This window comes from Xylanibacter muris (assembly GCF_013166605.1).
Taxonomy (GTDB): Bacteria; Bacteroidota; Bacteroidia; order Bacteroidales; family Bacteroidaceae; genus Prevotella; species Prevotella muris.
Genome location: NZ_JABKKF010000003.1, coordinates 230,685 through 288,355, shown reverse-complemented (window position 1 = coordinate 288,355; position 57,671 = coordinate 230,685). Strand labels below are relative to the sequence as shown.

General features: G+C 41.0%; 48 protein-coding genes and 1 pseudogene (2 of these 49 cut by a window edge). 32 read left to right on the top strand and 17 right to left on the bottom strand.

Annotated features, from left to right (window positions below):
* Both HPS56_RS05240 and HPS56_RS05235 read left to right on the top strand, forming a co-directional pair.
* On the top strand, positions 1-821 hold the final stretch of the coding sequence (locus HPS56_RS05240) for an Eco57I restriction-modification methylase domain-containing protein (RefSeq protein WP_172275002.1). 3,289 nt of this gene lie to the left of the window's left edge; only the last 821 of its 4,110 coding nucleotides appear in the window; its start codon lies beyond the left edge, outside the window; the stop codon is at positions 819-821.
* On the top strand, positions 805-2,631 hold the full coding sequence (locus HPS56_RS05235) for a hypothetical protein (protein ID WP_253952385.1): 1,827 nt from the start codon (positions 805-807) through the stop codon (positions 2,629-2,631). The genes HPS56_RS05240 and HPS56_RS05235 overlap by 17 nt, the downstream gene beginning before the upstream one ends.
* Positions 2,632-2,760: 129 nt before the next feature.
* On the opposite strand, the gene HPS56_RS05230 is transcribed toward HPS56_RS05235, so the two are convergent.
* From HPS56_RS05230 to HPS56_RS05170, 13 genes are all read right to left on the bottom strand, one after another.
* Positions 2,761-3,393, bottom strand: coding sequence for a hypothetical protein (locus HPS56_RS05230; RefSeq protein ID WP_172274999.1), 633 nt, complete (start codon positions 3,391-3,393; stop codon positions 2,761-2,763).
* Positions 3,393-4,292, bottom strand: a complete 900-nt coding sequence (locus tag HPS56_RS05225) for a relaxase/mobilization nuclease domain-containing protein (RefSeq protein WP_172274996.1) — start codon at positions 4,290-4,292, stop codon at positions 3,393-3,395. The genes HPS56_RS05230 and HPS56_RS05225 overlap by 1 nt, the downstream gene beginning before the upstream one ends.
* Positions 4,276-4,644 (bottom strand): MobC family plasmid mobilization relaxosome protein, encoded by a 369-nt coding sequence (locus HPS56_RS05220; protein WP_172274994.1) that lies wholly within the window; start codon positions 4,642-4,644, stop codon positions 4,276-4,278. The genes HPS56_RS05225 and HPS56_RS05220 overlap by 17 nt, the downstream gene beginning before the upstream one ends.
* A gap of 100 nt (positions 4,645-4,744) precedes the next feature.
* Entirely contained in the window at positions 4,745-6,550 is a 1,806-nt protein-coding gene (locus HPS56_RS05215) for a DUF3987 domain-containing protein (RefSeq protein ID WP_172275133.1), read from the bottom strand.
* Entirely contained in the window at positions 6,501-7,100 is a 600-nt protein-coding gene (locus HPS56_RS05210; protein ID WP_172274990.1) for a BT4734/BF3469 family protein, read from the bottom strand. Before HPS56_RS05210 ends, HPS56_RS05215 begins: the two co-directional genes overlap by 50 nt.
* A complete protein-coding gene (gene mads1 / locus HPS56_RS05205; RefSeq protein WP_172274987.1) occupies positions 7,097-7,450 on the bottom strand; it encodes a methylation-associated defense system helix-turn-helix domain-containing protein MAD1 in 354 nt (117 codons plus the stop codon). Before mads1 ends, HPS56_RS05210 begins: the two co-directional genes overlap by 4 nt.
* A 314-nt stretch (positions 7,451-7,764) precedes the next feature.
* On the bottom strand, positions 7,765-9,027 hold the full coding sequence (locus HPS56_RS05200; RefSeq protein ID WP_005818825.1) for a site-specific integrase: 1,263 nt from the start codon (positions 9,025-9,027) through the stop codon (positions 7,765-7,767).
* Positions 9,024-9,569 carry a helix-turn-helix domain-containing protein gene (locus tag HPS56_RS05195; protein WP_117740245.1) on the bottom strand — a complete coding sequence of 182 codons (546 nt, stop codon included), beginning with the start codon at positions 9,567-9,569 and terminating at the stop codon, positions 9,024-9,026. Before HPS56_RS05195 ends, HPS56_RS05200 begins: the two co-directional genes overlap by 4 nt.
* 203 nt (positions 9,570-9,772) lie before the next feature.
* Positions 9,773-11,683 (bottom strand): molecular chaperone DnaK, encoded by a 1,911-nt coding sequence (dnaK, locus tag HPS56_RS05190; RefSeq protein WP_172274984.1) that lies wholly within the window; start codon positions 11,681-11,683, stop codon positions 9,773-9,775.
* 293 nt (positions 11,684-11,976) lie between these two features.
* Positions 11,977-13,020 (bottom strand): CNNM domain-containing protein, encoded by a 1,044-nt coding sequence (locus tag HPS56_RS05185; RefSeq protein ID WP_172274980.1) that lies wholly within the window; start codon positions 13,018-13,020, stop codon positions 11,977-11,979.
* Between the two features lie 554 nt (positions 13,021-13,574).
* Positions 13,575-14,612 (bottom strand): recombinase RecA, encoded by a 1,038-nt coding sequence (gene recA, locus HPS56_RS05180; protein WP_172274962.1) that lies wholly within the window; start codon positions 14,610-14,612, stop codon positions 13,575-13,577.
* A gap of 188 nt (positions 14,613-14,800) precedes the next feature.
* On the bottom strand, positions 14,801-16,027 hold the full coding sequence (locus HPS56_RS05175; protein WP_172274957.1) for a saccharopine dehydrogenase family protein: 1,227 nt from the start codon (positions 16,025-16,027) through the stop codon (positions 14,801-14,803).
* A 37-nt stretch (positions 16,028-16,064) separates the two neighbouring features.
* Positions 16,065-16,664: a DUF6621 family protein gene (locus HPS56_RS05170; RefSeq protein ID WP_172274952.1), complete on the bottom strand. Its 600-nt coding sequence runs from the start codon at positions 16,662-16,664 to the stop codon at positions 16,065-16,067.
* 252 nt (positions 16,665-16,916) lie between these two features.
* Between HPS56_RS05170 and rhaD the strand changes: the two genes are divergently transcribed.
* On the top strand, positions 16,917-17,726 hold the full coding sequence (gene rhaD / locus HPS56_RS05165) for a rhamnulose-1-phosphate aldolase (RefSeq protein ID WP_172274949.1): 810 nt from the start codon (positions 16,917-16,919) through the stop codon (positions 17,724-17,726).
* 1,033 nt (positions 17,727-18,759) lie between these two features.
* On the opposite strand, the gene rsgA is transcribed toward rhaD, so the two are convergent.
* The 4 genes from rsgA to HPS56_RS05145 all read right to left on the bottom strand — a co-directional run bounded on the left by rsgA (position 18,760) and on the right by HPS56_RS05145 (position 22,250).
* Complete coding sequence (rsgA, locus tag HPS56_RS05160; protein ID WP_172274946.1) at positions 18,760-19,692, bottom strand: ribosome small subunit-dependent GTPase A; 933 nt, start codon at positions 19,690-19,692, stop codon at positions 18,760-18,762.
* A 46-nt stretch (positions 19,693-19,738) separates the two neighbouring features.
* On the bottom strand, positions 19,739-20,299 hold the full coding sequence (gene frr, locus HPS56_RS05155; protein WP_172274942.1) for a ribosome recycling factor: 561 nt from the start codon (positions 20,297-20,299) through the stop codon (positions 19,739-19,741).
* A gap of 110 nt (positions 20,300-20,409) precedes the next feature.
* The gene (locus HPS56_RS05150) at positions 20,410-21,744 is read right to left on the bottom strand and encodes a hypothetical protein (protein ID WP_172274937.1); all 1,335 of its coding nucleotides are present in this window, start codon (positions 21,742-21,744) and stop codon (positions 20,410-20,412) included.
* Positions 21,741-22,250: an RNA polymerase sigma factor gene (locus HPS56_RS05145; protein ID WP_172274934.1), complete on the bottom strand. Its 510-nt coding sequence runs from the start codon at positions 22,248-22,250 to the stop codon at positions 21,741-21,743. Before HPS56_RS05145 ends, HPS56_RS05150 begins: the two co-directional genes overlap by 4 nt.
* Positions 22,251-22,635: 385 nt before the next feature.
* Here HPS56_RS05145 and cysK point away from each other — a divergent pair, with 385 nt between their 5' ends.
* From cysK to HPS56_RS05005, 29 genes and pseudogenes are all read left to right on the top strand, one after another.
* Positions 22,636-23,580, top strand: coding sequence for a cysteine synthase A (gene cysK / locus HPS56_RS05140; protein WP_172274929.1), 945 nt, complete (start codon positions 22,636-22,638; stop codon positions 23,578-23,580).
* 739 nt (positions 23,581-24,319) lie between these two features.
* On the top strand, positions 24,320-25,090 hold the full coding sequence (locus HPS56_RS05135; protein ID WP_172274925.1) for a UpxY family transcription antiterminator: 771 nt from the start codon (positions 24,320-24,322) through the stop codon (positions 25,088-25,090).
* An 84-nt stretch (positions 25,091-25,174) separates the two neighbouring features.
* Positions 25,175-27,433, top strand: a complete 2,259-nt coding sequence (locus tag HPS56_RS05130; RefSeq protein WP_172274921.1) for an AAA family ATPase — start codon at positions 25,175-25,177, stop codon at positions 27,431-27,433.
* 116 nt (positions 27,434-27,549) lie between these two features.
* The gene (locus HPS56_RS05125) at positions 27,550-28,005 is read left to right on the top strand and encodes a hypothetical protein (protein WP_172274917.1); all 456 of its coding nucleotides are present in this window, start codon (positions 27,550-27,552) and stop codon (positions 28,003-28,005) included.
* Between the two features lie 24 nt (positions 28,006-28,029).
* Positions 28,030-29,412, top strand: a complete 1,383-nt coding sequence (locus HPS56_RS05120) for a type VI secretion system contractile sheath protein TssC (RefSeq protein WP_172274914.1) — start codon at positions 28,030-28,032, stop codon at positions 29,410-29,412.
* 43 nt (positions 29,413-29,455) lie between these two features.
* Complete coding sequence (gene tssD / locus HPS56_RS05115) at positions 29,456-29,863, top strand: type VI secretion system tube protein TssD (protein ID WP_172274910.1); 408 nt, start codon at positions 29,456-29,458, stop codon at positions 29,861-29,863.
* 80 nt (positions 29,864-29,943) lie between these two features.
* Positions 29,944-30,396, top strand: a complete 453-nt coding sequence (gene tssD, locus HPS56_RS05110) for a type VI secretion system tube protein TssD (protein WP_172274906.1) — start codon at positions 29,944-29,946, stop codon at positions 30,394-30,396.
* A gap of 9 nt (positions 30,397-30,405) precedes the next feature.
* Positions 30,406-32,430: a type VI secretion system Vgr family protein gene (locus tag HPS56_RS05105; protein WP_172274902.1), complete on the top strand. Its 2,025-nt coding sequence runs from the start codon at positions 30,406-30,408 to the stop codon at positions 32,428-32,430.
* Positions 32,431-32,461: 31 nt separating this feature from the next.
* Complete coding sequence (locus HPS56_RS05100) at positions 32,462-33,952, top strand: DUF4280 domain-containing protein (protein ID WP_172274898.1); 1,491 nt, start codon at positions 32,462-32,464, stop codon at positions 33,950-33,952.
* 220 nt (positions 33,953-34,172) lie between these two features.
* Positions 34,173-34,499, top strand: a complete 327-nt coding sequence (locus HPS56_RS05095) for a hypothetical protein (protein WP_172274894.1) — start codon at positions 34,173-34,175, stop codon at positions 34,497-34,499.
* 189 nt (positions 34,500-34,688) lie between these two features.
* Positions 34,689-37,859 carry a Tle-like phospholipase domain-containing protein gene (locus HPS56_RS05090; protein WP_172274263.1) on the top strand — a complete coding sequence of 1,057 codons (3,171 nt, stop codon included), beginning with the start codon at positions 34,689-34,691 and terminating at the stop codon, positions 37,857-37,859.
* Between the two features lie 13 nt (positions 37,860-37,872).
* Positions 37,873-38,376 (top strand): annotated as a pseudogene (locus tag HPS56_RS13520) (DUF2931 family protein); the annotation flags it as partial.
* A 36-nt stretch (positions 38,377-38,412) separates the two neighbouring features.
* Positions 38,413-38,904 carry a hypothetical protein gene (locus tag HPS56_RS13295; RefSeq protein WP_253952384.1) on the top strand — a complete coding sequence of 164 codons (492 nt, stop codon included), beginning with the start codon at positions 38,413-38,415 and terminating at the stop codon, positions 38,902-38,904.
* 485 nt (positions 38,905-39,389) lie between these two features.
* Positions 39,390-39,719 carry a hypothetical protein gene (locus HPS56_RS05080; RefSeq protein WP_172274885.1) on the top strand — a complete coding sequence of 110 codons (330 nt, stop codon included), beginning with the start codon at positions 39,390-39,392 and terminating at the stop codon, positions 39,717-39,719.
* Between the two features lie 10 nt (positions 39,720-39,729).
* Positions 39,730-40,398: a ubiquitin-conjugating enzyme family protein gene (locus tag HPS56_RS05075; RefSeq protein ID WP_172274880.1), complete on the top strand. Its 669-nt coding sequence runs from the start codon at positions 39,730-39,732 to the stop codon at positions 40,396-40,398.
* Positions 40,395-41,447: a hypothetical protein gene (locus HPS56_RS05070; RefSeq protein ID WP_172274877.1), complete on the top strand. Its 1,053-nt coding sequence runs from the start codon at positions 40,395-40,397 to the stop codon at positions 41,445-41,447. The genes HPS56_RS05075 and HPS56_RS05070 overlap by 4 nt, the downstream gene beginning before the upstream one ends.
* Position 41,448: 1 nt before the next feature.
* Complete coding sequence (locus tag HPS56_RS05065) at positions 41,449-42,636, top strand: hypothetical protein (RefSeq protein WP_172274873.1); 1,188 nt, start codon at positions 41,449-41,451, stop codon at positions 42,634-42,636.
* Positions 42,637-42,723: 87 nt separating this feature from the next.
* Positions 42,724-44,751 (top strand): hypothetical protein, encoded by a 2,028-nt coding sequence (locus HPS56_RS05060; RefSeq protein ID WP_172274870.1) that lies wholly within the window; start codon positions 42,724-42,726, stop codon positions 44,749-44,751.
* Positions 44,730-47,120: an FHA domain-containing protein gene (locus HPS56_RS05055; RefSeq protein WP_172274867.1), complete on the top strand. Its 2,391-nt coding sequence runs from the start codon at positions 44,730-44,732 to the stop codon at positions 47,118-47,120. Before HPS56_RS05060 ends, HPS56_RS05055 begins: the two co-directional genes overlap by 22 nt.
* Before the next feature lie 74 nt (positions 47,121-47,194).
* Positions 47,195-47,893 (top strand): hypothetical protein, encoded by a 699-nt coding sequence (locus HPS56_RS05050; RefSeq protein ID WP_172274864.1) that lies wholly within the window; start codon positions 47,195-47,197, stop codon positions 47,891-47,893.
* A 17-nt stretch (positions 47,894-47,910) separates the two neighbouring features.
* Positions 47,911-49,113, top strand: a complete 1,203-nt coding sequence (locus tag HPS56_RS05045; protein ID WP_172274860.1) for a HesA/MoeB/ThiF family protein — start codon at positions 47,911-47,913, stop codon at positions 49,111-49,113.
* Positions 49,091-49,999, top strand: a complete 909-nt coding sequence (locus HPS56_RS05040) for a hypothetical protein (protein WP_172274857.1) — start codon at positions 49,091-49,093, stop codon at positions 49,997-49,999. Before HPS56_RS05045 ends, HPS56_RS05040 begins: the two co-directional genes overlap by 23 nt.
* Positions 50,000-50,015: 16 nt before the next feature.
* Positions 50,016-51,230 carry an FN3 associated domain-containing protein gene (locus HPS56_RS05035; RefSeq protein WP_172274853.1) on the top strand — a complete coding sequence of 405 codons (1,215 nt, stop codon included), beginning with the start codon at positions 50,016-50,018 and terminating at the stop codon, positions 51,228-51,230.
* Between the two features lie 2 nt (positions 51,231-51,232).
* Entirely contained in the window at positions 51,233-51,730 is a 498-nt protein-coding gene (locus tag HPS56_RS05030; RefSeq protein ID WP_172274850.1) for a hypothetical protein, read from the top strand.
* Between the two features lie 2 nt (positions 51,731-51,732).
* Positions 51,733-53,541, top strand: a complete 1,809-nt coding sequence (locus HPS56_RS05025; protein WP_172274847.1) for a hypothetical protein — start codon at positions 51,733-51,735, stop codon at positions 53,539-53,541.
* A 16-nt stretch (positions 53,542-53,557) separates the two neighbouring features.
* Positions 53,558-54,742, top strand: coding sequence for a peptidoglycan-binding domain-containing protein (locus HPS56_RS05020; protein ID WP_172274844.1), 1,185 nt, complete (start codon positions 53,558-53,560; stop codon positions 54,740-54,742).
* A gap of 118 nt (positions 54,743-54,860) precedes the next feature.
* Complete coding sequence (locus HPS56_RS05015; RefSeq protein WP_172274840.1) at positions 54,861-55,730, top strand: glucosaminidase domain-containing protein; 870 nt, start codon at positions 54,861-54,863, stop codon at positions 55,728-55,730.
* A gap of 1 nt (position 55,731) precedes the next feature.
* The gene (locus tag HPS56_RS05010) at positions 55,732-57,057 is read left to right on the top strand and encodes a serine/threonine protein kinase (protein WP_172274838.1); all 1,326 of its coding nucleotides are present in this window, start codon (positions 55,732-55,734) and stop codon (positions 57,055-57,057) included.
* 71 nt (positions 57,058-57,128) lie between these two features.
* Positions 57,129-57,671: the 5' end (the start) of a BACON domain-containing protein gene (locus HPS56_RS05005; protein ID WP_172274835.1), read on the top strand. Its footprint extends 1,305 nt past the window's final position; the window shows 543 of its 1,848 coding nt (coding positions 1-543); it begins with the start codon at positions 57,129-57,131; its stop codon lies off the right edge, out of view.

Here is a 57,671-nt window from a genome sequence, read left to right as displayed (position 1 = left end):
ACAATCATCACTACGGAACATGGCCCATAGAGGGTGAACGGCCCAACACCATTGAAACACCTTCACTTGAAGAATTATTGAACCCGACGTCTTCTATCATTCCATGGTATTGGATTCCACTTTCTGCTGTAGAAGACAGATTGATAAAGACTGATAAAGATGGAAATGTACTCTGGCAATGGAAACATAAGTGGATAATAGGGTTCAGAGATATTACTAACGCAACAAACGAAAGAACTTTCGTTTGTTCACCTATTCCCGACGCCTTCGGCGTCGGGCATAGTGCCACGCTCCTCTACGCGGAGCGTGGCACTATGCCCGGGGCGTTGCTTTTAGGAATGATGTCGTCATTAGTATTTGACTATACAACAAGGCAAAAAATCGGAGGAAGTCATGCCAGTATCGGTTTTGTCAAACAATTCCCGATACTTATCCCTGCACAAATACAAACATCAGGTTATGAACGTGAAATAGTAGAGAGGGTTGCCCGTCTCTGCTGGTTCAATCACGATCTCGATGGCTGGATGGAAGAACTGCGTGAAGAATGTCCGGAAGAATATGACCTGCCGGATGAGCCTATAATATGGAATGAAGAACAGCGTACCGTATGGCAGGCAGAGCTGGATGCCATATTCGCCCACCTTTACGGACTGAGAACAGAAGACCTTCGCTACATTCTCGACCCGGAGGATGTATGTGGAAAGGGCTGCATCAACGAAACATTTCGTGTACTAAAAGAGCGTGAAATCCGTGAATTAGGTGAATACCGCACCAAGCGTCTTGTGCTGGAAGCTTGGAACAAATTTGGATTTGATAACTGATAGAAGATTTATGCTGAGTAAAAAAGACATAGAAGAATTAGCTACAGGTGCAGTAAAACGTTATTTCAACACTTGTAACTTAATCTCGCCCCAAATTCAGGAGAATGATAAAACTCCTGATTGGGACGGAGAACTCAATCTATACGAAAGTAAAAAAGATATTAGGAAAAATTATATTGGAAGTCTTCGAATTCAGGTAAAAGGAAAAGAAGTTTCTAAATTCAAGAACAAAGAGACCTTCCCCATCGAGACCATATTTCTTAAAAATGCAAAAAACGAAGGATTCGTGTTCTTTGTTGTAGAAGTTATGTCCAATGGGGATAACAAGATATTCTACAAGAAGATGGCTCCTATTGAAATACGAGGACTACTTGCTTCCATAAATAAACAGCAAAAGACCAAGAATATGCCATTTGAAGCACTAAGCAGGGATAAATCCTGGATTGAAGTCGAATTGAAAGCTTTTTTGTCAGATTGTATCAAACAGAAAAGTTTCGCTTCAAAAACTCCATTTAGTATTGAAGATATTAAAAATGTCCATGATTACCAATGGGAATTTTCATTTCAAGGGAAGAAAGATAATCTATTGAAAGACTTTCTTGGAGGATTTAAATCCTTCCTGTATCTAAAAACAAAAGAGGGAGTCGAAATACCTATAGGAAATGGCTTAATGAATATAGTTTTGCCAGAACTGACTATCAATAAAGAAGAGAATGTTTATATTGGTAAAGATATTGTTGCCACAAATTATATTCTAACCTATACCAAGGAGAGCGTATCTTATAGATTGGAAAGCTTATTTCTTCTTAAATCCGAACAAAGGGCACCATCTACTAAACGTATAAGCACATTAGAAATATTGGCTAATACTACAGATGAGCAAATAAAAGCCTATGAAGTTTATAAGCAGCTCATAGAATATGGAAGTATGAAGTTTGGAGATACAGAAATAACAATAAATGCATCTAATAAAAAAGTTCTTTTATCAACGATAAATAAGCAGTTATCAAATCTAAATATTCACAAGGCTGTTCTTGATATTTTAAATATAAAGACCCCAATAAATTATAAGACGTTTACGGGAAAAGACAATTTTTCTATGCGCCAATTGTATAAAGCTCTTATCGAACACAAGGCTATTGGACTTACAAATCCGCAAAACATGTTTAAGATAAGCATTGCAAATATAAATGTGCTTTTAGTATGCCAAAGTGACAATAGAGAGAAGTTTTATATAGACAACGCTTTTACATCATCTATCGAGGTGATACAGAACAATGACGTTACCCCATTTCGAGTACCAATATTTTCTTTTTTAGAACAAAAGGGGTATGTACTCTTTGATAACATCCCTTATGATAGAATTGTAGAAGTATACAATGAGTGCTATATAAAAGATTCTCGTGTACTTATACAGGCGAACTTGGATTTACTTCACATGCTGAAGGCTTATGATGAGCTAAAAATGTCAGACAATTTAGAGAAGAGTAAGTTTACAATTGAAGTTGCACAATCGTTAGCGCAATGGCTTTTGAAACATGAGCGTGATAACTCAATGATTGCAATACATCAATTAAATATTTTGCAAATAATTAAACGTCAGCGAACATTTACAAAAAACGAAGTTAACTTATTGCTTCAACTGTCTCAAAACAATTCTGATATGGTAAAAGCAGGGGCTTTTTTACTGTTAGACAAGTTGGATGTAGCTCAGTTTGTAATTCAACAATTTCCAGAAGATATGAAGGCGCGTTTTATGGACTTTCCTATAGCTATTTTTGTTAAAGCTCCTAATTGTTGCAACAATTAGATAATGTATTTTGGTGTTAGGTAGGCAATACTATACAATGGTTAAAGAAAGTAAAAATGCATCCATAAAGACATTTGTTGTATTTGGTAGGTGGTAACAATATCACCTACCAAATACAAACTAAGTTATTCAATTTATTTTATTGCCTATTGCCTTTTCATACTGTTCCTTCACCACCCGATACATCGAATAATACGCAAAGGCTTCTTCTCTATGCTTCATGTTACTAACCGATGCTACAACAGCCCAGGTAACAATAATGACAACAAAGGCTGCAACATATCGAAGTTTGATATGATGCCCTCGTATAAACATCCCATTGATATTGGGCGGAATAACCGTTACTGGATTTTTCAACTCATTGATTTTGGCAAATATCTCGTCCTGCCGTTTTAATATGCAGTCGGTATTTGCTTCAATAGCCATACGATTGAGATTGTAATCGCAAACGTGCCGATAAAGATATTCAAGAAATTTAGACTTCTGCTTGAATAGTTCAATAAGCTTCGGAAACCATAGCGAGAACGGCAATGTGTCCGGCTGTTGCTTCCAGATATGTTGCTTTACCACAGACAAGGCTTCATTCCAGCAAGCACAGAAACTTTTGGCGACTCCATTATAAATGGTCTTTTCATCAAAGTCCACTTTTACAGATTGCTCTGGTTTAAGAACTGTAGTATTCTGTTTTTCAATACACTCTTTAAGCTCGTTGATACTTTGGCGCAAATTTACCAAATTTGCTGCTACTACATCTTCTTTCATTATCTTCTACGTTTTGAGGGTTTATAAAAAGGTTCGTTTCTTTGGTTGTCCTTGTCTTTGTCGTCTCGCCATCCCTGTTCATTACTTGTTCCTCCACCTCCACCGGAAGTTATGGCTTGATGAGGTTGAACAACCAGTTCCGCTACCACATTGCCCAACGTAACGCAAAGGCGATTAAAACTCAAATCACGGTCAAGTTTAGAACCAGCTATACTATACTCATTTTGACAGAATGATATACCACGAATTTTATCAGAGTTATCAGCACGATTAAAGCGTATATCTATACCCTGACCTTTGAGAAGGCCAAGAAAATCATCCCATGAACAAGATACAGCCAGTGCATCAAGAGTTGCAGAACGTAGATTATACTTCCGTAATTGATAAGGGCGCAAACGACTCTTGTTTCTGGCTTTACTATTCTTAGGAGCAAAGTACAGTTCATATTCTTTAGTCAAAGCCCGACATACTTTCGTATTACGTATTCTTTCATTGCTGTCAGAAATGAGATTGCCATCATTGTTTATCCGGTTAAATACCAAATGACAATGAGGATGTTTCGTGTCGTGATGTCGGGCTATGATATATTGAGTATTGCGAATCCTCATTTGTTCCATCCATTTCTTAGCAATCTCTACCATTAGCGCATCCCCTTCTTCGTTATCAGTGAAACGGCTAATGTCTTGCGAAGAGAAAGCAAGTGATACGTGTTTCACCGGATTTTTTACTTTCGGACGCATGGATGCTTGTATCTGAAAAGAATCAGCTATGGTTTTATTGCTGATGGCACAGACACCTTCGTGTGCTAATAGTGTGGCACACTTCTTTTTGTTCTTTTGGTCATTGGCATAATTCACTATTCCTCCAAAATCCGTTCTTGTTTTAATCTTTGCTATCATGACTATTGTTCTTTATTTGGTTGATAATTCTACTGACTTCTGATATGATTGAAAAGCATTGTTGTTTGACTGCTTCCAAACCATAAGTGTGCATCTGATGGGCAATCTGATTGACATTATTGGCGATGCCGGAAAGGTCACGGATTGCCGATGCCATTTCCGGACTGATGCGCTGACAGACCTGACAATCCATTGCCGCCTGATGGCAAAATTCATTGACTGACAATCCTGCCTGTTCCGCTTTGGATTGGATATAAATGTAGTCGTTCTCGGTAAACATTACCCGAAAACATTTGGAACGTTTCTGATAGTTCGCCAACTTAGGGCGACCGCCAAGTTTCTTCTCCTTCATATTTATCTTAACTTTCGATGTTTAAATTGATTTTTTGAGAGTGGCTGTTTCATTCGCTTGCCGCATAGGTTTTAGTGACACTAAAACACAAACTTGCCACTCAAAAAATCTTCCTATATTTCCCCTGCTCTATTCGGCATAGCTTGCCATCTCTGATAAAGGCTTCTATCCACTTGTTTGCCGTACTTCCATTTTCATTCAAAACTGAAACCGCCGTATCATAATCCTTCTTCGTGAATGTTTCAGGCAGCATATTATAAAGGGTATTCCTTCGTGCATAAATGCCAGTTTCTTGCGAAGCGGAATTAAATCGTTTGAACTGATTTCCTGACAAATTCTGATAAATAAATACGGCATGATAAAGTAAGGTTTCGCAAATATTCATGGCTATAGAATAGTCAAACTCATGGCAAAGCAATTGCTCTGTCTTGTCATGTGAGGAAGAATTGCGATGTACATTCTCCAAATGCCGGACAGCGGTCAGCACCATCATTATACGATAAGCAATCAGCCCCATCCGTCTGACTACTCCCTGCATCTTGTTATCCACTTCGTCACAACACTCTTCATTCACACGGCTGAGATATTCAATAAAGTGTTCCTGTAAATCAGAGGGAAGAGAAAAGGAATAATTACCCTGCCGTACAAAATTCTCATGTAAATGGCAGAATTTATCTCCCAACAGTTTGAACATGGCATTCTTGGATTGGGAAATATCGCTTGTGGCAAACACATTTCTTATACCTCGTTTGAAGCGGATAATATAGAAACAAAAGCGACTCATCAATCCGTTCTCTGCATCAGGTATCAATCTTCTTACCTGTTCTGGAGTTCCAGCCAAAGCTACCGATACTCTCGGATTGGCTACTTCACAATACTCTCTATCCTTACGCCTACTCAAACTTACCAATTCATGATGGAATGCCTTTCGCAACACATCGGAGTAATTGCCGTAGTCCGATTTCAAAGTCTGACTTAACGTGTCGCCCTCCGATTCAAACAGCAGCCCGATTCCGTCATTATCTCCTAATATCTTCAAGAAAGAGCTTGCGCTACTATTGGCTGGAATCACGAGCATACGCATGGGCGGTTCAGTTGGCGTAGCCATTCCATCGGTTTTCTTACCTTTAATATATGTGTTCATTGCTTCTTTATATTCCTGTTCCAATCGTTTGGAAAGTTCATGCAAATGGCGGTTGATGGGGGCTACCAATTCACGGCATAGAGTCAATGCTCCTTTTCCCATACCGGCATCCGCTACAACAAACAGATAGAGGTTGGGATAAACAATGCGTTCATCGTACACGCCACAAACATTATGAAAGCATACCGACAAACACACAATAGCCCCGATTAATATCGTATCACGGTCATCTACCGAAATGGAATTATTGACAACCTCATTTAGAAAAGGAGGAAGATGCTCAAACACACATTCAGGAAATGTAGGAAGTGCTTCTTCTGATTTTATCCATTTACCCGTTTTACCATTTTGGATATTTGGCAAAATGGATAAATGCTCTTTGAAGAACGGAGCCAATGAGATTCCAGCTTGATTTGCCAAATGGAAGAAAGAACGGATAGTAATGCCTTGCCCTTTGGAGTGCAGACAATGCGTGTATTGTTTATCCGTTTCTTCCTTTTGATAGGTAGGGTAAAACCTGCTAATGCGGTGGTAATACTCCCGCCCGTTCTCTCCCAATCCATCCACAAGCGCAAAGCCCAACTCCACCCAATCTTTATAATGAGGGGCTATATCAATGGCACACTGTTCTATCTCCCGAACAACACTTTCCACATCATCCTCCACCTTATTATATATAGGGGCAATACTTGGTGTATGTGCCTGTTGTATTTCAGAAGGGACATTCTCCCAATCTTGGGCGGAAAATATTTTCTTCGACATCATCTTTGTATTTAGGGTTAATATATACTTGTGGGTCGTAGGGTAAGAAGCATGAACGAGCCACATCACTGCCGGACATATCCACTAATGGCAAACCTGTCGCTTTGATACAGTTGGTAACAGCCTTGAAGTACCGGGAATGTTCCCAGCCTTTCAAATCAACAGGTATTATCCACTTCAATCCATTACCGGATGGACTGACAAATAACAGTTCTGTATCAAAATACTCATGGTTAAGTAATTGTTGCTTTAACCTCCCTATGTTATCCACATGATCGAAATCCAAACACATCAATCCTGAGTGCATAATCAGTTCCTTTTCATTCCGTTTTCGGAATAATCCCGAAAAAGTACAATAGTCAAAATGGGTGGCTTTGTACCTTTTGGCTTCAGGAGAGGACTGCATCTGCCGCAGGTTCTCGGTTTGTGGTTGGGCATAATGTCCGATGACATAACGATACACATCCACAATACCTATAGCCCTCATCGGTTCGATGTTTTGAATGGGCTTGCGAAAGAATGAAAAGCAATAGTCGGTCGTTTCCATCATCTGATAATCTTTTTAGATTCGACAAATCGTCTGGCTTCTTCCATTAAGTCATCTTGGGTCTTGTGCGATTTGTTCTTCAGCCAATCGTCAATCTCTGATTGCAGGAAAGCCAAAGCCTTGTTTATTTTATGTACGGGAATCTGTTTGGTTGACACCCATCCATAAACCGTTTGTTTGGCAGGATGTGATGGCAGATAAGCGCAAAGCTCATCTATATCCATCCACTTGGGTGAGTTACTTGCCTGTTTATACTGCAAGGCATTCACTTTAGATTGCAGTACTTCTACGGACTCAATCAGGTAGGACAACGCATTCGGCATTTCCTCCAATGAATTTACTTTATAGGCCATTTTTTCTTCGTATTAAAATTTATGCCGCAAAAGTATAGAGATGCTTATAGGTGCTAAATAGGTGCTTGACCGCCACCAATCAACCGCTCATTTACCACTGACAGATTTAAGTTTCATTAATACGAAAATTTATTGGGCAACATAATAAAAGGGGAATAAATGACTGTTTGGACTAACACATTCTTTACTGAACACCTCTATACTACAAAATACCCCTCAAAAAGTTGATGCTTCATGAGGGGTAAACGGTGGTAAGTATATGATTGGTATTACATAAGTCGTTGGTGCTCAATGGTGGATATAACCACCACAACCTATAAATCCAAATTTTCTATATGCAGTGTATTGGCGGCTTTCTCTTTTTGTTCGTTTACGATATGCGTATAAATCTGCGTGGTTTTGACGTTAGTATGTCCCATCAAAGACTTGATGGTGTATATGTCAACGCCATTTTCCAGCAACAGCGAAGCATAGCTATGCCGCCCACAATGGAAGGTGATGTGCTTCTTGATACCGGATGCTTCTATCCAGACTTTCAACGGGCGAGAAATCCAAGAGGCATCAGTCAATCCTTCAAAAACAAGTGCTTCATCATCGTCTGGACGTATGCCGCATAGTTGAAGTGCCTGTTGAATGACTGGCTTGTAATCGGGCCTTTTTGTCTTTTGCTGAATTACTACTGCTTGCCATGTACCTTTGCTTGTTTGCTGAATTTGTTTCCATTTCAAAGTTTGAATATCACTATGCCGCAATCCAGTGAGAATAGAGAACAAGAACGCACGTTTCAAAACATCATCCTTGCAAGGAGTATCAACCAACATTTGCACTTCATTCATGGTAAGCGCAACACGAGGCTTCTCTATGTTTGTTATTCCCTTTACTTTCGCGCTTATATCAACGGTCAGATATTCATCAATGAACGCCTGTTTCAGTCCAGCTTTAAGTATGGAAAAATAGGTTGATGCCGTGTTTTGTGAGATAGTACCTTTCTTATTCCCTCCCATTGGAGCACGGAGAAGGAACATCTTTATATCTTCAAGCAGTTTAACGGAAATCGCCTTGAATGGAATTGGTTGCCCTTGTGAATACATTTTCAATAATTCACCTACACGCCTCCAGTTGACTATAATCGAATCGGAACTATTGGGATGACGTGTGCTTATAATACGATTGAAATACTTGATAAAATCCTGTTCGCTCCGCTCATTCTGTGCAGCGATTTCGTTTTCCTTATCAGTGTATAGGATGGCACTATCGTATTCATGCTGCCGTAACTTCCGCACATTGTCGGCATAGATGCAAGCCTCTTGGTCTATCGTTGAACGGCATTGGATAATTCCATTCAAATCACGTTTAGGCTTATAGTTGAATGTTCCATCCGGCAAGATTCGTGCTATGGATGACTTATCCCAAATGGGTGTGGATATAGTTCTGTTGATAGATTCCACCACACGGCTTGCCCGTTTAGAACCTCGCTTATACACTGGGTATGACTCTATAATCAGATACCACTCTTCTTTATAATTCGACCTTCTGAGTTTGACGGTCACTTTGGTATTGGGTAATGCTTTCTTCATAACGACTTATACAATTTATCAATTTCAGATTTGGGAACATAAACATAGTTACCGATTTGGCGTGTAGGAATAGAATGACGGCGTATGTGCTTAAACACACTGCTGTCATTGATATGGAACTTCTTTGCGATCTCTCCGATGGTGTAACAATCTTTGGGTTCAAAGGACAATGCCTCCTTTTTTCTCTTTCTACTCCCTGCCTTTGTTTTGAAGTGTTCATCCATATACTGCCGACTAAGGCGTATCAGACGCTGACCAAAATTGTATGACGGTATCAAGCCTTGCCGTATCATACGATAAAGAACGTCTTTACTAATTCCGTAAATCAGCATAGCTTCCTTTACGGTTAGATACCCCTTACTGGATGGTATTCGTCTAATCAGTGCTTGGCGTATCGCTTCTTTCTCTTTTGCGATTTGTCTTTTCTTATACGCCCTCTTGGAACAAGCAGGGCAACAATACTTCGACACTAATGTCGGAGGAGTAAAGATTTTACCGCACTCCTCGCAACTTCTTTGAATGATGTAATTTCCTCTTGGCATATTCTTCTCGTTTTAAATGGTTTATATCAATTTAAGTTGTACCTTATCGCCAAATAAGACGTGTCGCAAACATGTCGCAAATAAGAGATAAAAAAGCCCATAGAAAACACATAGCAACCATGAACCCCATAAACGCAAAAAGCGTGCAACTCATTGAGCTGCACGCTTTTGCTTATTATTTATTATCTGTATCCTTATCGGAATCATTTGACCTCCTCAAAGTCGGCATCCTGAATGTCATCCTTACTGTTGCCAGACTGCGGACCGGCTTGCTGACCATTGAATCCCTGGTCTGCACCGGGTTGTCCTTGAGCGCCTTGATACATCTGCTGGCTGGCAGCCTGCATTACCTGGTTGAGGTTGTTGATTGCATTGTCTATAGCAGCAACATCACCACTTTTGTGTGCGTCTTTCAAAGCCTGAAGAGCACTTTCTATACCAGGCTTCTGGTCAGCCGGAATCTTGTCACCGTTATCCTTCAGGAAGTTCTCCGTTGTAAAGATCATGGAATCCGCCTGATTCATCTTATCGATACGCTCACGCTCTTTCTTGTCGTTTTCCGCATTCTGCTCAGCCTCAGCTTTCATGCGGTCGATCTCTTCCTGGCTCAGACCGGACGAAGCTTCGATGCGGATAGCCTGCTCCTTACCGGTGGCCTTATCCTTTGCCGACACTTTCAATATTCCGTTTGCGTCAATATCGAAGGTCACTTCAATCTGTGGCACCCCACGGCGAGCCGGAGCTATGCCTGTAAGGTTGAACTGCCCGATGCTCTTGTTCTGTGCAGCCATCGGACGCTCACCTTGAAGAACGTGTATTGTTACTTCTGTCTGATTGTCGGCAGCTGTAGAGAACACCTCGCTCTTTTTGCATGGAATTGTCGTATTAGCTTCGATAAGCTTTGTCATAACACCGCCCATTGTCTCGATACCTAATGTAAGAGGGGTAACGTCAAGCAATACGATGTCGCCTACTCCACCTTCCTTGTTGAGAATTGCGCCCTGTATTGATGCACCGACAGCCACGACCTCATCAGGGTTTACACCTTTTGAAGGCTCTTTTCCAAAGTAGTTCTTTACAAGGGTCTGTACTGCAGGAATACGGCTTGAACCACCTACAAGAATCACCTCGTCAATATCCGATGTTGATAGCTTTGCATCACGCATCGCATTCTGGCACGGAATAAGACAATTCTGAATCAGCTCATGAGCCAGTTGTTCAAATTTAGCACGTGTAAGAGACTTGACAAGGTGCTTTGGCACACCGCCTACCGGCATGATATACGGAAGGTTTATTTCCGTTGTCGTTGAGCTTGAGAGTTCAATCTTAGCCTTTTCCGCAGCCTCCTTCAAACGCTGCATAGCCATCGGATCCTGTGTGAGGTCGGCACCTTCATCGTTCTTAAATTCCTGTACAAGCCAGTCTATGATTACCTGGTCGAAATCATCACCGCCAAGGTGTGTATCACCGTTTGTAGAAAGAACTTCAAACACACCGCCACCAAATTCAAGGATAGAAATATCAAACGTACCTCCACCAAGGTCGAATACGGCAATCTTCATATCCTTGTTTGCCTTATCCACACCATAGGCGAGAGCAGCGGCAGTAGGCTCATTCACAATACGACGCACATTAAGACCTGCTATCTGTCCTGCTTCTTTCGTTGCCTGTCGCTGAGAATCCGAGAAATATGCAGGAACTGTTATAACGGCATCCGTAACTTCCTGGCCGAGATAGTCTTCCGCCGTCTTCTTCATCTTCTGAAGAACCATGGCAGATATCTCCTGCGGAGTATATTTACGTCCGTCAATATCAACACGTGGATAACCTCCTTCATTGACTACCTTGAAAGGTACACGGCCGATTTCCTTTTCTGTCTGTGCCCATGTCTCACCCATGAAACGCTTGATACTGTAAACAGTATTCTTCGGATTGGTGATAGCCTGACGTTTTGCCGGATCACCTACCTTACGCTCGCCACCTTCAACGAATCCGATAACGGACGGAGTCGTGCGCTTGCCCTCACTGTTGGCTATTACCACCGGTTCGTTGCCTTCAAATACGGCAACACATGAGTTTGTTGTTCCTAAGTCGATACCAATAATCTTTCCCATAGTTTTATCTTTTTAATTTTATTATTCAATTCAGTTGTTTTCGAGCTGCTTTCACGGCTCGTTTATTTTATTGCAAAGCGCATGCCAAAATACGAGATATATTTTATTGTGTCCATAAAACTCTGTCATATTGGCATGCCGCCTGTTTCATTGCCCCTTCTGACTGTTATACTGGCAGTTCTGCCCATCGTAAATATAAACGAGTCAGTCAAACCGTACTGGAACAATGCCGGGCCGGCCTTTCATTATCATGACAGTAGAAGGCAGGCCCTCAGTATACGTTAGGGTCATTGTCATACAACGAAATTACGTCTTTGTCTTATTTGCATCCATTTCTCCTTTGCAAGCGTCTGCATGTCGGTTGTTGTGTCATATTCATCGACAATCTCCACTCCAAGCATTGTTTCGATGACATCTTCCATCGTTACGATACCTCTCAGGCATCCGTACTCATCAGTTATTATTGATATATGCTCTTTTTTCTCAAGCATCTTTTCCCATATATCGGATACAGGCTCATGCTCATTGAAAGACAATATCGGACGTATGATTTCGGAAAGTGTCATATTGAAATTGTCTTCGGTTAATTTTTCCAATAATGCCGCTCTCAATACATATCCGGTTATATAGTCCTTGCTTTCCTTATATACAGGGATACGCGAATACGGGGTGAACTGCTTGTTTGAATAGAATTCCCTCAGGTTCATATTCTCGCTTGCCGAGGCTACTACAACACTTGGTGTCATAATTTCTTCAGCCGTTACATTCACCAGTTTTATGAAATTCTGTATCACCCTGTTTTCCTTAGCTTTGAAGACCCCTTCCTCCACACCGACGTTCACCATTGCCGACACTTCCTCTCTGCTGACAGACAACTGCTGTTGCTTAGGAGAGAATATCTTTGTTATCAGTTCGGAAAGCAACACCAACGGATAAGTTATGAATATCAGCAAATGTATGATTCTTGTAGAAGGCAGGGCAAGTGTACGCCAATATGACGCTCCCACCGTTTTGGGTATTATCTCGGATAATACGAGAATCAGCAATGTCAATATGGCAGATATTATGCCAAAATACTCTTGTCCGAAAATCTTAACAGATTCCGAGCCGACCCCTGCCGCACCGATTGTGTGGGCTATTGTGTTCAATGACAATATTGCCGCCACGGGTTTGTCAATATTTGTCTTATATTCCTTAAGAAGGGAGGCTGAGCGTGCTCCCTGGTTTTCCTTCATTGTTATGAAAGACATTGGAGTTGATAATAATACCGCCTCAAGTACGGAGCAAAGAAAAGACAGTGCCAATGCACCGAATAAATATAATAGAATAAGTCCCATATCATTTAATATTATTTTATGGCCGGGATTTCATCCGGCATTTTCCCGTCATGACAATATCCTGGAAAATACATACGGATTGACGGAAACTTTGAATACTATATAGGATATATTTTTGCTGTATATCCTGTCATGTTGATAAAATAAGCAGATAAAACAAACGCTATGCCTATTCCCGATAAATGCAAAACATTTGTCGTTTGTTGATCACAAAGTCATTTATATCATCAGGATGCCGTAATTCTTTCCAAAATACCGCACAGCCATTACCCTCATGGCATACGGCATAATCCGATGTCATTGCCGAAAGGGGCAGATTTGCCAATAAAAGGGCAAATAAAGTGTTGAATATCCTGATACATCCCATATATTTTGCAAATGTAGTGAATATATCCGGGTTATATAGGATTCACATAGTTAATATATATAGAAATATTCTAACAGAAGTTTGTTGTGTTTCTTTATAATGGTAAATATATTTTAGGCAGCCATTTTATTATATAACGCATGACTTAAAGGCGGAGACCTGAAAAATACAAGTCTCCGCCTTTAAGTCATGCGTTATTCTCTTTTTCTTTTATTGCCTGCATGATAAGCGTTTCCAGTTCCTCACACAACTCAGGATTGTCTTTCAGCAATGCTTTCGTGGCATCACGTCCCTGAGCAAGTTTAGAGCCGTTATACGAGAACCAGCTTCCGCTTTTCTGTATGATATTATATTCAACTCCAAGATCCACTATCTCGCCGATTTTCGATATTCCTTCTCCAAAGGTAATCTCAAATTCCGCTTTACGGAAAGGAGGCGCCACCTTGTTCTTTACCACTTTCACGCGCACCTGGTTTCCTATCACATTATCTCCGTCCTTTATACTTGTCACACGACGGATGTCCAGGCGCACGCTCGCATAGAATTTCAGGGCGTTACCACCGGTTGTAGTCTCCGGATTTCCGAACATCACTCCGATTTTCTCACGCAACTGGTTTATGAATATACATGTGGTATTTGTCTTGCTTACCGTAGATGTCAGTTTTCTCAATGCCTGACTCATAAGCCGCGCCTGAAGCCCTACCACATTGTCGCCCATGTCACCCTCTATCTCTTTTTTCGGAGTGAGGGCGGCCACCGAGTCAACAACAAGGATATCGATAGCCGATGAGCGTATAAGCTGGTCGGCTATCTCAAGAGCCTGTTCTCCGTTGTCCGGTTGGGATATCCATAAATTATCAATGTCCACTCCAAGTTTTGCTGCATAAAACCTGTCAAAGGCATGTTCGGCATCTATGAACGCCGCTATTCCCCCGGCTTTCTGTGCCTCTGCTATCGCATGGATGGCCAATGTTGTTTTTCCGGAAGACTCAGGCCCATAAATCTCTATGATTCTTCCTTTGGGATACCCCCCTACTCCGAGAGCCACATCCAGACCGATGCTTCCTGATGGGATTACCTCAACATTCTCTATATGCTCGTCACCTAATTTCATGATGGAGCCTTTGCCGAAATCTTTTTCTATTTTCGACATCGCAGCCTGAAGGGCTTTCAGCTTTCCTTCGTTGGTCTGCATATCTATTGACGTGTCTTCTTTCTTTGCCATTTTATAATCGTTATTTCAAATTAGACCTTTCGTGTCTGATGGTCTTCCAATGACCACGCGACCGTCTCATATATAAATAATATTATATTTGCGGTCATGACGGCCAATGGTCGTCTTATAAAAGTCTCATCAGCAACGACTGTCATTTTGTTTAATATACATGGATATTGTCTCCTTTAAATGACGGATCAGAGTTCAAGATCTTCTCCGAACACCTCATTCCATGGCAATCCCTGTTTATTGAGCTGCTCCATGAAAGGATCCGGATCGAATTCCTCAACATTCCACACACCGGGCTTACGCCATAGTCCCTTGAAAAACATCATGGCTCCTATCATTGCCGGAACACCGGTCGTATAGCTGACCCCCTGCATGCCGGTTTCCTTATACGCATCCTGATGCCTGCAATTATTATATATATAATATGTAAGCTCTTTACCGTCTTTTATTCCCCGTATACGGCATCCGATGCTGGTCTCCCCGTCATAATTCTCGCCCAAGTCTTGCGGATTGGGCAAGACGGCCTTAAGGAACTGTAAAGGAACGATTTTCACTTTTGCAGTTTTTCCCGAACCGTCGGCCAGCGGCGCCTCATATTCCATCTCGTCAATACGGCTCATTCCTATATTTTGTATGACGTCAAGATAAGTAAGGTATTGCTGTCCGAATGTCATCCAGAAACGTGCCTGCTTGATTGTAGGATAATTCTTTACCAGACTTTCAAGTTCCTCATGATGCATCAGATAGCTTTCACGCGGACCTATATTCGGATATGTCAGAGGCTTGTGTATTTCCAGCGGCTCTGTCTCTATCCATTCCCCGTCTTTGTAGTAAAGCCCTTTCTGGGTTATCTCCCGTATGTTGATTTCCGGATTGAAGTTCGTGGCGAAAGCCTTATGATGGTTTCCCGCATTACAGTCAACGATGTCAAGATAATGTATCTCGTCAAAATGATGTTTGGCGGCATAAGCCGTATATATACCGCTCACTCCAGGGTCGAACCCGCATCCGAGGATTGCTGTCAGACCGGCTTTCTCAAATTTGTCCTTGTATGCCCATTGCCATGAATATTCGAAATGAGCCTCATCCTTAGGTTCATAATTTGCCGTATCAAGATAATTGCATCCGCATTCCAGACATGCATCCATTATTGTCAGGTCCTGATACGGTAAGGCAAGATTGACAACCAGTTCGGGCTTGTAGTCGTTAAACAGAGCCTTGAGCTGTTCCACATCGTCAGCATCTACCTGAGCTGTCTTTATATTTGGATTCCCTATGGCTTTTACAATCTCGTCACATTTCTCCTTACGGCGGCTGGCAATCATAAACTCAGTGAACACATCCGCATTCTGAGCAATTTTGAACGCAGCGACAGTGGCGACACCGCCTGCGCCAATCATAAGTACTCTTCCCATTTTCTTTTTATTCTGTTTTTATTAATTTATAATCCGGTTATTTCTCTTTTATCTCATCACTGCTTATTCCGAGTGCGCTCATTAGCGAATACCCAAGAATTTCCTGATTGAAATTACCGCCCGGCATTGGCTGCATGGCAAACACCGTGACCCGCTTGGTGTCATCCCTCATATTCCTCATGCAGCTGCGTATCCGGCTGTGTATGTCTCCCTCCCCAGGTACCGCCATTATGCGTTTTACCTCATCGCGTGAACACACGTTTTGCAGAATGTCGAGAAACATGTCGTCGGCAGTCGTGATATCCTCTACCGGCAATGCGGTTATGGTAAATTCTCCGAGATTGTCCTTGAAAGCTTTTCCGTTAAGTTCCTGCATGTAGTTTCCCGGAGTGAAATATTCAAGCCGTTTGCTCTCCTTGCCGTATATTATGATCACATGTGTGTTGTTATCTCCTTCACGCACCCCTCCGTCAAGCGCGATACAGTCTATCCATCTTGCAATGTCGGCGTTATGTATACGCCGGCCTATCATCCTTTCAAAATTAACAATAAGGTTAAATGCCACCTTATCTATATAATCACCGTCTGCGACGATTATATTTTCGCTCCAGACTGCATTTTCTAATTCATTGTTCATAATGCAAAGATAATGCAAAAGGCAGACAAACACAAATAAAACAAGGTTAATTTTTTTGTACTAAAAATAAATAATACTACTTTTGCCGTCAAGCCTGTACAAAGGACAACGAAGAAAAACAGCAGTCTCACATTACTTGATATAAATCAATGCAAGTATCAAAACTTTCGGTCTTAAAATCAAATAACTTTGGTTATATCAAAATTTTAGGCATACCTTTGCAACACGAATTTAATACAAACCTAATTCAAAATGAAAAGTATTCTTATTGGCAGGCCTCAATTGGAAAAAGAGGTCAACAAGATTGCTGAAGTTGCCGGATATCTGTGGCAGAACGGATGGGCTGAGCGCAACGGCGGCAATATCACAGTAAACATAACTGAGTTTGTCGATGACGAGATAAGAAACATGGCTCCTATCAGTGACGTAAAGCAGATCGGAGTTACTTTGCCGGCACTGAAGGGATGTTATTTCTATTGTAAGGGAACAGGAAAGCGCATGCGCGATTTGGCACGCCGGCCCATGGAGAACGGCAGTGTAATCCGTATTCTCGATGATTGTGCAAGCTACGTCATAATAGCAGACAATGCTGTCATGCCTACAAGCGAACTTCCTTCACACCTGACTGTGCATGCCCATCTGATTGAAAGCGGCTCTGCATATAAGGCTACTGTCCACACTCATCCTATTGAGTTGGTTGCAATGAGCCACAACAGGGATTTCCTTGGCAAGGATGTGCTCACAAATATCCTGTGGAGCATGATTCCCGAGACAAAGGCTTTCTGCCCGTTAGGTCTTGGCGTTGTTCCTTATGAGCTTCCCGGTTCAAACATGCTTGCTGACGCCACTCTGAAAGAACTGGAAGACTATGATGTTGTACTTTGGGAGAAACATGGAGTTTTCGCAAAAGGACTTGACGTAATGGATGCCTTTGACCAGATAGACGTATTGTCAAAAAGTGCAAAGATATATATCAATTCAAGATGCATGGGATACGAGCCTGAAGGCATGAGCAAGGAACAGATGGCAGAAATGACCAAGGCTTTTAACTTGCCGAGATAGTATATTATCATAGAAAACAACTACTGACTACATATATAATCATTATTACTTACTATTTATAGTAGAAAATAAAATCCCGTGGCTGTGAAGTTACGGGTTTTTTAATGCTTCCATATCCCACGTCTTTTCACTCCTCTTTGTTTATTGAGTTCAAGGCATTCTTTTACATCGCAAAACGATGTTCATACTCATCGTATGACAGTCTTAAAACTCATATATTCGCATGAAGAACCCACGTCGCCCTCTATATATGTAATAAAAATTCACAAGCCGATTTCACTTCGTTTTCCGAACCTCTTATCAAACATATAATAAGCTGACACACAACATGTTAGCAACCAACAAAAAGTATGCCAAAAATGAATGGCCTGTTCATGCATGATGAATAGGCTATTCACGGTCGATGAACATGCCATTCATTGAGCATGAATAGGCCATTCATCATAAGAGGATTTTATATATACCGAAAATGTAAATAGATTTCAAAATCCCACATAAATCATGGCTTTTTTGATAAATTAACAATGTTTGAATCGCAATTTCCAAATATTGGCAGAATGTACATGGCCCAATAGAAAATCAGTGGGGATTATCTTCATTATGTCTCCAAGGGACAAGGCATATACCTAATATACCGTATATATATGGTTGCTTTCCGCATACTCGTGTATAATAAATCCGGGGTGTAGTCGTCCACCGTTTGACACATGCCGAAGGCATGTCCCTACCTGTGACAGGGTCCTGCATACCCACATGATGCTTCTACACTCCCTTCCTTTTTCTCCCTTTCGGGGAGTCGGAGGGGCTCCTTCCGCTTTGCGATGTGTATGGTGTGTATAAGAAATAGAAGTGTGTGGTCGTTTGCCGCCTGACAAGTGCCAAAGGCACGACCCTTCAGCCTTTTTCCGTTGGTTGCTAACATAGAAAGCATTGTGGATGAGCGTTTTCGTATGCCTATTGTCAGTTTGTCTTAGCGAAAACGTCGGTAAACATAAACATTTCCGTTCCGAAAACATTCATGCCTTTAATCTTTTCAGAAGGCCTCTCTATACTTTCCTTCCTCCTTATCGTTAAGCATGCTTAAGTATGACTTATATCTGCTTTCTGATATATAATGCTCTTTTACAGCCTCAACAACGGCACACCCCGGTTCGTGAGTATGCGTGCAGTTGTTGAATCTGCAGTCCTTTGAGAAATGAAAGATTTCCTTGAAATATCCGGTTAATTCCTCAGGTTCCATGTCAAAAGTTCCAAAACCTTTTATTCCCGGGGTGTCAATTATGTATCCTCCACATGACAATGGAAGCATCTCGCTGAATGTCGTAGTATGCATTCCGGTGTTGTGCGCGTCGCTTATTTCCGAGGTACGCAGGTTTGCCTCGGGTATTATCCTGTTTATAAGCGTTGACTTTCCCACTCCGCTATTTCCACTCAACACCGTTGTCTTTCCTTTCAACAACGGCATCAGCATATCTGTCCCTACATTCCTTTCAGCGGATATGGCCACACATCTGTATCCGATAGTCTCATAAAGCGTGATCAGCATATCCTGATAGTGCCTGTCTTCATCGGAAAGTATGTCATTCTTGTTGAACACCAAGACCACAGGCACGCCGTAGGCCTCAGCCGAAGCAAGAAAACGATCGATAAACGTTGTTGATGTTTGTGGATGATTGACCGTCACGACAAGCATCGCCTGGTCCACGTTTGCGGCTATTATATGGCTTTGTTTGGAAAGATTCGGAGATTTCCTGATAATATAGTTCCGCCTTTCCTCAATTGAGGAAATGAAAGCGGTGCCTTCTTGGTTGGTAATTATTTCCACCCGGTCACCCACAGCTACCGGATTGGTGCTGCGGATGCCTTTCAGGCGGAAGTTTCCTTTTATCTTGCTGTCTATTATCCGGCCGTCATCGGTTTTCACGGTATACCAACTGCCGGTGTTCTTTATTACTAAGCCTTTCAAAGTTATGTCGGATAAAATCTATTCTGATGTCTTCTCCGTAAAAGCCTTATACGGTCATTATTTCCTTTTCCTTTGCGGCAAGAAGCTCATCCACCCTCTTTATCATCTTGTCGTGAATCTTCTGAAGATCGTTTTCCGCATCTTTCTCGTTGTCTTCGGAAAGACCGTCCTTGATCGCCTTCTTCAGCTTGTCCTTCACTTCCGCGCGTACGGTCCTTATCTGAACCTTAGTGGCTTCTCCTATCTTGTTGCATTGTTTGGCAAGTTCCTTACGTCTTTCCTCTGTCGGCTGCGGTATTCCGAGACGTATAATCTCACCGTTGTTTTCCGGAGTGATGCCTACCTCCGAGTCCATGATAGCCTTCTCTATGGCCTTTATCTGTTTTTTATCCCACGGACGTATGGCGATGCTCCGTGCATCCGGAGTGCTGATGTTCGCAACCTGATTCAACGGAACCATTGAGCCATAAGAGTCTACGCGTATTCCGTCAAGTATGGCCACGTTGGCACGACCGGCACGCACACGTGACAACTGCTCATCAAGATACATTACACCCATTTCCATTTTTTCCTCGGCAGAGGACAATGTTTCTTTAACGTCTATCATAATGTTCTGTCTTTATATTTTCATTCTAAGTTACAAATTTAACGCTTATAATTTATTCTTGCAAATATTTGATTATATTTTTCATCAATATGACGTTTTTGCACCATGAATCATATTCCCCCGTCGAGCACCCATAATCCAAGCCTGTTATCATTGCGCAAGGCAAGGCGAAGTATAGAGTGTCCCTTATCGGGCGACCGCAACTCAACCACTACATATACCCCGGAATATCCGTCGGAACGGAAAGTGTCTCTAACGGCAACGAACTTATAACCAGAATATTGGGCAAACAGGGTAGCTGTATCATACGCAGCAAGAGCCTCCCTTGCATCTGTTGCGTCTCCGGCCGTGATAGCGGTAATTATTCTTTTGGCCGCACCTGCGGCTGTCTCATCATTCAATACGGCGGAACGACTGTCCGGTCCAGATTCTGCAAATTGACGCATATCGGTCCAAGTATGGCTTTCAAGTGGTATGTCTGTGGCCTCCGGCAACACGGCGGCGGCTCCGTATTTCATGTCGCGGCTGTAGAGAACAAGCTGGCGGCGACCGTCAGTCACGACCCAGAAACGCAGGCCGAGCAGACGGCCGGTAGCGGTATCGAAACAGTATTCGCGGATATTATTGAGATAGTCTTGCGAATGGCTGCTGCCGAGCAGAGGATGGGGACTGTATTTAGGGCCGGACATAACTGTAAGCGTCACTGTGGAGTCGGTGCGGCTGGTAGTGTATGAATCTCCCGAGTGTTGTGCCGCGCACATTTTCTCATAGCTCATCAGCTGCGCCACATCGGCTATCACCGAGAAATAGTCGATGACATCATCCGCAACCGGCTGTATGAAAGCCTTGTCCTTACCTGTCCACCACTGATATTGTGCTTCTCCGTCGCACACCACATAATGGCGGCCGCCTTTGCTTAGGCTCCACGTCCGGCGGCCGGCGGCAGTGCCGGCACAAAGGCGGTGTTCGACAAACGGTACTGAGACATCGATATAGTTGAAATTCTCATCGGGTAATGTGCGTACCATCAGAGTGGTCGAGAATTTAAGATTATGCCCCATAGCCTCAACGGCACGGTCAAAAAGCTCTGTAGCTGTAGACGCACGGGCTTCCGTGGCAGAAATGTGGTAGAGACCTATTCCGACTACCACGACTACTACTGCAGCCACGGCAGACAGCCATCTGCGGAAGACGGATCGACGTGAAGGAGCCTCTGCTTCCACCTGTACCTTACACTTATTTTCCACAGTTGCTTCACGCCGAACCCCTCCCATGTTTTTACATGGCGTAAGCATGGCCACAACATTCTCAAACTCCCGATAGTATTCACGGCAATCACCGCAAGAGGCGATATGCTCCAACAAAGCCTTGTCCGGCTCACTTTCATTGTTTTCCGGAACATCAAACAGTTCCTCTATTCTTTTCTTAAACTCATCACATTTCATAGTCTCTTTGTTTTTTGGGGTGAATCATAAATCATCTTTCTTATTTTCTCTATGCCGTACCTGAAACGCGACTTCACCGATGATTCGGGGATGTTTAGAATCCCAGCAATTTCACCAAAACTCTTGCCGCCTATGGTACGTAGTGATATCACTTCGGCCTGTTCGGACGGAATAACATCCATCAGACGTGTTATACGGTGATATTCAACAGTAAAATCATCGTCAGTCTGCTCATCATCCGGCACATCGGCTGTTATCTGCACAAATGCGGGTTCCACATGCCGCTGGCGGTAAGTGAAACAGGCATTGAGCAGGCTACGGTATAAATAACTCCTGACATCGGCTATCGACACCATTTTTGACCGTGTCCACATCTTCATCAGTACATCCTGTACAATATCATTCGCATCATCGGCATTACCCGTACGATAGCATGCCAGCCTATAAAGGCTGTCACGTTCTCCGGCAATTACGGTCTCTAACGCTTTTTTATTATTTCGTTTCATATAAAATACGGCTTTTTACAAATAGAGACTTGTAAGAATGGAAAAAGATTTAAAAACAAATATATTTATGCTCATATTGGAACATTACGAAAGAGATTTCCCTTATTCTAATTAATACAAAATTAAAAATAAATACCGAGCAGTCAAACGTTTATCTGTGTTTTTTCCAACCAAGCGAGAACATATTACAGCTGCTTGAACGGGTTGAGACTAAAATAACATCCCGGCATGTTTTATTAACACCTTCCGACGAAACCGGATAATAATTAATGTATATATAATATAATGACATTTATGATTAACAATCATTATCGTACAACAAATGCCGTTTCTATTGAAATTTCGTATTTTTGCACCAATAAAAGAATCAGAATACAGTTTTAATATGGCAAATACAGTAAATACAATTACAGAACTTGTGGGTAATACGCCACTGCTCCGCTTGAATAAGTTTTCAGAAATAAAAGGCACAGGTCCTATTATTGCGAAGATAGAGTTTTTCAATCCCGGCGGCAGTGTAAAAGACCGCATTGCCCTGGCAATGATTGAAGATGCCGAGCAGAAAGGGCATTTGGCTCCGGGTGCAACAATAATTGAGCCTACCAGCGGCAATACCGGTGTCGGTCTTGCCCTTGTGGCGGCGGTCAAGGGCTATAAGCTCATCCTGACCATGCCTGACACCATGAGCATGGAACGGCGGAAGATTGTTGAGGCATACGGTGCTGAAGTGCGTCTGACCCCCGGTGCCGATGGTATGACAGGTGCCATACACGAGGCAGAGAGGTTGTGCGAATCCATTAAAGGAGCCGTGATACTCCAACAGTTTGACAACAAGGCCAATCCGCGCATGCACGTTCTTACCACCGGACCGGAGATATGGAAGGATACAGACGGGGCCGTTGACATTTTCGTAGCCGGTGTAGGCACAGGCGGTACAATATCTGGAGTTGGAGAATATCTGAAAAACAAAAAACCGGAGGTGCGAATCGTGGCAGTGGAGCCTTCTGATTCTCCCGTTCTTAACGGTGGAGCAGGCGGTCCGCACAAAATACAGGGCATTGGCGCAGGATTCGTCCCAAATACATACAATCCGTCTGTAGTGGATGAGGTTCTTGACATTTCGAATGACGATGCCATACGCACGGCCAGAGAGCTTGCCGCACAGGAAGGACTGCTTGTCGGTATATCGTCAGGAGCCGCTGTTTTCGGTGCATTGCAGCTGGCTCTGCGTCCGGAGAATAAAGACAAGTGTATCGTTGCCCTGTTGCCCGACACCGGTGAGCGTTATCTGTCGACGGTATTATATGACTTTAAGAACTATCCGCTTTGATGCGGACTCCTTTTACAAGAAGTATAAAGCGTTTTTACATGGTTGCGCAGGCGGCTTCATAAAACAATGAAGCCGCCTGTGCTGTTTTCCCTTCCTTTTCAATAAAATACAGCCTTTATAGTTTATCATAAAGCAACTGCATCTGTCGAAATATTACCGGTCGCGATACCATATCAGAATCCATATCATACATCATTATTTTCCATAAAAAAGACCGTAATACAATAATTTTTACGGTCAAATAGCGTTGATTTTAAGATTTCATTCGAAAATATCTTCAATTATTTTCATTTGTTTGTATTTTCTTTGTATCTTTGTATCGGACTTTATAAAATCTTAATTCATAGTTGTCGAAAGCATAAAAATTCTTTCATGGCAACAGGTGAGACAGCTCACGCCGTGCCGAGTATGGTGAAATCGGAAGATGTATCTATGCAAGGAGGGCATTGGGTGGGAATTTAGTCCATACATATTGAAGGCGTTTACTCGACGCTGTGTTTGAGACCCATCGAATCTAGCAAATTCAAAGGTATTATTGTCTTAAACTAAGCAACGGTAGATGTCCCGGGTGTGATTATATCAAACCTGCGGAGACCTTGTAAGCACGGATTGTACCTTTTCAGGCGCAATATAATTGTTTATATAGGTCTCTTAACAGTGAAGATTATTCATATCGGCGTGGGCTCTGACGTTGTCTGTTCGACAATAATAGGCAATTGCTAGAGCCTCGATGGGTGGGATGGACAACAGGACGATTCCACGCTTTTCTATAGCCGTAGATTCTTTATATTACGGACACATAGCCGATATGAACGCATTGTCTGATGCGAACACCCGACGAGGCGGGAAAGAACCTCCCAACATTGGACTTACCTCCAATGTATCCCCCGAAGCCCACAGCTCACAAACAGGGGTGTCGGTAAGGTATGCCCATGACGAAACAAGACAATGGTTCGTTCTGCGCGCTTCTTACGGAAGAGCGGGAAAAGCGTGTGATATATTTGATAAAAAACGGATAGAGTATTATTTACCATTGCATCATGTGATTAAAATAGTAAATAATAAAAAGAAAAGAATACTTGAACCCTTACTGCCAAACTTCATATTTGTATATGCCAAGGAAGAAGATATCAGAACTTTTGTCGGCACAACGTGCGCAACCACACTCCTAAGCTTCTATTATAATCATTTCAAGGTAGACAGATTCGGAAAGAATCCCCCATTGACAATAGACTACAAAAGCATGATGAACTTTATAAAGGCAACAAGCACCGGCAATGATAATGTCCGTGTCGTAGAGCCGCAATCATGCCGTTATAAGAGCGGTGACAGGGTGAAGGTCATAGACGGAGAATTTGCCGGGGTCGAAGGCAAGGTCGCACGTGTCGCAGGACAGCAGCGTGTGATAATCGAGCTTGAAGGCCTGTGTTTGATAGCCACGGCATACATCCCCTCGGCGTTTTTAAAACCCTTAGACAACGACATACCTCCCTCTGAGGTTGTTCGTTAAGTCAAATGAGCGGTATCAAGCTTGCATGAACATTGCCATGGCGAGAAAAGGTGCATGAATTATGAACCATATTATAGAATTATTATGAGCAGCAGAATTATAGATTATTTTAACGGGGTGGATACGGATATAGTCCATATAGCCCAGTCGTTCGCCACAGACAATATGTCGCCTAAGATTGAACCGGTACATCTCTTTAGGGCATTGCTTCATAAAAGTTCCGGACTTGTCAACTTTATAGAAGACACGCTTGACGAAGACTATTATTATTTGGTTGACTGGTGTGACATTCATATCCGGCAATGTGAGAGATCGCCCTATCTGATGAAAAAAACAGAATTCTCACGAGACTGTCAATCTGTAATAAAAGAGGCGGAATCTTTTGAAAGACAATACAACACCACTTCTTACAAGACAGAATTCCTGCTGGCCGCGCTGGTCAGTCCTGGTGTAGGCTTTACATCCGAACAGTTGAGGACAATGCCGCTTACAAAAGACAAGATACTCTCTTGCATAACAGACGGCCCAAAACCTACGGCCCATAATAATGAATCTAAAAAAACGGTCTCATCCAGTGGAGAAGCCCCAAACGGATATTGTATCCCGCTGGCAAATAACGGCAACAACACGGATGTTATCGGAATGGACGGCAGTTTGCGCTCATTCATTGAAATTCTGGCAAGAAAAGACAGGGCCAATGTTCTTATTACAGGGGATACAGGAGTAGGCAAGACGTCTCTGATACGCGGATTGGTAAATCTCCTGACAGAAAACAGACTACCTGCCTCAATATGCAATATTGAACCATACGAGCTTGACCTTATTTCCTTAAGTCAGGGTGTCAGCTATAAAGGAGAAATGGAAGACCGGTTCAAATCAGTGGTTGACGGACTTACAGACAAGGAACATCCTGTCCTTGTTATTGAGAATTTCCACCGCATAGGAGAAGCCTCGTCGTCACTTAACGCCATAATGCCGAATATAAAAAAGATTCTATCCAACAATTCTCTTCAGTTCATCTGTACGGCTTCTGTCGACGGCTATACAAAGAACATCGAAAAGGACAGGGAACTTACAGCTTATTTCGAGAGAATATCACTCGAAGCTCCCTCTGAAGAGATTGCAGTGGAAATATTGGACAGCAAGAAAAACACATACGAACAATACCACAATATCACTTTAGGCACAGATGTAATACCGGAAGTGGTACGCCTTGCAAAAAGATACATGCCGGAACGCAACCTGCCTTCATCCGCAATAGACCTGTTGGACAGGACAATGGCGTCTGTCAAGATAGAAAACGAATTATCCGCACCGGAAGGAATGACGGGTAATGAAATACTGTTGCACAAAGATGAAATCCGTAATGTCGTATCCAAAATGACCGGTATTCCGATGGGAAACATACAGTCGGAAGAAAGGCAGAAACTGTCGAATGCCGAAGAGATTCTTCATAAAAGGGTTGTCGGACAAAACCATGCCATAAAAAGTATCCTTGACGCTGTTTTCGAATCCCGTTCAGGCCTGAACAAGAAAGGACAGCCTATAGGCTCGTTCTTTTTCCTTGGTCCCACGGGAACAGGAAAGACGGAATTGGCAAAAGCCTTGGCGGAATTCCTGTTCAACGACGATACTTCCATTCTCAGATTCGACATGTCCGAATATAAGGAAGAACATTCCGTCGCTCTGCTTTACGGTGCTCCTCCGGGATATGTCGGCTATGAAGAGGGAGGACTGTTGGTGAACCAGATCAGACAACACCCCTACTCTGTGGTTTTGTTCGATGAGATAGAAAAAGCCCACAGGTCGGTGTTTGATCTGTTCCTGCAGATACTTGACGAGGGAAAGCTTCACGACCGTCTTGGACGTGTCGGGGATTTCTCAAATGCGTTGATTATATTCACATCCAACATAGGGAGCGACTACATATTCAAGTCTTTCGGTGAAGGTCATGTGCCCACACACGACCAGATGCTGGAAGTGATGCAGGGACAGTTCCGTCCTGAATTTTTAGCCCGTCTCACGGAAATCGTGCCATTCTCTCCGATTACACCGGAAATGATAGACAGAATCTTTGACATTCACCTGCAGAACCTTCTGAAGATGCTGAAAGAGCAGAACATTTCCCTGACCATAGACGAATCTGCACGAAAATATATAACCAAGGTCGGATTCAATGCCCATTACGGAGCACGGCCTATCCTTGGAATCATAAGAAAAGAGATACGCCGCCCCTTGTCAAAGCTGATTATCTCAGGAGACATAAACAGCGGTGATTCCGTCACTATGAAATATAGCGATGAAACCAGGGAGATTGCATGGGACATAGAAACTCCGGATTAATATGACTGTATGCTATGGGGTTACTGAAACGGCTTAAAAGCTTATTCCATAGAGAATCAGGAAGCAATGAGCAAGAAGAATCAATTCATAACACAATAATTAGAAACAACAAAACAATGGCAAGAAAAACCGTAATTTCCAAAGTCGTAGAGGAAAATGCACAGGACGGTATCATTGAGTTTCCGCAAAACAGGACGCTCTATGCAGACCAGTTCACCGATGCGGCTCCCAACTCTGATGAAGACAGGGAAGGCTTTAAAGCCAAAAGCATGAAAGATGTATTTGAACACTTCCAGCCTGCAAAGGAAGGGATCACCCTGTCCACAGAAGATGGTGGAGCCGTTTATGAAGATTTCCAGTTTAAGCAAATCAAGGATTTTGAAGACGAGCAGCTTATCGCTCAAAGCGAATTGCTCAGCGGAAAGAAATCCAAGATTGACGCATACAACTCTGTTATCCGCCAATTGGAGAAAAACAAGACCCTTCGCAATGCACTTAAGAACGATGCGGCACGCGAAGACTTGAAAAATGCCGTAAAGGCTCTTCTCGCGGAACTGGAGGATGCCGAATAATAATGTATAAAAAATAAAGATATTATGGCAGCAGAAGAACAGAAATTGTCTCCAAAGGCCGAAGGGCTGGAACTGCAGGAGAAAAAGACCGTATCCAATCCGGCAGGATTGCTTCAGGACAGTTTGGCGGGATTGGACAAGTTCGGCGGATTCCAGTTGTTGAAGGGTCTTATAAAGGGAATAGAGAATATGGATCCGCGAAGAAAGGCCGTCAAGAATGTTTTCTTGAACGACAGTGCATACGAGGATGCAAGAAACCGTTTGAAGAACGAACTGTCACTTTGGGTTGAGCTTCTTGAGGCAGGAGGAAAAGACCCGATGGAGATTGTCGAGGCATGCAAGAAGGAATGTCAGAAAGCGGAAAGGAATCTGAGCGAGAACCTGTTCTGCATTCATGACGAGATACGCAGTCTGGAAACCGCTTACAGAGGTCTGGATGCGTTCTTTGCGAATGCCGGACAAGGAAAGGTCGACTGTATAACTCTGATGAATGTCAACAAGGAGGAACTTGGCGACAATGACTCGGAAGACACTCAGGCTATCCGTGACGAACTTGAGCGTTATTACGACCGTCTGAATCTGAAAAACAACTACAGCATGCTGGTGGTGCCGGGCTATCTTGGCGATGCCGAGACCGTACGGATGTGGGCACAGACAGCCTATAGGAACAAGGTCATCATGCTGACCGACTTTAAGGACAGCATGAATTTCGAAATGCTGAAAGAGGAACTTGACGATGCAAACCTTCAAGGCACAGACCCGTATATGGGCAATGTGGTAATGACGGCCAATTATATCCTCGGACGCAAAAAGTCAGAGATGGCCGGTGAAGACGAAGACTTGTATATACCCGCATCAGGAGCCTTGGCAGGCAGAATGTCAAACACGGATGAAACCGTAATAGCCCAGGCTGCTGCTGGAAAGCGGTACGGAACCCTCGACAATGTGAAAGGCGCACGTATGGATCTGCGCAAGTCGGAGATCGCTGCGCTTATAGACCTTGGCGTCATTCCTATGGTTGAAGAAGACGGGCGCACAATGGCATTCTCAAACCACACATTATATAACGGCGCGTCAAAAGGCTTGCAGGAGTATTCCATTGTTCGTGTGTTCGACTGGATAGGCAAAGTGTTCGGGAATTATTGTAATGACCACGCAATGGAGATATGGACTCCGGCAATCAAGTCTGAAATCACACAAGACATACATAACTTCCTCAGCGATTACAAAGGTCCAGGCGGCATCATAGAGAAATACACCAACCTGAAAGTAGACCAGGACCCCAAGACAAAAGATATAAGCATCAATGTGGAGATCACTCCATTCTTCGCAGCCCAGAACTTCTTCATCGAAATGACGGGAAGAAACACGGCCGCAGGTGTGGACTGGGAGCAGAACACCAAATAGTGTCCAATAAAATATATAAATTAATTTTAAAATTATTAGAACAATGGCAGAAACAAGAACAGTGACCATCAATGCAGATGGTATTCAGGAGCGTGAAGTGGCATACGTACGCTACGAGCTCAATCAGCAGACCGATGTGGAAGGACAGCCTACAGGCCGTACACGTGGCGGAAAAATCACCGTTAAGGTAAAATCCAAGAACGACGGCAACACCGAAATTCTTGAGTGGATGTGCGACACCTACATGAGCAAGAACGGAGTAATCTCATTCCCCGACAAAGACGGTGGCGAGATGAAGCGTCTGAACTTCAAGAACGGCTATGTTGTAGAATATGCCGAGACATACGATGACACCAACGAGAACAAGCAGTTTGAAGAATTTGTCATCTCCGCCAAGGAAATCCAGGTCGGCAACGCTATTCACAACAACAGCTGGACTATAGACAAGTAACCCTGAATAAAAGGACACAAAGGACGATTGGAGGCTGTATTCATGACCGCCTCCAATCATCCGCTTAAACATTTTTATATATGGCACTGCAAGGTCAAGTAAAAATACAAGGAGGAGGAGAGTACGGCATCGTGGAATGCGAATATGAATTCTCTCAGGCTGTCGATGATACAGGTAAGCCGACAACCCGCACGATGGGCGGCACCATCCGGTTTGTAATGCCCGCCACTTGTGATGACGACCAATTCTTTTACAAGTGGATGTTCAACAAGACTGCCGTACATTCGGGCACGTTCAGGTTCTGCGTGTTCTCCAACGACAACAGAAGACGGTATAAGACCGTAAAGTTCACAAATGCCTATTGCATAGGACTCAAAGACTATTTTTGCGACCATGACAGCAAACTGATGTACACAACCGTCACAATCAGTGCTGAGGTTATCCGTGTCGGGACAGGATTTATGGATTCCGCCGTCTTCACCAACGACTGGGCATCATTAGCATCTCAAATACAAAACATGTCTAATTTATAGCCAACAACCATGTCGATATCCATTAAAAACATTTCGGTTGCCATTGACGGAACGAAGTCAACAGGCTTTTGCATTGAATTGGACGGAACAAGATGGAGGCTCGACAATTTCATGCTGAGCCAAACTCTCCTGTCTCCAAATTTTCTCTCTTTCTCATTACACAAGGAACCGGATGAGAGAATCAATGAGATATCGTTTAATGTATGTGGCACAATTATCGGCAAGGATGTGTCAATTTCATTAGAGACGGACAGCATTGAGAAAGAATCCCTTAAAGCGGAAACAGACTCCGTGGCAGACATCGAGTTTGCCGGTGTCATTACAGGAGCTTCGGGAAGCAGAAACAGAAGTGAGTTCACAGTAAACGTGGAAGCATACAGCCGCGATGCCCTGCTAAATGACAATCCGACATGCAAGTCATTTGAAAATCAAACCTTAAACGATATTGTAAACGATATAATCGACGATTACTCCCAAGACCTTGACTCGGATATTGACGCACGTTTCACCGATACAATTCCGTATTGCGTTCAATACAATGAAACAAACTACCAATTCCTTCAGCGTTTGGCCCGACGCTATGGAGAATGGTTGTATAACGATGGAAAGAAAACCGTTTTCGGCAATCTCCCTGAAGGAGAGGATGTAAAGCTCGTCTATCCCAGCCAGGACGTTCCGTCATATAACGTAGACTTGAAAATGCGGCATGTGGCTTTCAATCATGTCGCTTCATCATACAACTCATACGATACCAACCAAAAAGAAGGTATCGAGGAAATGCAGCGTGAATACAACACACTCAGCGAACAGGTATTCCAGGCGTCTCAGTCATGTTTCGTAAAGCCAACCCTACAAAATCTCCATTCCGGAGGATTCGCAGATACCGACGGACGAGAAACAGTCCTGAACATATCGACAAAGACACAGGCAAGGGGAGAAAAGGCAAGTATGCTGACCTATTCCGGCACGACATACTGCTCAAAGATTAAAATAGGCAGCAAACTGGTGATTATTGACAACTATATGCCTGACACTTCTGTCTTAGAGAAAAGCAAGGTGGAACAAGACGAGATTCTTGTAACGGAACTTATACATTGCTTCTCCGCCGACGAGACATACAGCAACAGGTTTATAGGCATTCCGTCTGCTTGCGACTATCCACCCTATTCCGACAGCGACGTCTACCCCATGGCCCAATCTTGCCGCGCGAAAGTAAAAGACAATGAAGACCCGAACAATTTAGGACGCATCCGCGTGCAGTTTGACTGGCAGTCACAATTGGACGACAATATGATGACCCCTTGGCTTCGCATGGCCCAACCATACGCAGGAGGCGGAAAGGGCTTCAGCTTCATACCGGAGATTGACGAAGAGGTAATGATAGACTTCGAAGGAGGAAATGCCGAACGACCTTACGTCAAAGGCACATTATATAACGGTGTAGGCGACCCTGACGGAGCCTGGCTGCCAAACAACAACAGCAGCAATCAGGTGAAGGCCATCCGCACGCGCAACGGCCACACCATCGAGATACACGATGAGGGTGATGACGGATATATCCGCATCTACGACAATGAGAAAGAGAACTATATCCTCACCTTTTCTACCGATGAGAAACTAATCAAACTGGAATCAACGGGCAATATAGAGCTTTATGCCCAGAATGATATCATCATGCACGCGGGACATGACATCAACGCAAGTGCCGACAACGATATATTCATTGCAGCCTCACATGACATGCAACGCACCGCTGACAATGACATACGCGAACATGCCGGCAACGACCGTTCCACGTCAATAGACAGAAACGATTCGCTTACAGTAGATGCAAACCAGTTTGTCAGGGTGAATGACAACAAGGACGAACAAATAGCGCACAAGCTACAGGTGACGGCTGAAAACATACGCGAGGAAGCGAAACAGTCATTATTGGAATACTCGACGGTTCATCACCAAAAAGCAAATGCCACTATGGCGATAAATGCCGGTACACAGATAGATATTAAAGCCGGCAAGGTAAAAGTGAACTGACGCTTAATCAAATTGACTTCAATATTTGTTTATGGACACACTGGGGACAATAGGAACCTTACCGAAAAAGATTGAAGATATCACATCCAATATCTCAAAGGGCGCAGACAGTGTTGACAAGATGGTGGACAAGTTGGATAACGCCGTCAACAATGCACAAGCACATAATCCTGTAAGCCAAACCGTATTAGGAGGATTGTCAAAAGTTACCGGAGCATTGGATACCGCTACAGACAAACTCAGTAATGCAGGTAAGATCATAAAAAATACAGGAAGTAAGGTTTCACAATCCATCCAACCGCTGAGTTCCGCTGCACAAAAAGCGCGGCAGTCGCTTTCAGACTTAAAGAATTGCCAGGACGTAATAACCACATCGGCATTGTTGGTGAATGCTGTTGTCGACAGTTGTTCCGGGCATTTCCACCCGAGGACGAACGAGCAGGTTCTTAATAAATTTGACGCACAATGGGATTCATGGGCAAAAACTGTCAACGGAATATACCAACAATTATCTCCTACCGGCCAGACAAATATATTGGAAAGTCTGGCAAAGGGTGGTTTTGGTAATAACATCTTCTATCTCGGCAGTGCAATAAAAAATGAGTCGGCAGGCGTATTTGGAGGAATAGCAGACTTTGAGGATGCCTTGCATGCTTTTAGAGGAAGCTATCGTAACCCGATTGAAGCAGCAAAGAAAATAGAAAAGGGAGTAAAGAATATAGTAAATGCCACAGAGAGGGTTGCCAATTCCATAAATAACATGATAATGACATATCAGAAAGGAATGGGACAAGATGTCACAGGCAATCCAATCCTTTCGTATATAGGCAATCTGCACAATACCAAGGCTGTAGGGGCAATAAACAAAGTTTTGACAGCAGGAGGCGGGGCCGCAACATTATTCACCGATGTGAACAGTCTGCAGGGAGCATTGAAAAGCAAGAATCCCCAAGCAATATATTCGGCAGGGAAAAAGACTGTTGACGATGCAAAGAAAGTCTTAAAAGGACTGAAGAATGCGACAGAGGCCACAAAAACAACATCGCTTGCGCAAAGAACAATGGCCGGTGGCGCTGCACCGGTAAACAATACTCCCGCAGCACAAACACAGCCTCCACAGAATGACGATAATGATAATTCCGGCAATTCCGATTCATACGTTTGCTCCGGAGCCACTATGAAATGCAGCTTCGGTGACAAAAAAGCCAAACTGACTGTTTATCCGGACCGTACGGTATTCCTTACCGGACAACCAATGGCAAACATCACAGACCATGTCTCTTTATACAATATAGCACCGTTTGGAAAATGCCATACAACACGGTTTCCCCCGACAGGCGCAGCAACATCTGCAGCTCATGGAAAGCTTACTCCAATGCCATGTGTGCCCGGCACTAACAGCAACTGGCTTAACGGCAAGGATGATTACATAATAAAAGGCGACCCCGCTTTGTTGAAATCATCTTACTGCAAATGCTGCTATGGAGGAACAATAACTATAACCGATGACGGACAGAGATGACTCGCTTAAAAGAGAGGCAAACCTTTTGCAAAAGTTAATGACAATAAGAAAGGCAATTTGCAAAATAACTATAGAAAATATATATGAAAAGCGAAAGACAAGCTTCTCGAATATTCCACGACTCACCATCAGAAAGCATCATACGGAATGGGAGTAAATACATAAAGCAGAATCAACATCAAGGCCGCAACAGTGAAAGTTAACCAATAAATTAAAATATATGGATATGACAAGTTTAAATTTTTTCGAATCAACTATAAATGTGAATATCATGATTCACAAAGGTTCTCATATCATAGTATCAAACAACGGAAAGATTCTTTTCCAAGGAACTCGTGAATACTGCATGAACAGGATAAGAAGCATAGTCAACCAAATGTCTTCTTTAGGAGATAAGAAAATAATATTCCATATTCAGAACATGACCTTAGGTGACTCTATTTATGAATATGATAAGGTGTATTTCAAAAATCATATAGCACTTCTGAATACTTCAAGTAAATGCAATATAGAAGTGAAAGCAGGATTGTATAACGTTTTTGCATAACACTCCTTCCCCCATAGACGGATGAAGAAAATGACTGTATCGTAGAATATTATTCCGCCATATTGAAATCAAGTACCAACCAATATCTATGGGCATAACGATAAGTATCGTTAGTCGCTTCACCAGTAATCGCTTCTTTTCAACGTCTGCAAAGAAAAACATACCGGAAACAAAATACCGGCAAAAAGATTGATTAAAGTTTTAAGAAGAAACTGTATGTCAAGCAATACTATTGATTCAAAAAATATAGATAAAAAAGACAAAACGGAATCTCAAAAGCGCAAATTGAGATTACAGTTGGTTCTACTGTTTTATGATAAAAAAAATTGGTGGGAAATACAAAACAAAACGGCTGATTATGGAGATGACATCTTCATTACACAACATAGTCAACTTTTTGCAAATACAGAATTTTATATCATTGAAAAAGATAAAGTAAAAGAAGAAAATATAGATACTATAAAAGAAAAATTATGTATCAAAGAGGAACTTACTGGAAATAAGAAAGAGAATAGAGAACTATTTCAAAGGTTCCAGGACAATATAATCATGAAGATTCTTCACTATAAATGTTTATATGAAGAAATATATTTGGATATCTTAATACCCCAAGACAATGATTTCGGAATTATAGCTTCAATATATGAATTATTCCTTTTTGACAAATGCTTTGTAAAAAAATGCAAGGGTCTAATTAATATAAAGAAAAGTACCATATCTATATTATATCCTCCCAAAGATATCAAAACCGATCAAAATAAGCCCAGTAAGAATGATGCAAAAATTGCTGCCTTAATGAGCCATTACGTATACTTTTATCTTGATTGGTTGGAATATGTTCATGTCCACATTAATAGTGCAAATATATTCAAGTATGGAAATGCAATATTCAAGCATGAATTAGAAAAGTATAAAAAGTACAAATATAATGAAAATAATGATGAATTCAAGGACATCATAGATGAATTTAATATTTTAGAAGAAGAACGTGGCATTGGTTTTTTAGGTTGGAAAAAAGTGATAAATGAAATCGGAATAGGCGGAGAAAGAGTAAAACCAAGAATAATCAATCGTTTACGAGAAATTGCAAAGGTCACAAACTTTTCAAGAAAACTGAAAGAAATTGAATTAGAAGATCAAACCAAAATAAATGCCACAAAATACATAGAAGAACTTATAAATGATTTTATAACAAAGCGTAAAGAAATAATAAAAAGATGTATTGGGAAAAGAAATATTTTGGAATCATTTTATCTAAATATTAGAATTAGAAATAGGTTAAATGAATATGTAGAAAACACGTATAAAGAGGAAGCAAAATTCATAAAGTCTGTAAAGAATACATTGAATATAAAAATTGACGATATTATAAATAAATATCCAACAGACAAGGAATCTTATTTCAAGAAGACAAAAGCCTGCGTAGACAATATTTATAAATCCATTAATAATGATAAATCCATTAATAATGATGATAAATGGACCAATTTAATAAAAAGGCTTATTAATAGAGCATTAACCATTTATGAGGAGAACTATTTTAAGAAGAATATCATTTTATCAGGATTATCAGGCATAGCAACACTATTATCAAAAGGAAGCACGAAATTACAAACTGAATTAAATACAATAGAACAATTAGCCATAAACATACAAAAAGAATTAAATGATAAAATTGACAATAGCATTGTGGATCCGACAATCAAAAATAATGTAAAAGAAATAATAATTCAAATAGAAGCTATTAGAAAGAATATGGAAAAACCAGTTCAAGGTTCCATTGATGTAATTAACAAACTCATAGAAAACACTAAACAAAGTATTAAAAATAACTCTCAGAAATCCTTAAGGAGAAACAAGATTAACTTTGAAAAATTCTTAGATGATATATGTGCGTTATCTGTATATGTAGAGATTCTGCATACATCTAAAAAGAATGGCAGGCCAGTAGGATTCTACGATTTATATGATAAATTTGGATATTGGGACTACATTGGTGATAAAGAATTAAAAAAAGATGCAATGCAATGGCATGTGTCCCACCCTTATATAGTTTTTAAAAATGATTATGAACAAATATATAAATCTCGAGGAGAGAACAATACATATAATGATGATAAAAAGATTGCGTATGATAAAGTATTAGGCATAATACCAAGAAAAACACAAGAAGTCTTTATTTATAAAGAAAAAAAAATTGAAGCTACTGACAATAGCGATAAAAGCAAAGAAAAAGAAACTAAAGACGTAACTCAAAATGATGATAATAAAAGCATAACAACAGACAACAGCGATAAAACCAACGGAGAAGAAACGATAATTAAAGACAATTTCTTAGTATATAATACTGTGTTAACTCACGGAATGGACCAATTGTCCGGATATGGAGGATTATTATTTACGAAACTAAAAAGAAAAAAGAACGACAACACTATAGGAAACAACACTATAGAAATAAGTCCCGAGCCTGAAAAATTTGCTTATTGTACCAAAGGAACAGACGTAAATTCATTTAATGACTGGATATTAGCTGATGTATTACAAGCAATTTCCGGATTCTCGTTACAACATTTGCATAATGTTAAAAATGCTATTACCATCCATAACAAAGTAAAAGAGCTGCTTGACAAAAATGAGCAGCCTGCCAATATACCTCTTTTCTTTTGCGGACATTCATTAGGAGGTGGCTTGGCATCAGCAGGAGCTATTGCTTCTAAAGGGCGACATGCTATTACATTCAATGCTGCCGGGTTAAATTTTCTTGGAGTACTTGCTACCAAAACAGCTGGTGGGTTTAACTATTTTAATGTTCCTAATAAAGTACATCCAATTAGAATAGACGGAGAAGCTATTGATGTTATAATGATAGTGGCTAAATATCTACTAACAGCAGGATTAAATGAAAGAGCCTATGGTAGTGCTCCTTTAATTCTAAAATTGAGAGGGAATGGTTTTCTGAAGGAAATATATCATCTTACACCGGAACTGGGGGCAAAGCATGGAATCAACAACTTCCTTTACAAGCCTTTAATGGACGCATTAGACATTGTTGATAAAAAGACTATAAAAATACCTTATGAAAACGGTGAATCTACAACTACATCAATAGCGACTTTAGGAAGCGACAATGTAAAGTTTATTAATGAGAATGATGAAAAAAACAAGTTTATTGACAAGAAGATTCAACAGGGAAACTACACCATTATAATTGATGACATCAGTTTGAGAAAAATGGAATATGTTTCTGCCACAAAATTCAATTTTGAGGAATGCTTAAATAAAATCTCCAAATTAGAAAACGATGTATGTGTGTTTCTAAACCATAACCTTTTATGGGAAATCCCAACGTCTGACATTTAAACAGTTGTATATAATGGCTACAGAGTTAAACATAGCAATTGGATGTGCTTCTTCGCATTTGCATTTAACCGAGGTTTATCAGGGATTTGTTTTTACAAGTCCCGAAAACCATATAGAACTTCCAAAATTAAAAGCATGCAAAAGCGAATGGGGGCAGAAGACAAATACGTCATTTATGGAAGATGGATGCACGGAATTCCCCATAAAAATTGAACTTATTTATCTGTCTTATTCAGAATGTGAATTTTACTCTATAAATTCATCTCTATCAACAAATATTATTAGAAACTTTTGCAATAAATACGATTCGGAAATTATAATTGGCCTGTCACCTTATGGAAATGTCGCTGTTTGGATACATAGTCATAATAAATCCATAATTGTTAATTGGCTAAAAGGAGAAATAGCAGAAATTAAAATGAGTGATTTTCATCCATATATTTCACATATAAGTATAAAAGACTATTGCAGTTATTATATCAACAACGATCCACATGTCAAAAACAACTTAGAAAAACACGGGCTCCCTCCCCGAAACCTCTTCGACAACTATATGAAACAGTTTACATACCGCTACCTTCCGATTTATGGGAAATGGAATAAGGAGGAAGAAAAGTGGATGAAATACGAAGAGGATGAGACCGAGCCGGAATTCGAATATATAGAAGAAGCACTTTATGACGGGACTCATGACAAACTGCATGATGATGGTCTTCTCAAATATCACCAAGCCGGCAAGCCGAAGAAACTTGCTGTCAAATGGCACATCAAGAAGTCGGAATATACGGCTTATTTCTGGTTTGAGGATGAAAGGATACGGGAAGTGTTCGACAAGTTCTATGGAGCACATCCCGATACAAAGACAGACTTTATCATCCGCATTGATGCGGAGAAAAGAAAATATGAGTTGGCACTCTATCGCTACGGATTAAAGGAACCGCAGATTATCCCCGAAGACGTATACCAACTATTAGTATTTAAAAATAAGTTTGAGGACTATCGTTCCGACAACTATAATCAAGACCGCGGAGCTTGGATATGGTAACTAACAATTATTCACAACAAAGAATAATTGGGGCAAACGTTAAAATATACTATAAAGAAGTAATAACAACTGTACATTTATAACAAATGGCATGAGGTACTGCACAATATGTGTAATAAAAATTCACGACTCACATTTTACTCTTTTTAGAGTTTTACATAGCAAACACAATTCACTGATATTCAATATATTAACAACAAACAAAAAGTGTGCCAAAAATGAATGTATCATTCTCGCCTCATGAATGTGCTGTTCTCTGGTCATGAACATGCTGTTCATCGAGCATGAATGGCATGTTCATCAAACGAGAATTTGATATACACAAATACAGTAAATATATTTCAAAATTTTACATCAATCGCGGTATTTTAAATAAATCAATAATACATAAAATTACAAAAACTTTATTATTGAAAATACAAACATCATTCACAAAATGATTGTTATCACAATAGAATTTAGTAACAACAAAAATATAAATAATTATGGCAACAGAAGAAATGTACGAAGACGATGAGTTTATCATCAACCTTACAATTGACGGAACTGAGTATGAGGAAGTGGAAGTGAAGGTTACAGACCCCAACAAGACTATCCGTGACCAGATTACAAGTATTGTATCGGTATTCGAACTTCCCAAGATTGACAACGGAGGCAATCCCATACAATATCTGCTCGGACAGATAATGGAAGAAGGCGAAGAACCGGAAATTCTGGAATTTGAAGACGAGGACGGACGCGAACAGGCGCTCATTGACTACAATATCCAACCGGGTGACCACCTATCCCTCATTTCTGTACCTATTGCCGGATAAAGGAAGGATTATGATGAACGACACAATAAATAACTTCAATCAGAAAGAGCTGTCCGGCAGGGATGCCAGGCTTTGGAAAGAGTGGAAGGAACTGGACACCTTATGCGGCAAGCGTAAGGCCGCCAGCGCAAATCCCCGCAAACCATCTATAGCATATATCGTACGCAGGAAAAACGCGATGGGACTTCCTACGGAATACGAGATCTGGTACCGCTGTAAATCCATTGTCGGTGTTCAGGGAGAAACGGTACCAAGAGAACCGAAATTCGGCTATCTTCACAAGATGAGCATCGTACTTCCAAACAACTACCCGTCCGCTGACGGCAATCCGATATTCACATTCCGTACCGATGTATGGCATCCAAACATCAGATACTCCGGCAGCTTCAAAGGGCATGTTTGCCTGACAATAAAAGAAATGGGAGTTCTCGCCTCATTGAAGGATCTGATTCTTCGGGTGGAACGATACCTGAAGTATCAGATGTATCATGCACAAAACACCTACCCCTATCCTGAAGACCAGAATGTGGCAGAATGGGTTCGCGAAGAAGGAGAGCCAAATAACTGGGTACGTTTCAACCAGGAAATGCCGGAACCAACGGCTCCTGTATCTGAATCAAACAAGAGCGTAAAGCCAATGGAGAAGACAAAACCTGTGATAAAATCAAGGACAATATGAAAAAGACAATATATTTCTTACTTTTACTTCTTATATGCAATGTCCGCCCTACATACGGAGATGAAATAAAATCAGTGAAATTAGACAACAGGGAACACAACAAGGAAACCATAGCCCTTCCTTTCTGTAATATTTTCGTAGAATTATTATCCGAAGACGAAAACGACCAATATGGAATATCCGTTAAGTTGGAGAATATATCGGAAGACAAGATTCTTTACCTCTTCGATAAATCATATAACGAAAAGACATTAAAGAAGATGTCTATTGTCTACGACAAACTATTCCCGGGGGCAAAGAGGAAAAGAGTAGCGGAAGCGTGTGTCGGGATGTCTGAGTCTTGCAGGCTTCTGCCCTCTTCCGATACTAAAAACATTATAAGTGTGCTTAAAAATGACACATCTTTCAAATACAGGTTGCCGATATATATCGCACGGTATGATGAGAAAAACTTTATCATAGTAAAGAAGAACAGAATATCATTGGCACAGAAAGAGGTGATAGAACTGAACATAGATGTGGAACTTAAACCGGATGAGGAGTACCTTAAGTTATCCGTAGCCACCGATAAGCTTATTGGTGAGATTGGCAGACAAACATTCTGTTCCAATAGAAACCATAGAGGCGCTTCATTAAAAAAACTGCATAAAATATACAAAGAATCTATTGATGACCTCAAAAAGCAGGTGCAACAGACCGTAAATTCACGCAATTACATGTCTACAGACAAAGGGTTTAAACAATTCATGTCTATTACTGAAAGGCTCGACTCTATTAAATTGGAACAATTGACCGTAAATAAATGTGACAAAGACATAATAATACGGCCAAGTTCCCACAACTGCAAATATTGCAGGCTGCAGATTGAAGAGATATACAAAAGATTAGAAGCCTGTTATATAGACATCCACAACGGTAAAAAGGCTAAAGGGCAAGTTATCGGGGAGGCGGAAGCCTTGTATAATTGTGCGCAAAAGAACAACAGGCGGACAACGGGCAGCTACATGTCGGGAATCTCCAAATACTACAACAGGATAAAATCGAGATAGCATGAAATTTGTCGGAGTCATATTGTGCGGGGTGCTGCTCTTTCCGCTCCACGTCCAAAGCAAGGTGAAAAAAGACACCATCTATACAACGGACGATGACAGGATTATCATAACCTATGATATAACACATTCTGCCGGCCAAACAACAATAAGGTTTACCGGCCAGCAGAAGAAACTGGGGAAAATAAATTCCAAGTATAAGAATCTGAGCAAGGTTGCGGTGATGTTCTTTGACAGGACAGGAAACTACAGCGGGGACGTGTCTGTCACGAACATGATACCGGAGGCCTTCATGACACCGGAAGGAGTCCAATATCAAAAGTCGGCAGACGGCTTTTACCTTATTCAGTCAGAACCCAAGCTGTCTTTCACCGTGAAATCCGATGCAGACATACAGATTCCCATCTATCTGGCATATAAGCCCAAGAAAGGTAAGTATGTACTGTTCAGCAAAAGCCAGGACCTCAGGATTCATTTGGGAACAAAGAAATCTGCCGGCTATACAAAAGCAGCGCCACAGATTGTGCAACAGACCATAACTTCAACAATGGAGACAGAATCAGACAATACTGTTGAGATAAAAGTACTTGAAAGTGTAAATGCTGCAAAAAGCCTAATCTCTGAGACAACAGAGCTTCCTTTTTCCGACAATCTGTTGGATGAGATCAATTATCTCAGACAGAAAAGACGCGAGATAACGGATAATTCTCTTTTATCGGAAATTACCGATGTCCTGGACAGATATGAATCCAAGAAAAGGACACTGGAAGAAAAGAGCACAGCGGAGCAGATTGCACTACAACAGGCAGAGGAGCTACGCGCGAAAAAAGAAGCGCAGGCAATAAAGGCACAGAATGACTCCATTGCAGCCGCCCAACAGTCGGCAGCGGAAAAAGAAAAGAAAAGAAACTTTTGGATGATTATCGGAGGTATTGTTTTTGCGATTCTTGCATTCATCGGCAATCAGGTTTTTCAAGGCATCAGAAACAAGAGAAATCAAATGCAGATGATGAATATGCAGCAAAACATTGCAGACAGGGCGGAAGCCGAAGCCAAACGGCGTGCCCGTAATTCTATAAGAACCCAAAGAAACCGGATAATCAACGAGGCCAGGCAAAAGACCTCGGATGCGATTAGGAGAAACGGCACCTTAAACGTGAATGGAAAATCAAAAAAAGCATCAATTTAATATGAATTTATCATGATGATATTTAGCAGGAAAAACGTAATCTTAACGTTATTCTCTTTCTTATTTATACAATCATATTCCCAAAGAATGGAATATGAAGTCAACTCTGCGACAACGATTTTTCTCAAAGCTGTATACAACGAGGACCCCAATTCGAATATAAAGGTAATTGTTGACGGAAAATCGGCAGGTACAATTGCCGCAGGAGGCTCTCTCGCAATAAACAGAGAATGCCATAGGTTTGTAAAGACAGAACACCCCATCAACGGAACAACCGAACTTTGGCGAACAGGAAATACTACTGCGGAATGGGAGAAAAAACATCCCCAAAAGGTAAAGGAAGAAAAAGTTGTCGAAGAAAATATTGTAAGTGAATCCCCTGAAACTTTCACTGAGACTGAAAGGGAAAGAAGTGTTGCCCCGAAAGTATCACGAAAGAATGTACAGCCGGCATCCAAAATCATCTCCATATTTAAAGATGAACTGGAAAAAGACCCTTTTTACTCTTCAACGTTTGTTCAGACTCTTAACGAAGAGGCCGGCAAACATGCGGAGTTAATGAATTATTTGAAAGACAAGGAAACCCGCGATAAGTATATACAGGAACACCAACTCTCCAACTACTTTAACGAAAAAGATGCGTTAATTTCAGAGAAAGAGGACAACATGGATTCCTATATCGGAAATTTCCTGACTTCTAATTTTAATGCTGACGAACTTCCCGACAGATCAGAATACGAGAACAGATTAAGAAACATTCTGGAAGAAAAGATTGCTGAACGTAAAGATGTATTAGACAAACTGCGAACCGAAATTCTTGATGAAGATTCTCCGGCAACAACAGCCCAAAAACTGTTCTCGGGGAAATCTATAGTGATTAATGTCGTTATTGGCATCATAATCATCGGCCTCATCATACTGATTATTTCGATTATAAGAAGACATAACAAGAAAAAGAAACCGACCATAATACCCGGAGACGGTGTAAGACAGAATGCGAAAGCAGACATTGTGGTGAGGCGAAAGACAACTTCAATATTGAAAAAGCAAAGCTTGGAAGACATCAGCCACAATAAGGCATACCTGCGCATAGACAGTTCTGATTTCTGTTCTGATTCTGCCGTCAGCCGGATATATCTGAAAAACACATGCATCAAGGATATATATAACTTATATGCTGAAGATTTAAGAAATCCGGAAAATCCGAACGAAGACGGATGTATGGTGCTCGGTCGTTGGATTCATAATGATGAAAGCGATGAATATTATGTGTCCCTTGAAGAAATCGTAAAACCCGGTGACGACGCAATATTCAAAGAGTATGAACTTAACTTTGGAGGGAAAATAAAGCTTAAGGTTTCAGAAAGGTTGAAACGCTTGCGCAGAGAGACGAACCTTCAATACGACATGACCTGCTGGGTACATTCCCATCCCGGTCTTGGTGTGTTTTTCAGCAATGCAGACAGTAGTGTCCAAATGCAGTTGAAACATCCTACACATCCCAAGTTCTTAGTGGCGATAGTCATCGATATCCTTACCCCAAATCAAGAGCTTGGCATTTTCACGTTCAAACATGACATGACAATAAATTCCAAGACAGAACTGAAAAAAATGTATTCTTTGGAAGAACTGTATAAATGGGCTGTGGAAAGCGACAGAACATCATTCAAACATGATGACCACCGTAATATTATGCAGACAGCCCAAAAACGTATAGACAGCCACCATGGAATAGAACTGTCAAACGGCTCCATTATAGATATGTGTCAATTGCAGACAAGCCAGGACAGCGGACTGTTGGCATGGGCATACGGATATGCCTGTGAGAAGAATGGCAAGACAGAGTATGTTGTCAGGGCCGTGTCACAATCAAAGCATGCCATTGACAACGAACAGATCGGCTGTTATATCAACGGCTCTCATTGCAGTATACCTACTATAAGAAGAATTATTGCGAATAATATAAATAATGTAAGATTCATTCTGTTCTATTCCAGTGCCGATGACCTACTGACCTCGATTCCAGTCATTGACGGACAAGTTTCAGTGGAAGAAAGTTATTATGGTGAAGAAAAATTAGAAGATTTAAAAATATGGACAAGAAGAAAAAGATAATCCGGAATTTGCTTGTTGTTTGTCTGTTAATTACAGCAATCACACCTGCCTTCGGACAGGATGTAAAGAAAATAATCTTTTGTGATAAAAAGTATGAATACGGTGCAGGCAACGACTCTCTGACATTGTATTTTAATGTCTTGGATGCCACAGGAAAAAGAATCCAAAACATATCGGCAGACTTGTTGCACAGCTATCTGGTGGTAAAAGAAGACGGGGAACTCATCTCACCATCGTCTTGTAAGATAAACTCTATAACAACAGGACAACGCATTCCAGAAGAATATACCTTCTCTGTACTGGTTGACTTAAGTATCCCCCAAGAAGGAAAAGGGCAAATATATCAGGCAATAACCCAACTGGTGAATATATCTCCTAAAGGATGTGTCTATTTGTCTTTCTTCGGTGACGAAGTCACATCAAGCAAACCAGTAACTCCAGAAAACCTCAATTCGTTCAAGCCATACTTTGAGAGAACCTCTGAAAACAAATATCTTTATGGAGCATTATACTCAAAACTGGCAGAGTTCAGTACGACAAGTTCGGAAAAAGAAAGCAGTGTCATAGGAGAAACAGGATATTCAAGAAACTCTGATATTTCCAGACGCGCTGCAAAAAATAAGGACAAGAACATTCTCTTTGTATTTACAGAAGGAAATAAAAGCCCGTCATACGAAGAGGACATTGCATTCATAGAAGTCAACGAATACCAGCAGGACAAGAAGCATCTGGTACCGACCGTATATGCACTATATTATACCGAGCAGGGAAAAAATACGGAAATAGAAGACATCCTTATGGCTATCTGCAACCCCAAAGTCGAAGGACGTACAGGTGATTATAAGCCGGCGAACGACATGGCACAGATACTGTCCGACTTTCAGGAAATCGTCAATGACAAGATGTATGACTTCTCATTCACCTATCGCGTACCCTCTTCAAAAACGTACTTCGGAAAGACGTCATATACAGCCGAATGGAAAGGTGACGCCATAGGAAACGGAGACTTCTCCATAGGCTCTGCAGAAAGGCCATGGCCGGAACATGCGGCATCAGCCTCTGACTCCGCATACAAATACCTTGTTGCAATACTCGTAATGCTTCTCACCATAGGCTTCTTCTTCATTATAATAAAGGTTCTTATTCCTTGGTTCAGGTCTAAAGCCTTTGAGACCAAATACTATAAGAAATATGTGCCGGAGAAAAACATATCAAGCAGAATATGCCATTATTGCAAACAACAGATTCAAGAAGGACAAAATATCGTTGTAAAATGCAAGCATATCATGCACGTACACTGCTGGAAACAAAACGGCTACAAGTGTGCCGAGTATGGCCAAAACTGTAAGATTGGAATACAAGAGCATGTGGAATGGAAAGAATTGTTCACCCTAAAGTCACTTAAAGACTGCCATCAGACCATAGCCGGTATATGTGCCGGTTTCGTCAGCTGGATTCTATTTGAGTTAGGAGGAAGAGGAAGTTTTGAAAGTGTATCGAAAAACATTGTCAATATGTTCTATACCCCGAATGAGAATCTGCCCGACCTGTCTCTTGAATGTGAAAGCAAGACATCCGCATTTCTTACCATTGGCCTTCTTTTGGGTTTCTTCCTGTCTCTCATTTTCAGATATAATGACGAATACAGGAAAAAAGACTGGAAAATCAATTTGAAGATTCTCGGATTGTCGCTACTGACAGGCATAATAGGATTGTTGGCCTTTGCAATAGGTGCAGATATCCTTTGTTCGCTGCTGACACTCATCCAGGCAAGCTATATTCCGTGGTATTGTTCATTCCCCGGCTATTTGCTTTTTTCTGTCTGCGTATCACTTGCACTCACAATCAAATCATCGATACCTCTCAAAAGTGCATTGATTGGAGGTGGATGCTCTGCTGTGATAGGCTTTATCGTATTGTATTTCTCAAGTCTGACCAGTGTGAGTTTACCGTGGATGAATATGCTTCTTGATTTCATAATCTATGGCGGAGGCTTGGGAGCGTCTTTGGTAACAGTAAGAATGCTGGCGGAAAAGTATTTCCTTGTCATACAAAACGGTGTCAGGTCCGGACAGAGAATACCTATACACAAATGGATGAATGCAACAGGTGGGGGTAATAAAGTATCTATCGGCATGACCGGCGACTGCGAAATACAGATGAACTGGGAAAAGAGCAACAAGGTTGCCAAAGAGCACGCGCAATTGTTCATTGACCATGAAAAACAGCTTCCTATGATTAAACCATTGGCTACCGGTGTCATATATAATACCAGGGCAGAGCTGGCCGTCGGCAAACCTAATATATTATCAAACAACGATACATTCAAAATCGGCGATACCATTTTCCAATATGTCGAGACAGAATAGAATATAAACTTTAAATACCTTTATCCCAAATGAAAAAAATCGTTTTAGTTTTATGCGGCATCTTTGCTGCAACAATGGCAAAAAGCCAAGCCGTGATTGATAATTTTACAGTCGGACCTTACGAGGTTGACTATAAAGGCGAAGGAGATGTTAACTTCCGCCTGCGTAAAGGTGTTGACCTATACAAATATTTTGGCCTTAAGAAAGACACAGTCATAGTTGAAAACAAAAAGGACAAGCCTGTAAAAAAGGCTTTCGAGGCAGGTCTGTCATTCGCAACTCCCCGATTTGACATAAAAGGAGCATTAAATTCTTTTGGTCTCTATGGTTCGGCAAAAACAAAGGTTGCCGGCAGCGTTTACCTCAATTACGGTGGAATGGTTGCCATCTCGTTCGGTCATTACAATGAAAGTCCCGACAACACGACAAAGGATGTATTATTTGAGGTCGGTGTACCTCTTGCCGTTGAATTTGCCAATCTGGACTATGAGAAATCTTCCTTATTTGCAAGTATAGGATTCACACCGGCATATTATACGACACTTAGCGCAAAGGAAATAAAAGCAGAAACCGAAGTGAATTCGGAAAAGAAAAACGGAATGTATGTCGCTCCCAGAGTCGGTATAGGAGGTTATATTCCCTTAGACGGACATTTGTTGAAGATCGGTCTATTCGGAGAATACCGTATAAGTTGCTCAAAAGAGGAAGACGACATCCTGAAGCAAAGGATAGGACACACTTTTGTCGGTGCCAATATCGGATATACATTCTAAATATAATTGATGTGAGTATGCACACAGACAAGCTTTATGAATGGGGAGAGGGAGTCTTTACTCTCCTCTCCTGGTTCAAACAGGACAAAGTGAAAAATGCCAAAGTACTTGTAGTCGGGGCTGGTGCCCTGGGCAACGAGGTTGTCAAGAATCTCACATTATTCGGTGTCGGACGCATATATGTATGCGATTTCGACCGCATAGAATTAACAAACCTGACAAGGTCTGTCCTGTTCAGAGAAGAAGACGCATACAAACATGCCTATAAATCAGAGATTGCCGCGAAAAGGGCAATGGAGATTAACCCTCAAATAAAGGTTTTCCCTATCGTAGGCAATCTTTTCTCTGAGGTAGGGTTAGGCCTGTATAAGGATGTGGATGTCGTCATAGGATGCCTCGACAGCCGAATCGCCCGGTATCTGTTAAACAGGCTTTGCATGCGTGCAGGAAAAGCCTGGATAGACGGCAGCATAGAAAACATGACAGGAGTTGTGAAGATTTATGCTCCCGGTGTGAATTGTTACGAGTGCAACCTTTCGCGCGAAGAATTCAACCACATCATGCTAAGGACGGGATGTGCAGACGTAGTAAGGACTCAAGCATCGGCCGGCCGTGTAGCCACAACACCGATAAGCGCATCTATAGTAGGAGCCATGCAGGCACAGGAAGCGATGAAGATTATCCACATGACAGAAAACGAGCCTGCGCCATTTAAAACACTGTTGGGCAAGATGTGGCGTTTCGAGGGCATGACCAATTCGATAAACACATATAAATATGCTTCATGGAAGAACAACTGTCCGGCTCATGAGCAATGGAGTGATATCATTACCTGCAATGATCTGTCAGCAAACATGAAAGTAGGTGACGTATTGACAGTGCTTAAGTCTGTTCTTGATGTCAGAGCCGTAGAGATAAATATGCGCAACAATAAGTTTATTGAAAAGATAATCTCCGACAGACCGGAAAAAGAATTCAAACTGAATATACCCGAATCCAAACTGGAAGAAACCATCCAGTCTGATGAGGAACTTCGTAAACTCAGCTACCGTACGGTTTTCCATAAATGTTTCTATGAGAATATCGACGAGGATTTTCCTTTTAAGGAGCTTACGTTAAAAGAAATAGGGATACCACTCTACGATATCATTCAAGTGTCAACAGAGAAGGGTGTGAAATACGTGGAACTAAGCAAAGATGCAGAATACTACGGATTATAATGTTTTTATAAAACCTGAGAATATTCCGGAAGACATTAATGCAGAGACATTACTCTGTCATTACCCTGAAGGTACATTCAACGTTAAATTCTGCGGACTGCACAAACGCAATTCATACAAAGACATACTAAACCTCGAACAAATCAAGGATTGTATGTTGTTGCACCTGGGCAGAAACAGCCTATATAACTCCTTACCTGAATATATTTTCCACAGTATAGACAGATTTGAGCATATTCCCGAGCACGATAAAAAAGAAAGGTTTGCGGAAGAGTATGCCAAACAGGAGAAGGAAAAAGAAAAAGCATACAGGTATTTTGCCCCCATCGATACGTTACTGCTTCAATTACGTCTACAGGCAAGAGAACAACTTAATAAATATGTAGAAACCAATACTGTAATCCAAAACATTCTTTTAGATCGTATCCCGGAGAAACAAAAGGGAAACAGGTTTGTTAAAAGGACAATTCCCTATATAGTATCCTGTAAAACAATCAGAGGAAACAGGACACTCATTACTTTATTGCTGAGAAAAGTTTTATCAGATGAAGGAATATCCATTTGTGTTCAAAAGAAACAACAGGAGTTTTCTGACGCACATCCCAAATACAACGACTCGGAAGGAGGATGTCTGGGAGATGTATATGCAGGAAATTCGTTTGTTGAATCTGCCATGACCTACACCATATCATATTGGTCTGATGACGAATGCGACAGTGAATTCCTTACTTTCTTAGATGAGATTGAAACATACCGTCAATTCATACAAGACTTCTTCTTGTCTGTTGATTCCATATTGGTATTCAACATAGAAAAGGAAGCCCAACCACTAAGGATTTCTGATACAACTATATATAATTACTTGAACTATAACACGAATATTTGATATGTCCAAAAGGATAATGTGGAAGAAGGGAATGAGACTCACAGACCAGATTCTCACCCTGTCAGACAAGTGTACGGAAGAATTAGTCTCAAAAGGACTTGTTTTAGGAGCATGCGGCCGTATGGGGCTTCTTCCATGCATACGAAATTTCAACTTGTCTATAGATATAAACAACAATGTGATAGATATCGTGTCCATTGACTGTATAGGACTGACAAGAAACGGCAGCCTCATAGACATTCAATATGACACCACCTATACAAACTCTTGTGACACACGCGTTACCCTGCCCTTGCAAGACACGGAAAGAAAGTACTATCTATGCATATCTGTACTTGACGGCTGTAGGGATACAAACGACGGTATGTGCGAACCTTTATACGACTTCTTGGTAATAGAAGAGAATTCTCCTGTTCCTGATAATTCGTTGCCGATAGCAAAGATTCTTTTTGACGAATACTGTTGGCGTTCCGATGAAAACGACTTCGTTCCACCATGTCTTTTCCTGAAATCGCATTTCAAATATGAAGAACTGGCAAAGGATTTTCTTCATACCTTAAGGGAATTGGACTCAAACCTTCCGCAGAAATTATATACAGAAAAGAAAGACGCGGTAAAGATTTTTTGGCCTATAGTGCAGCAACTCATGATTACCATGGAAAATGAACGTGACATGATGACCCCTATGACACTGCTTTCCTACCTGCAGAAGCTGGCAAGCGCTTTCTATTGTGCCTGTAGCCTGGATGATTATATCAATATCAGTGATCCACAGCAGTATCTTTCATTCATAAACACTCCTTATAATTACAGAAACTCGTATGAGACTATACGTGAAGGATTGGATTTGTCATTTACAATAAATGAAAAAGTCAAATCATTTTGTGCAGAACCTGTGATCACAGCCGAAAAACCTTTCTTAGCCGCACCATCTATAGAAAAGGGACAGCTGAGGCAATTGATTAAATACGGCAGTGTGCAATTTAAAATCACAAACAACGCCCCGGGCTCTACTGTCTATTATACTATTGACGGAAGTATGCCTAACCAGTCTTCCTGTTCTGGTAATACGATAGTGGTGGAAAGCGGATTTGCAGACAATTGGCACAAAGAACCGCCTAAAAACATAACAATAAAGGTCATTGCGTTCAAAGACGGTGTTTTCTCTGATGTGGAAACCTATAACGCACAGATTAGAAAAGGTAATCCTTTTGCAGGTAAGCAGATATAAAGATGGGATTTATCAAGACACCTCTTACATACGAAAAGGAATCTTTAGTCATCGCAAGAAATCTGGATGATAGGATTGCCATGATTGACAATTTCATAGAATTGATCGTTTTTACTCCTAAAGGCAGCTTCGCAGCTGACGATGATTTCGGTTTTGAATATTGGAATCATGAATATTCCAATGTGCATTTCAGGAGTTTCAATCATGGCCAGAACGGGAACTACAGCAACGGGCTTTACAATGAAGTAACATTGAAAGAATGCAGGGAAAGCATAGAGAAGAGCCTTAGCGTTTATGAACCTCAACTGAAGCAAGTAGATGTGTCGATAGAATTGGGTTCCATAACGGAAGAAAAGAGGGGTAGCCACAAGTTGCTTTCAAAATATGAGGTCACAATTGTAATAACAGGTATGCTTGACGATGGTTTAGGAACGCTCACTCAATATAAAAAAGACATGAGCTTTTTGATGGAACCGACTGTTAAGCGAATAAAAATATAGCAATGGATATTGAATTGCAAAAAAGAATAAATGACGTAATTGAACATTTGCAGTCAATGATGTCCGAGACGGTTGACTATCAACTGATGGACCCGATTGCAAAAATGATGCTTGTCGCTTTATTGTATGAAACGCAGAAAATACGCGATTATATAGAAAGTATCGACCAAAAGCTTATTGACCGGTTTTGTGAGAGTTTTATTCCCATGCGGCAAATAGAGGCTATGCCGGCCATAGCATTGGTGTCTCCTGTTTTTAAGAAGAACAAAGACTGTAGTTGCATACAGACTGAATCCGGAACATCATTCTCATACAAGTCTAAGGCAAACAAAGCAACAATCAATTATCTCCCTCTGTTTAAGAACACCCTCATACCGTGCGAGGATATATATGTCCTGACCCAAAACAGACTGACGTTCAAAGAACACACATACGATGTGTCTATGGAACATCCCAATAAACTCTGGATTGGCATTCAGACAAAAGCAGAAATAGAATCGCTTGACGGTTTTTCCATATTCCTGCAAAAAACGGATAATGTATATCCCAAGACCATATCCGTCGTAGGAGGCTCTTCCGAATCCATTGAGTTCAGCACAATGAACAGAATGGAAGATATAGAGATGCTGGAACCTTTTGATGCCCAACAGGTATCCGGAAGATTCCTGTCTGTCATTGAATATTGGCAAGAGATACTTCAAGAACTTCCAGGAGGAATATTACTCTGTATAACAGACAAGACCCACAATAGAGACATATTTAGAAAAAGGTCATACCCACGAATTTTCCAGAACTGGCTTGAAAGCGACATCCTGAATTGTTTTAATGAAGACACCCTTTGGTTGCAGATAGAATTTCCTGATAATTATATCATAAATGACGACTGCAAAGTCATTGCCAATGTAATACCTGTCGTAAATATTGACGTAAACTCAGTTACTTTAACCCAGGCGGCTCCTGTGGCAAAACTACAAAGACAGGAAGATTCATTCTTTATTACCGTATTGGAGACAAGCAATGCCGCACAAAAGCAAGGCTTCTCCATGTCATCAGAAGAATTCGTAATACGTGATTTTGATGCACACTGTTATCATAACGGGGACTTGTATAGAGACATCCGTAATCTATACAATCATTTCGTAGAGGATTATTATGCCTTCATTGAGTATAATAACCTGAAAGACGGTCAGGACATCAAACGACTGAAGGAGTTGGTGAATAAGATTGCCAAAAGCGTTGGCGAGAAGAATGACAAATTCAAATATGACAGCGGAACGTATGTGATGAAAAACATAAAGCAAACCATAACAAGTTCCGTTACAAAAGTTTCTTTTCTGACCACTCAAGGCGCTTTAGGCAATATGTTGGATGTGACAGCCGGAACAGACATGACATCCAAGTTAGAATGCAAGAAACTGCCGGTTATAGAGAACAATGTACCTGTCATCGTTTCCGCCATAGGCGGTAAGGACAAGGCTAATGCGGACCAACGATATGAACTGATAAGATATTATACCCTTACCAACGACCGGCTTTACACAAAGATGGATATAGAGGCATTTGTCAGAAAGGAACTTATCTCCATATATGGAAAAGAGGAATTCAAAAGAATCTTTATCAAGATTCATATTGAAGGAGCAGCCGGACAAGCCTCAGTCCAGCGTGGACTGTATATCGATATTGAATTTAAGGACAAGAAGAATTATGATATTGCCCTAAATAAGAATATTGAATTATCATTTAAAAGAACTATTGAAAATAATTCATGCATTTTGATGCCAATAAAAATCGGCTTATATTGTATAGAATAGACCATATATTAATATTATGGAATACCGAAAAACAACACCTTTAGTTTTTAATTCTAAGGTAAAAGAAATTCAAACAATGCTGAATAGAGCAAGAGCAAAGGCTATTGTACTTATTCGAGAAGATTATTCAAAACCAAGACTTTTACAAAATCAATACTATTTCCAATATATACATCATAGAAATGAAATATCTAACAGTTGGAAAATTCTTGAAGTTGACGGATATTATGGTTGTAATACTGAAGAAGCAGTAAAAAGTTTGCAAAGATTCCTATTCATCACAGAGAATGGTATCATGGGGGATTACACCTTTGCCTGTTTGCAAAAACTACTGTCGATAGCTATTACGTATAATCCCTTATTGAAAAATAGCACTTCAAAACAAGCAACTCCACCCAATAGTCTGACCAGCGAACTAACAAAATGGTTTGGGCAAGTATTGAAAGATGGCTGGGATAATTCTTATCCTCCAATTAATGGCATATCGTTTATTCTTGGGCAAAAATTTATAATTTTCTATGAACGAACCAAAAACTTAACACTTCATGTAGACTGGAATCAAATTCTTAAAGAAATGTTATTACCAGAAAAATATAGGCATGGTAAATGGTTTCACATTAATCACAATTCCAAATTTAGACAATTTACAGCATATAATATTTCCCAAAAAAGCCTAAAGTTATCAGAACACTTATTAAACGTACCGAAAGGTATGGGAGTGGTCGGACTCGTATTTGAAATAATTAATGTGACAGGAAAAGCATTTAAAGGAGAACTGAGATTTTTGGATATGGCGAAAGTCGGGTTCAATGCCATAAACACTTCATTGGATATAACTTTAGCAAATGTTAAAACTATTGGAATACCTATAACTAAAGCCGTAGAGAATTATGGGGAAGTTGTAGTGAAATGGAAACATGCAGCAAAAATAATAGGAACAGGGGCAGGAAGCGTTGCTGCGGCAGGAACGACAGTCGTTTTAATACAATGCGCAGGTGCATTGCTTACAGGAATAGAATTGGGTAATTGGATAGAAAAAAGAACCCATATCGGAGAAACTGCTGTGAATTTCTATTGGGAGTTATTTATTGGAGATATTGTACAGAAAGCATGCGAATGGAATTCAAATAGAATTGTATGTATAAAATATCCAGATAATTGGACAGAAGAAGACATAAAAAAATTCAATGAAAAATTTTAGGCTATTATTTAGAGATTTTTCCCTTGTTTTTTTTGTTTTGTGGATGCCAATAGCCCCCACTAAATCTCAATCCTCCTCAGACATTCATTCTTATATCTCCCAGTACAGTCAAATAGCATTGGCACAAGAGAAGGAATACGGCATACCTGCATCCATAACTTTGGCGCAAGGAATTCTGGAGTCTGGGGCAGGAAAGAGTTCATTGACAAGAAATGCAAACAATCATTTCGGTGTGAAGGCGTATGGCGGTTGGACGGGTCCGATATATCTCGCATGGGATGATGAGCGTCAGAAAAGCCGCTTCCGAAAATATTCTTCAGCAGCAGACTCCTTTCGCGACCATGCCTTGTTTCTAAAAAACAACGGCAGATATAGAAACCTATTTTCAAAGAGCGTATATGATTATAGGGCATGGGCAATTGGACTTCAAAAAGCAGGATATGCAACAGCCGGAAACTATGCAAAAGCATTGATTGGATTCATTGACGCATACAAATTATATGCCATCAACGGAGGCGTAAAACTGCGTGCCGGTAAAACAGTAACGATAACCAAACATATTTCGTCATCTAAAATTGTTTTTAACTCTGATTGTGTCATGGATGATACTGAAGAAAGCGAGGAGGAGATCGAAATGACAAGCATCGTCAAGAAATTTGTAGTAGATATAAACAATGTCCGTTGCACAATCCTTTATCCGGGTGAAAGCATTGCATCTATTGCCCTGAAATACGACATTCCCCAATCCAAGATATTGGAATATAATGAAACAGCCACTCCTACAGAAATAAAAGAAGGCGACATAGTATATTTGGAAAAAAAGAAGAAGAAATATTCCGGTCTTCAGGATACATATCGTATAAAATCAAATGACACTCTATACGGAATATCACAAAAATTCGGTATTCAACTGGCATCACTTGCCAAACTAAACGACATCAACATTTTCTCGAAATTGAAAGAAGGAGACGTACTATTCCTACAGTGACATGCATGATTTAGGAAAATACATAAATGAAGGGATTCTTTTCGACGGACATTACAGGCTTATCAAGCTTCTAAGTACAGAAGGTGGCACTGCGGATGTATGGCTGGCAGAGAACTATGAGTCCATTGATACGAAATTGTCGGAAGAAACAGACGATGTGATACGTATTGACGGAACAGGTGTTCTTGTTGCCATAAAGATATATCGGCCTAAAAGTATTCTTGACGTAGATGGTGAACAGAACTTCAGGTCGGAGTTCAAGACTATATTCAATTGTCATCATACCAATCTTTTACCGACAACAGACTACTCCATCTATGACGGAATGCCTTATCTTGTAATGCCGTTTTGCGAAAACGGCTCAGCAGAGTCTCTTGTCGGGAAGTTCAGTAATGAAGATGATATCTGGAAGTTCCTGTCCGATGTGGCTTCAGGACTAAACTACCTCCATTCATCCAATCCCCCCATAATCCATCAGGATATCAAACCGGCAAATATTCTCATAGATACCAATAGAAACTATTGCATTACAGATTTTGGTATAAGCGTTAAATCCGGAGTCGAAAATGACCTGTACTGGGATAATGAAAGCTGCGGAACTACAATTTATATGCCGCCAGAAAGATTCAAAGACGGCTACAAGCCTGATACGAGTAGTGACATCTGGTCTTTGGGGGCAACAGTGTATGAATTACTGACAGGAGACGTTCCTTTCGGAGACAAAGGAGGGGCAGCTCAACTTGACGGAATACAAATTCCCCCTATCAACTCGGCTGTTTCAAAAAAAATAAAGTCTATAATATATGCTTGTCTGAGTGAAAACCCGCAGAAACGTCCGTCAGCAGAGTATATCGCAGAATATGCACAAAAAAAAGGAAAGAAGAACCATTACATGTTTATGGGGATCTTATCACTTATCACAGGCTCTGTTTTTTGCATCCTTTCTATTTGGAATTCAAAACCAAAAGAGTTAGACCTTTTCACCATTTACAGAAATAGCGGTGATTCTATTCTGTCATTACAAAAACAAGAGACAAATGCGGCAGAACATATTAATTACAGTATGTCCATAAAGCGATTAAATGAAGCATTTTCCAAATATTCAAAAGCTTTGAAAGAACGAAATAAAGACAGGACAATCCGTGACAGTCTACATAAGAGAATAACATCCATACAGAATGTCATTACTGATTTAAAAGAATACAAAGGTATATGCGACACGCTTGACTTTGTTACAAATGAAAACTTACCGTTTCAAATAGAAGTCTTTTCAGAGAAACGAGACAAAATGTCGGGAGTATTAAAAAACAAAATAAATAGTTTATGATTAAATCTTTGTTATTTATAACATCACTGTTTTGGATTGGCAATATACAAATGTCCGCTCAAAGCTGCAGGATGTTGTATCAAGAAGGAAACACCCTTGTAGAGCAGGGAAAACTGGAGAAAGCCAGATCTAAGTTTCAGCAAGTAATCAACTGCGGCAACAATCTTTATGTTCCCGATAGTGAGAAAAGAATTGCCTGGATAGACCGTATTCTTAGAAAACCTAATACGGTCAAGCCTTTTTCCCTGTCAGACAATGAAGTTGTCATACCTTATCAGGGCGGACAGGATGTCATTACCGTTGACGGCAACGGATCATGGTCGGCATCTATCAAAGACAACAACGAGGGTTGGTGCAAAATAAAAAAAGAGAAAGGGAAAATATACATTATCAGTGATGCAAATGAAGATAGTTCTGACCGTACTTGCGAAGTATTGGTAAGAATGGGGAACAAGACAAAAATTGTTCTCGTAAAAAACGAAAAGGCACCTGAAATGTTGATTCCGTCTGTCGAGAACCTTACCTTTCCTTACAAAGGCGAGACAAATACAATAGAAATCCGCTCCAATACAAATTGGGAAGTGACAAGCATTCCCGGCTGGGTTGTATCAACA

Excerpts from the sequence above, each read along its gene's own strand:
- HPS56_RS05230 (WP_172274999.1), bottom strand. The coding sequence starts at position 3,393 with ATGAAAGAAGATGTAGTAGCAGCAAATTTGGTAAATTTGCGCCAAAGT.
- HPS56_RS05225 (WP_172274996.1), bottom strand. The coding sequence starts at position 4,292 with ATGATAGCAAAGATTAAAACAAGAACGGATTTTGGAGGAATAGTGAAT.
- HPS56_RS05220 (WP_172274994.1), bottom strand. The coding sequence starts at position 4,644 with ATGAAGGAGAAGAAACTTGGCGGTCGCCCTAAGTTGGCGAACTATCAG.
- HPS56_RS05215 (WP_172275133.1), bottom strand. The coding sequence starts at position 6,550 with ATGTCGAAGAAAATATTTTCCGCCCAAGATTGGGAGAATGTCCCTTCT.
- HPS56_RS05210 (WP_172274990.1), bottom strand. The coding sequence starts at position 7,100 with ATGATGGAAACGACCGACTATTGCTTTTCATTCTTTCGCAAGCCCATT.
- mads1 (WP_172274987.1), bottom strand. The coding sequence starts at position 7,450 with ATGGCCTATAAAGTAAATTCATTGGAGGAAATGCCGAATGCGTTGTCC.
- HPS56_RS05200 (WP_005818825.1), bottom strand. The coding sequence starts at position 9,027 with ATGAAGAAAGCATTACCCAATACCAAAGTGACCGTCAAACTCAGAAGG.
- HPS56_RS05195 (WP_117740245.1), bottom strand. The coding sequence starts at position 9,569 with ATGCCAAGAGGAAATTACATCATTCAAAGAAGTTGCGAGGAGTGCGGT.
- dnaK (WP_172274984.1), bottom strand. The coding sequence starts at position 11,683 with ATGGGAAAGATTATTGGTATCGACTTAGGAACAACAAACTCATGTGTT.
- HPS56_RS05185 (WP_172274980.1), bottom strand. The coding sequence starts at position 13,020 with ATGGGACTTATTCTATTATATTTATTCGGTGCATTGGCACTGTCTTTT.
- recA (WP_172274962.1), bottom strand. The coding sequence starts at position 14,612 with ATGGCAAAGAAAGAAGACACGTCAATAGATATGCAGACCAACGAAGGA.
- HPS56_RS05175 (WP_172274957.1), bottom strand. The coding sequence starts at position 16,027 with ATGGGAAGAGTACTTATGATTGGCGCAGGCGGTGTCGCCACTGTCGCT.
- HPS56_RS05170 (WP_172274952.1), bottom strand. The coding sequence starts at position 16,664 with ATGAACAATGAATTAGAAAATGCAGTCTGGAGCGAAAATATAATCGTC.
- rhaD (WP_172274949.1), top strand. The coding sequence starts at position 16,917 with ATGAAAAGTATTCTTATTGGCAGGCCTCAATTGGAAAAAGAGGTCAAC.
- frr (WP_172274942.1), bottom strand. The coding sequence starts at position 20,299 with ATGATAGACGTTAAAGAAACATTGTCCTCTGCCGAGGAAAAAATGGAA.
- HPS56_RS05150 (WP_172274937.1), bottom strand. The coding sequence starts at position 21,744 with ATGAAATGTGATGAGTTTAAGAAAAGAATAGAGGAACTGTTTGATGTT.
- HPS56_RS05145 (WP_172274934.1), bottom strand. The coding sequence starts at position 22,250 with ATGAAACGAAATAATAAAAAAGCGTTAGAGACCGTAATTGCCGGAGAA.
- cysK (WP_172274929.1), top strand. The coding sequence starts at position 22,636 with ATGGCAAATACAGTAAATACAATTACAGAACTTGTGGGTAATACGCCA.
- HPS56_RS05135 (WP_172274925.1), top strand. The coding sequence starts at position 24,320 with ATGGACAACAGGACGATTCCACGCTTTTCTATAGCCGTAGATTCTTTA.
- HPS56_RS05130 (WP_172274921.1), top strand. The coding sequence starts at position 25,175 with ATGAGCAGCAGAATTATAGATTATTTTAACGGGGTGGATACGGATATA.
- HPS56_RS05125 (WP_172274917.1), top strand. The coding sequence starts at position 27,550 with ATGGCAAGAAAAACCGTAATTTCCAAAGTCGTAGAGGAAAATGCACAG.
- HPS56_RS05120 (WP_172274914.1), top strand. The coding sequence starts at position 28,030 with ATGGCAGCAGAAGAACAGAAATTGTCTCCAAAGGCCGAAGGGCTGGAA.
- tssD (WP_172274910.1), top strand. The coding sequence starts at position 29,456 with ATGGCAGAAACAAGAACAGTGACCATCAATGCAGATGGTATTCAGGAG.
- tssD (WP_172274906.1), top strand. The coding sequence starts at position 29,944 with ATGGCACTGCAAGGTCAAGTAAAAATACAAGGAGGAGGAGAGTACGGC.
- HPS56_RS05105 (WP_172274902.1), top strand. The coding sequence starts at position 30,406 with ATGTCGATATCCATTAAAAACATTTCGGTTGCCATTGACGGAACGAAG.
- HPS56_RS05100 (WP_172274898.1), top strand. The coding sequence starts at position 32,462 with ATGGACACACTGGGGACAATAGGAACCTTACCGAAAAAGATTGAAGAT.
- HPS56_RS05095 (WP_172274894.1), top strand. The coding sequence starts at position 34,173 with ATGGATATGACAAGTTTAAATTTTTTCGAATCAACTATAAATGTGAAT.
- HPS56_RS13295 (WP_253952384.1), top strand. The coding sequence starts at position 38,413 with ATGAAACAGTTTACATACCGCTACCTTCCGATTTATGGGAAATGGAAT.
- HPS56_RS05080 (WP_172274885.1), top strand. The coding sequence starts at position 39,390 with ATGGCAACAGAAGAAATGTACGAAGACGATGAGTTTATCATCAACCTT.
- HPS56_RS05075 (WP_172274880.1), top strand. The coding sequence starts at position 39,730 with ATGATGAACGACACAATAAATAACTTCAATCAGAAAGAGCTGTCCGGC.
- HPS56_RS05070 (WP_172274877.1), top strand. The coding sequence starts at position 40,395 with ATGAAAAAGACAATATATTTCTTACTTTTACTTCTTATATGCAATGTC.
- HPS56_RS05065 (WP_172274873.1), top strand. The coding sequence starts at position 41,449 with ATGAAATTTGTCGGAGTCATATTGTGCGGGGTGCTGCTCTTTCCGCTC.
- HPS56_RS05060 (WP_172274870.1), top strand. The coding sequence starts at position 42,724 with ATGGAATATGAAGTCAACTCTGCGACAACGATTTTTCTCAAAGCTGTA.
- HPS56_RS05055 (WP_172274867.1), top strand. The coding sequence starts at position 44,730 with ATGGACAAGAAGAAAAAGATAATCCGGAATTTGCTTGTTGTTTGTCTG.
- HPS56_RS05050 (WP_172274864.1), top strand. The coding sequence starts at position 47,195 with ATGGCAAAAAGCCAAGCCGTGATTGATAATTTTACAGTCGGACCTTAC.
- HPS56_RS05045 (WP_172274860.1), top strand. The coding sequence starts at position 47,911 with ATGCACACAGACAAGCTTTATGAATGGGGAGAGGGAGTCTTTACTCTC.
- HPS56_RS05040 (WP_172274857.1), top strand. The coding sequence starts at position 49,091 with ATGCAGAATACTACGGATTATAATGTTTTTATAAAACCTGAGAATATT.
- HPS56_RS05035 (WP_172274853.1), top strand. The coding sequence starts at position 50,016 with ATGTGGAAGAAGGGAATGAGACTCACAGACCAGATTCTCACCCTGTCA.
- HPS56_RS05030 (WP_172274850.1), top strand. The coding sequence starts at position 51,233 with ATGGGATTTATCAAGACACCTCTTACATACGAAAAGGAATCTTTAGTC.
- HPS56_RS05025 (WP_172274847.1), top strand. The coding sequence starts at position 51,733 with ATGGATATTGAATTGCAAAAAAGAATAAATGACGTAATTGAACATTTG.
- HPS56_RS05020 (WP_172274844.1), top strand. The coding sequence starts at position 53,558 with ATGGAATACCGAAAAACAACACCTTTAGTTTTTAATTCTAAGGTAAAA.
- HPS56_RS05010 (WP_172274838.1), top strand. The coding sequence starts at position 55,732 with ATGCATGATTTAGGAAAATACATAAATGAAGGGATTCTTTTCGACGGA.